Raw genomic sequence first — 55787 nt, 5'->3', positions numbered from 1 at the left:
TTCGCACTCGCTTTTAACGTTGCTTGTGTTAATGCAGAGGTATTACTATGCTCAGCACTATCTTGTAGCGCGTATTGCGTATTTGATAGCTCAAGTGTTCCGTTGAAATCACCAGTATTAGTTGTGTTATTAAACGCAAAAACATGATTCGGCTTACCACTATCGTCAAGATGTTGTAAATCAACACTAAATGTGCCTTTACCATTCAATAAACGATCAAAAGCAGTATTATCTTTATTCCATCTGTAGGTTAAAATACTTGCTACATCGATCATATCATATGTATTCACCCCAGAATTTAAACCATCTTGGGTGGCTAAATTATTCAGTGTCACTTTACTATTATTGTCTAAAGCAAAATGTTCAATATGCTTAATCGTATCATCGTTATTAATGGTAACACTGGAATTATTCGTAAAAGTGACGCTGTTTTGCCCTTCTCCACCATCAAGTTCCGTGAACTGTTTTAACTGATTATCGCCGCCTAAATCATCTCCAACTGCTTGGTGAATAACAAAGGTATCATTTCCATCACCCGTTCTAAAAATATTTCCTTCACCAATTAATGTGACGTTATTACCTTGAGTCTTATCATTAGGATCAGCTAATGTACCGTATCCAAGCAATTCAACAATGCCATTAATATTGCCTTTTGCTGCGTTGGTAAAATTAAGGCTATGTTCTGTCTGCTGTGTTTTAATTGCATAACTATCTTTAGCAATAGTTTTATCGGTTGCAGTAAACTGATACTGGTCTGCGCCATTTTTCGCAAAATCACCGAATAACACTTCGCCATTATTAGTAAATGATGCAATATGACCATTATTCAAATCGACAATGACAGCATTTTTATTCGCTGAATGCAAGTGACCCGATTGGGAGGCAGTTTCGGTGCTGCCTTTAATTTCTAGTGCTGATTGGCCATTAGCACTGATTATATTCACACTCGCGGAAGTATTAACATTTTTCGATGAGTCGACATAGATACCATGCCCATCATTTTCATAAACATTGATAATGACATTCTCATAGCCGCTATTATTGATGCTATTATGTGTTGTGCCCGTTACTTCGCCCGTTGCACTATCAATATTTTCAAAACGCAGCCCTGTACCTTGACCGTAAACATTAATCGTACCCGATGTTTGTGAAGATTGGATCAATCCAACCCCAGAATGAATACCATATCCATCTTTAACATTGATGATCGCATTATTGGTCAATTGAATTTGCTCTAATGCTGAACGATTTTCAATGCCGTTACCCATACTGCTGTTTGAGTTATTATCGTAAAGATCCAGAATTGCACTATCAAGTACAATTTGATTGGCTCCATCGACTAAAATACCATGTGCAGTCCCTTGTGCTTTAGTTATGCCTGAGCCGGATAATTTTAGGCTGGCATTATCTTTAACATGATAAGCTGAATCATTGTTATTGCCATCAGCACCAATTGCCCAAACAACAGGTATTTCGCCATTACCAATGTTATTGATCGTCGCTAATGAGTTACTGCCACTAATTTCAACAGCAGTACCGCGTACTTTAATATAAGAGCCTAATTTACTAATTAACGTCCCACCGCTGTCGATTTTGACCCCAATATTATTTAAGCTTGGTGATTGGAAATCGATACTACCAAGATGATCAAGCGTGCCTCGATTGGTCACATAGTAGCCAACTGAATTTTGACCAGTAACCACTTGTTCTGAATTTGATGCGAGATTTGTTGTTAATTGTGCCGAACTCTCTAGATAGGATAAACCATTATTCGCTGGCGTATTAACACCATTTACATCATAATAATTACCATCAACTCGGGCTAAAATAGAATTACTTCCCGTTAATTCGATTTTAGTATTTTGGCTTATTTTAACGTTCGCACCACCTTCAACGCTTATCCCTTTTGCATTCTCACCATTGACCTTTAAAGTAAATCCACTCAAATCAGCAACGGTATGGTTACTCACGCCAGTTGCAGTTGGACCATTGGTTACAACCATTAGTATCGAGTTTTTAGCATTGTTGGAATCTAAAATTGATAAAGATGGATTGTTAGAGGCTATTGTGCCAGAATTAAATGTTGAACCACGTTCAATACGAAATAGCACCGACCCTTCACCATCAAGTAGTAACTCTTTATCACTGTTATAAATAATAGAGGCCGGTTTAGAAATACCTGAAATTAAAAACCCAATTTGATTATTCTTATCACTAAAGGTAAGACCTGCGTGATCATTAATTTCAGCGCTTGCACCATCGCGAATATGCACGCCAATTGCCCGATCGGCGTTGATATTAATCGCTGAATTTCCATTCATAATCAACTTAGCGTTTTCACCTTGTACCCAAGCACCGAAACTCCTCACCGCCGATTCGCCATCACTACTAACTGCATTTTGACCATTCAAGTTAACCGTACCGGCTAATGTTATTTGTCCACCATTATCTGTCCATAATGCTGTGCTTCCCACATCATTAAGGGTGATCGTACCATTAATAGTGACGGCTGATTTGCGATCACTGACATAGATAACTTTATTGTCATTACCTCTATTTTTGTCAACATCACTAATCGGGTTATTCTCTTTATTTAACACAATAATTGAATCAGCCTTATCAGCATAGTGACCACCATCGCTTACTTGCACAACTTTAACATCATGTTGACTACTTGAGACATAGACATCTTTGTTATTGATAAGTTCAGAACCCTCGCCTGCAACGGTAATCGCCGTATAAGCACCTTTGTTCGATGATTTATTAGAGATAGTTTGAGTTTGGCTATCATATTGATAACCGATATAAATTTGGCCATTATTAACTAGCGTTGCCTTGTTATCAAGCGCAACAACGCCATCGCCGATAAGAATATTATTGTTGGTACTTGCAGCGCCATAAGCAGTATGCGCACCACCTGCAACCCCATCATTTTCGAAAGTGGTACCAACTCCACTAACAATCACAACGCCCCCAATGGTAGCTCCATTATTATTTTTTACTATAGAACCATCTTTTGCTGTCACTGAATCGCTAATTGTACCACTATTGTTGAGCGAACCATTTTGGTTCATAATGACTTTACCACGTATAATCGCATCAGCGTCATTAACAATAGTAACTTGATCTTGACCATTAATACTATTAATTATTGCTCCTGTTTTATTTTTAACGGTACCGTCACTAATAGACACTACTCCATTAATCAAACCTGCATTTTCAATTAAAGTTGTTGAATGATTACCGCTTGATCGATCGCCACTGTATAATGTCACATTACCATTAATTGTTCCTGTGCTGGCAACATAAATCTCAGCGTTTTTAGCAATTAATGCATCTTTACCATGGGCATCAAGCGTACCATTAATGTTGAAAATATTATTACTATCAACGCCCGATCCAGTGTAAGCAGCATTTATAATTACGCCAGAACTGTCTATACTATCTACTTTCGTATTTTCATTCACCGTTACTTTCGAACCACTACCTGTTACACCAAGAAAACGGTTATTTACTGTGGCTTGTAAACCGATGTCAGTATATCTATCAGCCTCCGTAACACGATTATTAAATTTATCTTGTAAGCCTTGTTCCTTAGCTAATGTATCTAATTCGTTTTTATCTAGGTTATAAGCGTAACTATACGATCCAAGTACTTCACGTGAGCTAAATACTTTCGAAATCTGTGCATCATAAAATGCCTTCATCATTTCGGGGGTTGGGTTATCAAGCCTAACTTGTTCATTTTGTTGGATATATTTAATTAACTCTTTGTTAAATTTGTTGAAATCCGCCTCAGAACTAATGTTTCTACTACCTAGGACAGTATCTACATCGCCTTTATATGTCACTTTAACAACTTCTTGTTGATTACCGAATTGATAACTATTACCTGATACGTCAGAAACAGAGTTACTCTCATTACCCGTATAATAATTCACATCAGTATCAAAGGTTAAGTTAGCACCATCATTTAATTCAATAATAGCCGTACCAGCATTTTTAGAAATTGCTGATAAATAATTATTGCTACCAGGATTAGTATTTTCAATTGTAAGATCGGTATCACTTCCGGAAACAGTAATCAATTGGGTATGTTGATACTGTTGATTATTCGGCATTTTTTCATAGAAATCGATTGATTTATTGGTAGTAATATTCGTTGTTGTTTCATTTTTAATCGCATTATCATTAACTACAAGCTCAAAAATCTTACCAGTAACAGGATCTGCGTACTGTATGGTTTTGATTGAAATCGATGTACTTTCTGTATTTTTGCCTAGCACATTATTGGGATCAGAGACGGTAAATTTGCTGTCATCAATTGTTTGAGCTTTAACTTTCGCTTGTTCTAACTTGTTTTGTGCATTATCGAGTTCAGCTTGCGTTGCCAAACCATTATTGAATTGATTTTGAACCTGATTAAAAGTCGACTGTGCATTAGCAACATCGGCATATTTGGTTTGATAGAGCGTATTGATTTTATCATTAATTGTGAGTGTATATTTATGAGTCTCAGAACCTAAACTAGCACTATTTAAACCATCACCAATGCCTAAATCAACTACCTGACCCGAACCCGATACCTTAATACTGCCGAATTTATTGTTATTAACAGCAGGATTATAACCTTGTGGAATGGATATAGCCCCATAAGCTTGACTTGATAAGCCAGCCAATAACAGCAATGATGTTAACTTTAATTTACGACCTTTTTTGACTCCTGTCGCCAATTCTGAAACTGCCACAAAACAGCCAGTCGCGTTATTTTTAAGCACCTTATATATTTTATTCATATTATTCCCTTTTATTAATATTATTTTTTTATTAGTAAAAATTTCAACATTATTTATAAATGACATATTGATGACTTTTTTGTCATTATATATGAAAAAAGTTATCAGTCATTAACTATATTAAATAAGTAATAAAAACAGCGTAAAGATAAATATCAATTGATAAGAAATTGAAAATAAAATAATAACAATAAAACATTAATTTAAGATTTTATCTTAAATAAAAAAACGATCATAAAATAAGATATTAATTATTGCTAAAATCAATCGATTTAAGCGATAAAAAAGTGTATTAAACTTAAAAAAATGACTCCATTGTCATTAAATAAAAATGACTTTTTTATCGCTAAAAAAATGATGCTAAAATGTGCGGTTGTTTAATCACAGCGGAATAATATAATTTGCATAGATAAAATAAGGCGTATTCAATATCGTGAGCATCAATATTGAATACAAAGAATGGTGAGATAAAGCAGGAAACTAACTATGATTGTAAAGCTTGTTTGGCATTTTCAATAACCAATTTAAAATCAATACCTTGCTCTTTTGCCGCAAAAATACAGCCACAATAACACTGGCGGTAAACATCATACTCTTTACAAATTTCAATAGAACGCTTGTAACCGTTATTTTTTTTAAAGTCAGATGGTAAGTATTTTACGGCAAAAAGTTCTTGTATTTCAAAACCTAATTCATTAATTTTTTGACTATTTTTTTTCGGACTAAGCGTTAATGCACTAGCAAAATAATCGAATCCAAGTTCTTCAGCTTTAATTGCAGAGAGATCTAATCTCATTTTGTAACAAAGATGGCAGCGTTTACCACCTTCAGGTTCATCACGTAAGTGACCAACTTGTTTCATAAATTCAGCAGGTTGATAAGGGGCTTCAAGATATTGAACGTTATGGCCCGTTTTTTGATTAAAATCAGCAATAAATTTTTGCTGTACTTGGCTTCGATACTCATACTCAACGCGAGGGTGAATATTAGAATTGGCAAAATAAATGGTAATATCAGCATACTGCGATAAATATTCCAGTACATAAGTACTACAAGGTGCACAGCAACTATGAATGAGGATTTTCGGCTTTACTGTCGCAGTTTGCCATGACTCGATCATTTTTTGTAAAATCGAATCATAATTAATTTTGTTATTAGGATTGAGTGTTTCTAAAATATTATTTGCATTAATTAACATGACTAACCACAATTATTTAACAGGCGGACGAAGGAAAATATCGGGCCGCATTATATCATTTATCCGGGCTTGTTCGTCAATAAAATTATCCGATAATAAAAAAAGCCACAAAACGTGGCTTTTACTTGAATAAGAGCAATTACTTGCTGTTAGCAGGAGCTGGAACCGCAGCGGTAATAATTCTCAGACTTTTTACATCAATTTCAACTGAGTTCCAATCTTTATCAACTTTACCACTGATTTCAACTAAATCAGTTGGTGAAACAACTTGGCCTCGCCAATCGCGATTACCGATTTCAACTTGAATTTGACCAGTATCATCTTTAAAAATGTACTCTTTTTTACCCACTTGTTGAATGATATGACCTTTTAATACCACAAATGAATCATCTGCTAATTGTTTGACTTGTTCAACGGTGGTTGCAGAAACAAGGCCACCGGCCATACCCATACCACCTGAACCAGGGCTCATCATCATACCATCAGAAAATCCACCACGATTATCGTGTTTTGCTAATGCGGTGCCTGAAATACCTAATGTTGTAATTAGAACTAATGGAATTAATTTTTTCATAACATACTACCTCTATAAAGATTAATGAAATATCTCGTTTTGACATGCGCTATTTAACCAAATAGATATTAAGAGAATATTAATTTTGCCATTTTTGTTGTATAAGCTATCTACTTACTTTGAGAAAATAAACTATCAGCTTAGGTTCAATCATTATCACCACCTTTTTGCGCCATAACACCAGTTAAAGAGTCTTTATTTAAAACCTAACTTATTGGTTTAACTTAGTCATTGAACATTTACATCAACGCTGAAAAAATGAGCTTGCTCACCAGCTTAATTAACTTTATTACGCTGCTTATCGGAAATAGATTAATTCGAGTTACAAAATTACAATTTATAACACCAAGACGCTAATGAATGATATTACACAGCCCAGTTTTTACTTTCATCATCAAGCAATATAACGCCGTTTGTGCTTTTTAGTTTTATGCCGAGTCTAGCGCGGTAATTTAAGTCCGTGGCAGCTTAAGTCAAATCATCAAGGTGCAATCACCAGATGCTTGCAGATTCTGCATATTTGTTTTAAGCACAAAAATATTGCTTCCCTTGACTAGCTACTTCCTACTATCTCTCACTGTTAGCCAGTTATTTACTGTTGGCTCAACTAAATTTAGTGAGACGATCCCATTTTAGGTATTTTAGTTTTACTGAGTGATAACAGTGCTTTTAGTTCCACTGGGTCATCAAGAACTAAACTCGTCCCTTTGGGTATCTTTAAATTAATCTAAAGCTGATCCCGCCCATAAATGAGGTTATGAGCTATAAATTGATCAAATCGAGTTTGAAAATTTAGTCTTGATAGCGCTTTCTTAATTTTGTTAATCTTTTCGGATATCTCATCCTTAACTTTTTCGTCGTTACCATTATATTTAAGCGCTATCCATTTACGCGTCATTTCGGAGGAAATCACCGTTATAATCTTTCAAAAATCGGGAATATTGTAAAGCTACGCATAATGAGTATAACCTTTAAACACTACGATTAAATAAGCATACAGATGATGACAACGCCACACTAAGCCTGCTCATGCCCATGTCACGTTTTTTTTTAGTTATGCCAGCTTCACGGTTTCGCCAATTTTTAATAAATCAAGTGACTCATTGTTCTTGTCGAGGAAATAATCTAAACGGTATCGATGTTAAAGGCCAATATCCACATTATAAGGATTGTAAGTGATACCCCAATTAATGATAAATTGAGCTATATTGGCTTTGTAATATTCTTTTAGTGCTGGCAATTGTGATGGGTCAAGTCTTAATCTTGTATGTCTTTCTATTCGCATTCAACAACCTGTTTATAATCATATTGGCATATATTATTACCCCATCATCTTTTTATAAGCTTCGATAGCATCTTTAGTACTTATTGGTTTTACTTCATTTAGCGTCATTGATCTGTCAAATGATTTATTGTCAATTTCTTGCTTATCTCTCCATTTCATTAAAATCAAATTTAATAATATTCAATTGAATTTCCTTTTAAAAATAAACCCTAGCCCCCCACAACAGCGCAAATGACCGCAACTGTTTCTGTTAAGGTTTATTTTTAATAAGGGTTGTGGTTGATGTGTGCCGTGTGATGGCGTCGTTGTTGATTTGAAAATTAATGGATTTGTAGTGCATTACTTTTATTTTGGACATTGAAAAACCACCCGAAAGTGGCTTATGATCCGTTATCAAAAAATTTAAGCTGCGTTAATTAAAACGTTTAATACATTAATTATCAAATATTATTTTTGTAGCTTAAAAGTTAATTCGTTATTATTTTGTTCTAAAACTAATGTATTACTGGTTAGTTTTTTAATTAAATATGTCTCTGTAAAAGTAAATTCAACACCATTACCAATACTCTTTCCTTGTAAAATCAGTTTATCACCCTGCCTTATCCAGTTATGGTATTGTAATGTAGCCATATTAAAAGAAACTGCTTTACCGTCTTCTTTTAAAGTAAATCCTTGCATATTTGGCTCTTGACCATTAATGGGTTCAACCCAGGTTCCTAAAATATTAGATCCTTGACTACATCCAAATAAAACTAAGCAGAACATCAATACACTCATTATTTTGTTCATGTTAACACCTTCATATGCTATCAATATAGTCATTATTATACGATACACAAAATCATTTACTAGTGTGCCCGCACTTAAATTTGGTGCTATCTCTAAACAATAATATTCCGACCAACCTTCAATTATTGCTTTGTTATTTGCTTTACGTTCAGTAAATTCACGATTAATACGTTCTTGTTCTTTTATTGCAGCCTTTTCATCTTGCCAACAGTTATAAGCAAAGTAACTCATGAAGACTAACTAGCTAAAATAGCTATAATCCACTTAAACATAATGCTTTATCTTTTTCTCATCTAGCTACAAGGCCCCTTAATACTTTGCCTGTCGATTTATTCCATCTTGATAATTGATTGTAAACGAGTTTATACTCTCGAGTATTAAGATAGTGATACATCGTTGAAGTTGGCATCTTAGAGCATCCGACATTAAACATAATAGAGTGCGTAGCATCAAATACTAGACGATACATAGCGTGCCATCCAACAATTAAGACAGTCGTTAAGTGTAAATTCTGAATTATCCCCACCGACAAAATGAATTTTAGGATTCCCCCTCTGTCGTATAACAATCTAAGCTCACGTTTTTAAACATAATGCAGGTTATCGGCCAAGCGTTAATCTAACGGGTTTATTTTGCTATCTATAGTGAAATTAACATGCAATGGTACCCTTTTGTGTTATCCTAACACTTAATCCATCACCGTGTGTTAATTCAGGTGTGCCGCTGTATGGTTGATTGAATATTATTCTTAACGTAGTATCACTGATCGCCATAATGACATTCTGTACACAATAAAAAACAGCGTTATGTATTCATGTGTACAAAATAATACAAGCGCGAACAAATAAACAATCTAATAATTGATAAATAAAGAATAAACTAAACGAAACTGTAATTAAAAAAACAAATATGAACGATATTACACAGCCCAGTTTTTACTTTCATGATTATGAGAGTATTTATATAACATAATGTTTTTAAATTAAATTATAAATAACAAAAATAAACATGTACTCAAATATGTACTCAAAAATCACGCTTCTATCACATCGCACTTACTCAACTAACTAATTTAATATCAATTAAACTCATGTATCATGACATTAATCACAACACATGAGCTTTGATATGATCACTATCAACTACTTAAAAACTATCTACATCAGATTTCAATACAATAAGCATGACATCATCAACAATGATTCTTACATCATAGATGTTGTAGAAAATGACCATATGATCATGTATAAAGATGAAATAACGATAGAGATAGCTAGATTTAAGCAGTTGATTGATGCGGTTGAGTATGTAAAGTGGTTGTGTGATAATAAATAATGCATTTAAAAAAGGCATGAGTATGGGATTAAGGAACTGGATATATAAGAAAACAGGTTTTAATGTTAAAACTTTAGAATATACACCGCTTAAGTTTGAGCGATTTGAGAGCATGGGTAATAACTGTGAGCTGGGATTGTTTTTGAAAGAATCAAGAAACAATACAAGCTCATTTTTTCGCTATACATTTATTCATGACTATTCATTAATAGGACAGTTAATTCAAAATAACTTTAGAGATATTTTCTTGCTTGAGAATCTAGAGCAATCATGCACTGGGATGATAATAGACAAAAAATATCAATTATCTTTCCATTCGAAAATGAATATATCTAAACGCGGCGAGAAAAAATCTATAGACAACAATGAGCTCATTGTATCTCATCAAAAAGAGCTTGGTAAAGTAAGATACTTAGCCGACAAATTCATGGATAACCTAAAAAAATCAAACAAGATATATGTTATAAAAACGAATGATAACGAATCATCAAGAGAAATTATGCAATTGCATAATATAATGCTAAAAGTTGGCAATTGCACAATTCTTAATGTGAAGTTTACTAAAAACAACAATAAAATATCAACAATTGAAAAGATAAATGAAAGTTTTTATGTTGGATATGTCAGTGGCTTTGCACCTTATCACAATGCACACGATTTTAATTTTAAAGAATGGTATAAGCTTTTGAAAATCGCTGAAGAAGTAATAAGATAAACCCAATTAGCTTGGTTTTTTTGGCCACTCCGCGCTGTCAATAGTTAGATCAACTCGGCTAAGTAAAATACGATATTTTTTCCACGCTTTTAATCTCTCCTCATCGTCTTCCTCTTGCATGTCTAAATCAAAGGCATCTTGCAAGATGGATATGGCAGTATTAGACTCTTTTGTTAAAGCGGACTGTATAGCGGTATTTCTTGCCACAATTTCAGCTTGAATATCTTCATCTGATTTTGGCGGATTTAGAATAGAATTAGCCTCATCTTCGGTTATAGCAATTAACCCTTCTTTCACAGTAAAATCAGGGTAAATCTTTTCAATAGCAGTCTCCCCCGCTTCATTTATTGCTTCAATTTCAGTGTAACTACCGAACTCAGGTAAATCATCTTCATACACGTAAACTTGGTTATTTTCATCTTTGTAATATTTCACTTATAACTCCTTATCTTAATTCAGCCCAAAAGCTGACCGCGCCAGCACTCAATTTGTATGTACTATTATTAGGAACTACCGCAGATAACACTGAACCATTACCATACCTGTCGGTATAAAAATATCCGGCAACAATAACATCATCGACATAAAGATAAGCCCACCCACCGCCATCCTGCCCTGTTGTAATATTGACAGTGATTGGGCGACCTGTAGTGTTGGTATATATTGCCCCGGCTGATCGGCTACTTTTAACATCCTGCCATGTTTGATTCACTCCTAGCCCGGATTGATAGCTCCCGATATTTTCAGTTGTTATTACTGTTTTCCAGGCATTAAAGACGCCGCCCGTTGAATCTCTGAAAAATAACCCTGCTCCGCCCCAGCCTACAGATATCTGCATCGCTTGACTGTCTAATATGTTTGAGCTAATCACCCAACCCGCCGACGCCGGCTTTTCTCCTGCTGTGCTTGAATTATACCAGCTGAATTGTGTTTCTGTGACGTCATTGATGTTTGTGCTAGAATTTGTAAGATGAACAGCTTTCCCGCCCACTCCGTAATCCCCACGCTTTAAAACTGGCGTACTATTTATTGTCATTTGTTTATCAAAATTAAGTCCTGCGGCGCTATATGTTGCTTTTGCGCTGCCGACTGTTAACGATGTTTTTGCTGTTATATCTGTGCCGGTTAATGTTCCGGTTAACGTGCCACCTGTTAGGGGCAGGTATTTGCCGTCTATAAAACCAGCCCACCCGCTCCCTCCTACAGGATTGGTTTTATTGGCATCAACTGTTGATTGATATAACTTGCCATCGCTACCTAAAATTACCGATCCCTTATCATAGCCGCCAATTGACGTCGCAAACGCTGAATCATAGGTTTGGTAATTTCCAGATTGGATGTAACGGATAGCGGTTGTTATATCGTTAAGAACTCCATTAAAGTCCTGCCCAAATGGAGGCACCCCACCCGCTGCGATATCTGCCATAGTTACAGCAGGAAATCCGGTTTCATAAGTCGCTTTGTTTGGGTAAGTAGTGGTATTAGTTTGCGGTATTGAATACTTATATGTATCGCCCGCATTTACTGCAAATGGTACCGGTATTAATTTATTATTAATTGACATCGATTATGCCCCTTTGGCTTATAAATGTTCCATTGTTAAATGTTTGGCAATTACTGCCAAAAAATCCGAATACTTGATTAGGGATAGTGATTATTCCTCTAAGCTTAACACCTGAAGGGCGAGGAAGAATGTTAGAATTTTTTATTAAAGATATTTCGTTATCTCTTAGATAAAACGGGAATACGTAGTGCATCGACATATCGAGATTATCAGTAACAAATGGCTTTATGTCGCTATTAAAAATACTGCCGAGGATTCGGTTGATATCTTTGATCGATGAATCACTAATATTGACTGCGGCCTTTGATTTAATGACGGTTCTAAAAAAATCATCAGCAAGTTTCAGTGTTGTAGTGACTTTTTCACCGGAATAAAAAGATCCTCTGTTGAACGTAGATAACTTCTGTCCGTCAAAGCCAAAAACCTCACCAATGCTGTCAAATTTAACATATCTAGAAACATCAACTATTCTCGCCCAAACATCCAATCCGTAGCTATTTGCTGTATCTAAATTAAAAACGTTATCGTAGAATTTATTAACAATATCTGTAACATCCATTCCGTTATTGAATGTATAAATAATATTCTTTAGTTTTTCGCTATTACCATATTGTCTTAGTATTGTATCGTTTATATTCACATGATCACCTCTACGTCATTTATATCTATAACCGGCATTTCATCAACGCCCATAGTTACAGATGTTGAGTAAGTCGTTCCGTTTTTGCTAATCTCTATTGACTCAACGTTTACATAATCAGACAGATTTGATACCGGAGTGTAGTATCGTCCAGCATGAATCAAGCCCCCAATTCGAGCTCTTGAATTACCAGATTCGCCCGTAAATATTGATATAACAGCATTTTTTATCTGCTGATCAATGTCAGATGGTAGTAATTCATTTTGCTGAATAGTGATTCTAAATTTAATAGGCTTAGGCGATGGAGATAAATAAGTTATTGTGTATTTCGGGTAAGGCTCGATATAGCCGCTAGTTATTGTAATGGTCTCTTTTACATTTCCCACCATTCCGCAGCCGGGATTTTTCTTATTAAATATTGCTTGAGCTACCTCTTTCGAATCACCGCCGTACACGGAAATAAGCAGAGAATGAGGCGCTATCTGATACGCTGTTTCACCGTAATTAATTGTTGACCCGGTATCGTTGCTATAAACGTAAGCATCCACGACATCATCTACAGCTAAAACTGCAGATTGCACTGATAAATTTTGATTTTGAGAATTGAATGCTACAGAGTTTCTGCGGCGATATTCAAAGTTATTTCGAGATTCAACATCCTGCCCCAATGCTCCAGAAGTATCATTATAAACGCTATCCCAACCTATCGATGATTTGTAAATTTTATTTAATGACCCGGCAGGGCAAGCTATGGGTCCGGTAGTCTGATTGACAAATATCACATCAGCGTAACCGCTTGAATTAATTGTTGCGCTAGATGATGAATAGTAAATATATCCCGCATCATCAATGGCCGAGCTGCCCTTTGGTATAATAGTGTCGACTAATCCTGTACACCTGGCGGTTACCGCTGTTCCTCTGGCCGGTATTCTCTCTAAAAAATAGATTGAAGCTAAAGCATCTTGAAAACGGCCTTCTGCAAAATTCGGATCGAACTGACTTGCTAAATAAGTAAGCTGTTGGTCTTTTTGATTGATTGACCATGCCATTGATACAGCAATTTGACCTTGTGGGGTGGTGACATCCTTGTCCATTGTTCCGCCAAAAGCTTGATTCAAGTCCTCTAGCGTTCCGTCCAATACCTCTTGATAAGAAGGAGATTTTATCCCCTCCTCTGTTATCTCTAAGTTGGGAATATTTGACATAATTAACCTTTTATAATGTTAATGTAGTAGTTTGATTATCTGTATCTTGAATGGTTATAACGCCTGATAATTTTCTGTCTTTCAGTCCATTTTTATCGAAATATAGCAACGATTTTGCGTTCATAACATGATTAACTCTTTTTGCTTCTTTCATGTACAGAAATGATAAATATTGAACTTTCTTACCATCCTGGAAGTTCTGATAATCAATTCCTATTCTCCTATCCGCAATGCTTTCACCTAAAAACGTACTAACCGCGCAAGCAACATTTTGAGCTATTGCATAAGGATTGCTAACCGTTGCGATATTTCCTTTATCGTCTAGCTTTATATCCCAAGTGGCATCATCGAGAAGCAAGGATGTTGTTCTTATCATTGCGGGCCTCCTGTGCTATCACCGCCTGATTGCACTCCTGAGTGAGTGTGAGTAGAAAGTGCGATTCCATTCGCTGTAATTTCTTCCGTTGAATTTAAAGGCATGTTGATGGTTGCTGTTCCACTGCCATTTAATGGGCTTGCCGTAAGCGAACCGTTTAACGCTATCCGAGGTGATGATATGCTAACCGAAATATCTGCAGTTATGTCAACAGTGTTTGACGTTAGTTTTGTAGAATTAGTCACGTTAGCAGTTAAATCGTCACAGTTAGCCGTTACACTTGGCGCTGTTGCCGTTATTTTTGTCGGTGAATATATCTCTATGCCATCAGCTGTAAACTTGACATACTGCGTTGGTGTTCGATTCAAAACCCCGCCCAAGTAGATAGAATCTGATAATGAGTGGATTCTTCCGCTTCCCGGCGTTGCAAATGTTTTTGTTTCTTTAATGATTGAAATATCACGATCGCACACTGACACGAGCCCGATATCCCCAGCAGTTGGATCAATTATAATTGCGCTACTTCCGCTTTGAATTCTCATGTACTTAACGTTGTAAATGACGCTAGATTCAATAATTTCTCCGTCTGTCGTCTCCCCGAGCAATAGCGGTTTAATATCAACAGTAAGATTAGCAATATTCACGGCAACAACTTTTACAAGCTGAATAAAACTGTTGTTTTTTAGCGCTTGGCTAATTAATTTTTGTATGACATCTTCCTGCGTAACCATCTGGCTTAATTGTAAATTTATCGGGCTTTTCATGTGAATACCTTATATAAAATCAAACTGCTTTCAAATGTTCCACCGGGCAACTGGCAAGATAAGTTATGGATTATCGCTCCGACCGTGTAGTCGCCACTCGCAAGCGGCAGATAAGTTTCAAGCTTAACTTTTTGCCCCGTTTTATATGAAGGGTTAAAGTACGTTTTAACGGTCAGATATGTGCCGAAATAGCTCGGATATCCGATTAGCCCAGTTTGCGGTGATATTAAGATTGCCTCTTCGTCTCTCGCTGTGCCAATTTTCGATATGTAAATGTCAGAATATGAAAGCTCAATAAAACATCTAATATCATTAGCCACACTTAGTATTTGCTGATACGGCGACCCGATGATATATGGGTTTTTTAGTGATTCTGTGACGTCAATGTTTGTTAGTGTCATTCCGAAAGGCTTAATAATTGATTGAATAATGTCACTTGCTTTTATTTCTCCACCGAAGCTGAACGGCATTGCGACAGCGACAGATAAAAAAGCGCACGGCTGGCAATTAATAATAACCGGAATGTCTGGCGCTTGATTAAAGTCGGCCACGCAGTTGATTATCGTGCCCTCGTAGCATTTAACTCCATTTGCTTTCACGGATATCGCATTATAATTTTTACCGCCATTCCACATTTCAAACCGTGTTAACGTTGCGATATCATCACGCCCAAGCCCCCAAATTGTGAAGCTAGCTTCAGAGCTATTTACGCCGCCGAACGTGCTTATTGTTGCAGTGCTGCGTGGCGCTTTTAGTTTAATTGTGTCTGTTATTTCGCTTGGATCTTCGCCGTTGCCTTTTATGAGAAACTCAAAATCTAATATTTGCGTTTGATAATTCATGCGTCACCGTCATAGTAAAGTGAAAATCTATCACCAAGTTCGCTGTAAGTCGGATTGTCATTTCCTTGGCTATCATTAAAAAACAAGTCGCCGATAAACCCGAGATACTTGTATCTAACAAGCTTTACATCGTTTAGACACAACACATTTAAAGCAATCGGCTTTTCATTCATGTACATTGAAAAAAACAATCCTTTGTCTTGTTGTGACAGTGTAACTGTGCAGTTTTGCCCGCCCAAATTAACGCCAAATGACTGCTGTTCTTTTTTCTCTAAAGAGATTGTAAGCATTAATAAATCTCCTTTTCCGGTGTTTTTGCTTCTGTTGTTGCTGCTTTTTTAACTGAGTTTATTAGTTTTTCGATATCAAATAATGTTCGCACTTCTTGAAATGTTAAATCAACCATCAACAACGTTATGCCTGAGCTGGATGATGTGGCAAATTGATAATTAATTAAATCGTAGCTAGCATAGACGCGATCAGGTGTTTCGATGTTGTATAGCGTTGCAGAGTTTTTCATTTGCTCAAGCTTGTTAATAACGTCAGATCTTGACGATGCATTCAATGAGAAATTATTTGTTGACGGGAAGCGCGGAATGGCACCGCTAAACCCGGTCATGCCTTCAACTGCAATTCGCATTGTTATTTTTGAAGGTTGTACAACTTTATTAAGTGAGGAATAGTTACCCGCGACACCGTCGGATGATGCAACCGGCGCGCTTGTAATTACTGCCTCTCCGCTATGATCGAACTTTATCACGCTATTAAAGTCAATTGCACTCCGGTTTGCATTGTCTCCGCTTGCATAATAAATGCCGTAACTCGGGTATATCGTGCTTGATAAAAACGATAGTAGACTTTTGCTATTTATTGCGCTTAAAACAGAGTTAAGCGATATACTGAAATTCATATTTACCCCTATTTTAGTCAATAAAAAACCCCAGTTAAGGGGTTTGGTTTAGGTATTTTAATTACATTTGAACTGCATTTTTATTTTCAAATAGGTTTTTAGCATTCTCTATTAAATCTTTAATAGCCCAGAATACATTAGCCTCATCTTTCTCAAGGTCGTTATTGCAAGCCATGACATAGGCTATTGATTCAGCTTGATTTAATTTTGTCATAACGATATCAATATCATCTAAATCTAATATAATTTTTCGGTTCATGTGGTAGTCCTCAGTAATTGCCCCTCTTGAGTGGGGGCTTATTTTTAATTGGGTTTTAATAGTTAGTGTAAGCTTAGCATTTGCGATAACTTAGTTAGCCCCTTCGGAGTTACTAGAACTTGCTCACAAACTTTTTCAGATCCTGAGCTATCTTGTGTTATGTAGACTTTATGCTCAAGAAGGCCTTGCTTAACTTTATCTTGATATCCCAACCAATTTCTTTGACCTCGTCGCTTATAAATCCATCCTTTTTCATTTAACAGTTGATTAAATTTATGTGGCGGCTGCTGCAAATGTTTCGCGGTGCTTGTTAAATTTAAGCTACCGTCAGATTTAGCTATTCGCTCAAAAGCATCTACATCGTCGCGCATTTCTTCAACTTGATGACCTAAATTTTTATTTTCAATTAAAAGCTGTTCTTTTTCTTCTTCAGCTTTAATCACCATTAACGCAAGTTCTTTTGTTGTTGGCAATGATGGTTGTACGTTTTTCTTTTCAGCCTCAAGTTGATAAAGACGATCAATGACAGCGGTTCTGCGCTTGATATCATAGCCAGTGATTAATATTTCAGTGTACCGTCTTGAAATATGGTATTCCCATGCGTTAGGGTTTTTAGAATCGTATTGCTCGCATCTAACGTGTTGATTTGTAAGGTAACTCAAATTTGAGTTACGGACATAATCAGCATCTTCACCACCTAATAAAGCAACCAAGATTGCACGAATATCACGGCATACATTATCATGTCTTTTATGAGTTAACGTTGCAATTTCACGGCTAGACATGGTTAATTGACTTTTTTCTACTAACGATATAATATTACTCATATATTAATTCCTTTGGTTAGTGGGTTAATTATTGAAGCCTCAAGTGTTGCAGCACTTGGGGTTTTTGTTTTATTGGATATCTGCAATTTTTCTTTCCTCCTCCTCTTTATGTTTTTTGAAAAACTCCATTGCCTCATTTATAGAATAAGTCATTGAGCGATTATCCTTTTTTGAATAATCTGCAAACCATTCTTTTAGATCTGGTCTAATCCTTAACCCAAATGGTGCTAGCTCACGTATTTTCACTTTACCTCCTCTTAATTGTTACACCGTGTAACTTACGCTTGTGATTATTACACCGTGTATCTATACTGTCAATCTTTTTTTTATTACACTGTGAAGTAATTAATTAAGGAGTTTTTATGTCAACAATTAAAGCTGGTAGGGATATTGCTCCATTTGGAGTTAGAATACCGAATGATTTAAAAGAAAAATTACAAAATTTCGCTGAAATAAATGGAAGATCATTGAATGCTGAGATTCTGTATCGCCTTGATCGATCTGTAAACGAAGATACGGCTAGCTTAATGATTGAGCATAAAGATTTATTTTTAGAAATAATCAAATTGGCTCAAGAAGAATTTCAAAAAGAACAAGAAGAAAAAGACAAAAAATAAGCCCGAGAGGGCTTTATTTGAATATTTTATTATAATTAAATATATAATCTTTGGGGGAATTCAAGCACTCAGTTAAATAACTGTTTTGATTAATTATTCCTTGTCTATTATATAAATTAATATTGCTTAGTAAAAGGTTTTCAAATTTAGCTTTTATACTATTTAATTGATTTGGTGTGATTTGTAATATTTTATACTGAAAAGTCTTATTTGATTGATTTTCATATTTTTGATTAAAACTACCCATAGAGGATTTTTTTGCGTAAGCATACTCTCTTTCCATAAGAATATCATTAATCACAAACTCTATTAAAGTATATGATTGACCGCAAAAATACAAATGGTTAGCATAATCTTTTTTGAAGTCTTTTTTTATGGATTTAGATATTAAATCATTTTCTTTTTTTCTTTTATTTTCTTTTTCAACTAATTTGTCTTTTTCTAAATTTATACGATCTATTTCTAAAATATAAGTTCTAATAGTGCAAGCTTCATCGCCAGAGGTTGAGATATTATTAATATTATAACAAAGCAGCAGCTCTTTTTTAAATTTATTATTAAACTCATTTCTTCCATTTAATAAAAATAGCTGTTCTTTATATTCTCTTCCTGTTTTATCTTTATAAACATAATCATCTGCATCTTTAACTAGTTTGGTTATTTTTTCTTCGTCAGATAGTTTGTATATTCCATATTTCTCACCAATTTTAGCGCAAGATGTTATGAACATAGCTATTATAATAAGTAAAAATTTCTTCATAAGCCCCCCTAATTAATTTAAGGGGATTATATCAAAATAACTTACCGAGTGTTACTCAAATGTGGATACATTGAGGCTGGATTGCCGACTATCAATTTTGAGTTGCTCATTCCGTCATTAACAATATCACTAATATTACTTGATGATGTGTTAATAATCATCTCTTGTATGCTAATAACCTGATTGCTACTCATCGATTGATTTGAATAGTTTTGCTGCATTAGCTGCTGCCCAGTTTGTGGTTGTTCAAGCTGGGGATTAGCGCCGTTTTTCTGGTATTCACTTATGACGTAGTCAAAGTAATTTTCAAGATAAGACGGAAACATTGATCCCCCGCCTTTTTTATACTTTCTCCCCTTAGAAAGCATCAACTCTCCGTTTTCAGCATCAATATCTTGAATATCCGCGTCTCTGTTTTTAATTACATCAATTTCGCCAGGTTTCAGTGATTTATTTTTGGATAAATATTCATTTAAAAACTTAGTTTTACTTGTGTCTGCATTTTCATTATCACTAACAACGCCAAGCCCTTTTAGTTTTTCAAGAATAATCTTAGTCCACTCTAAAATGATATCCGCTATCTTGCTGAGCGCCGGCATGGACTCCTCAATTTGAGGTGTCATTTTATTCACTTCTTCTAATATTTTTGTTGCTAGCTGGGTTAACTTAATCCGGATCGGGGTAAAGGATTCCCCTAAAACTGTCCATTGATTCTCAAGTGCTTTATCGGCCCCGACAATAGCAGCATTTCTTCGCTGCGCGCCATCGGCTCTATCTTCTGTCTGTATCGCTGACCTCTGCCCAACATTTAAGAAATCAAAAACTCGTTTATTAGAGAGAAAATTACCCACATCGCCATCAAGTCCAAGCATTCCGATCATTGACTTGCGAGTATATTCGTCATTGCTTTGTAGCATTATTGCAATAGACTTAATCGTATTAACTGGGTCAGTATTTACCGCATCAATCTTTTTACCGCTTCGGTCATAGCCGTTTAACGCTGCAATAAGCTGCTGAATTTCTGGATTACTCCCGAGACCCGCTTTATATCTAGACTGATTGTCACTTAATTTGTTGATAAGGTCATTAAGCGCACCTTCTCCAACTCCGCCCATCCTTAAAGCGGTATTAATAGCCTCTAAGTCTTTAGGAGAGGCGTTAATATTTCTTGCTTGGTTGGCTAAGTCCGTACCAGTTTTGGCGGCTAATTCAGATTTAGACATCAAGCCACTTAAGCCAAAGGATATGGCGCTAATAGCCAACAATGTCTTTAACATCGTATCAAGAGTTTTCGCTCCTTTTTTTAAGTTTTTATTAAACTTATCAACAGCTGAGTTTTTATTCTTATCGTTCTTTTTTCGTTTTTTATCTTTCTTTTTATTGGTTTTTTCTAACTTATCATCCATTAAACCCTTTTCTTTGGCTGTTTTAATGAATGAATCTTGTATTGACTTTAGTTTGCTTTCCGCATCATTCATTGATCTAATGAATTTTTCAACGCCATCAGCGTCCAGCTCTAATGTTAACTTGTCTACCGTTGCCATCTGGTTTCCTTAGAATGTTAAGATTATGGTTATCAATCTGAATCACTTCAGTTAATAAGAATAGATCTTCGAGACTGTACACCGTTTGCAGCTCGTGAAGTGTCGCCTTCCCTGATGAGATAACAATACCGACCCGAGGAGTTAAATTAACGTACTCTTTGAGCCGGTATTTGCTTTGTTCAGTTGTTAGCTTTAACGGATCTATTCTGTAATAAAATCCATGAGCATCGATAGCGATTCAGTCCTAAGACGAACTAACGTTTGCGGTGATTCGATATCCTGCTTGTCAATCGGCCGAGGGATTGATGCTGGCACTATTTTTACAAAATCAAGTAATGACTTCCATACTTCTCGGCCTTCACTAGTTGCCATTAGCCGTTGTACTATTTGACTGTTATTACTAGCGCCGGAGCAGGTAGACATGATTTTTATAAACAGCTCTTCACCGCGGAAAGCGTCGGGCATAGTAACTTCAAACATCTTGCCGGCGTCAGGTCCATTGTCAATAGTAATTATTTTTGTTTTGATAACCATTCATTAACCCTCGTATTCTTCCCAAGTGCAACGCTCAAACACCATAGCGGCGTCTACTGGTTGCATTAATCTATTTGCATTAGGCATAGCTGCAAAGCTTGTTAATGCGCCTTTTGTTAGTGTATATTTGCGTTTTAAACTCACATCAACAATTGTCATTGATAAATAAATAGGAGCGACTAACGTATTTTGAACCTGTGCGATATTTTCAAACACGGTGTAGCCGTCTTGATCTGGCATTAAATGCAATGTTAAATTCACCGGATAATAAACAAATCCTACTGATAACTTACCATCAACTCCCATTACTGATTCAGTTCTAACTAGATCATCAAGTGAACGCAAGCTATCCTCAGCGAATCCTTCGATAACTCGACCTGTAGGATATAATTCATCTGCGACCAATGTAACAATTACACTGGCGGCCGTTATGTGTTTTGCCATCTTATTGTACCTCGACTGAATTTAATGTAATTGTTCTAAACGATCCGCCATCTGCATAAAGCACGTAACATGGAGGAGTGGTCCTATTTGCGCGTGATGTAGATGTAAATTTACCGATATAAATAACATAACCTTTTGCGGTTAACGCGCTTGATGCGTCATAACCTAAAAGCTGCTTAATTTGCAGAATTTGGCTGTTATCCAAATCAGTGCCGGTAACGCAACCGCCCCATGATTTAAATTGTTCTAAAGGTGTGACTAATGGACTTGCTAGCATTTCCTTTCCGGCTGGATTGTACGGAATACCAAGGTTAGACATAAAAGTATTCAAAATTGTTAATTGAATGTTTGCATTAAGCCAAGCTTGAGCTGCGTGAGTATCAGCCCACATGAAATCACCCGTTACTCTACCCGGTTGCCACATAGCATAGCTATCAATATTTGCCGCATAACCGCCGTAGAAGTTATAACCATTATCATTTAATGCGTCATAATCGGCATTGCTTGAAACATCAGGCGTTAACCCATCTAATGAACGATAATGCAAAGGAACGCGACCATTAACGCGGTTAAAGTCTAAAGATGCGTAATAACCAAGTACATTAACTGGCTTATCATAGGACAATGAATAAACAGGAGTAACGTTAGCGTAATTTGCTTCGTTAATTTTATATAAAATAGTTTCTGCGCTGCCGCTAACTAAAGCTGTTCCGCTTGAAGTCCATCCCACATAGTTAAATCGTGCCTCTTGAGCATTAACCCAGTCTGCAAAATCAATATGCTGTGCGTCCGTTGCTTCAAACAATGTTGTAAATGAATACCAGTTTGCTGTTTTGCTAAGTAGAGATGCGAAAAAACTATCCGCCGTCATTCCAGCGTTGCCTTCCGATATATAAGCCCCGCTTTCCATGCTGAGCGCCAGTGCGTCTGCAACCAGTCCAGATGCAAAACCAATGCTTGAATCCTCCGGCTTAACAGAGCCGGTCAAACAATATATTTTGAATTGCTTTGTTATTTCATTGTATTCAATCTCGGCTCCTGATAACTCTCCGCCGATAATTTCAGCGGCAGAATCAAATGAAGCCGCTGATGATAAATCAACTTCAACGGTTTGTTCTTCTCCATTGACTGATAACGTCATTTCTCCTTTGATTTTTTTCAAATCAGCAAGAGTTAATTTCAAATTGTTACCAATTAGTGCGGCCGCAGAACTGTTTGCGCTATATCTTGCAAAGAATAATTTTGACGGTGTAGTTGTTGCGTTATTTACACCTTGAAAGTAAATTTTAGCTGCTTTGTGCTCATCGGAATTTGACCCGAATTTAGCCAATACAGTATCACTACTTGCAAAAGGTAAGGCGGTACCAACAGGTAAGTAATCATTATCCGATAAGATAACGCCGTTAAGGTCAATTGCATTACCTGCCGCTTTAATAACACTAGGTAATACCTTAATTAACCGATTTAATGATATAGACATTATTTAACCTCGATTGTTTTTACGTTTATTGATTCGATAAAATCGATTGTGCGAGATATCTCGTTATAAATACTGAATTCCATTTCTAACGCATATCTGTTTTCATAGTTTTGTTGTTCATTAACGAAAGGCATTCGACCACGCTCAACAATCTTAGCTAGATTGATGCTCGGTGAATCTTCGCTTTCATACCAGTAGCTAGTCGGGTTTTGGCTTAACACAACAATCGCATCATAAACTTGACCAGCATCCTTGCCGTAGATGTCCACTTGGAAAGTAACTAGCGTTGTCCGTCTTGATGTTTCGGTTGCATCATCCTTTGAGTATCTCGTGCTTGGTAGTGATAATGAACGGCGGTAAAGCATGGTGATTACGATGCTATCTTTTTCCAGTGGCGCGTTTTGATTGCCGTAAATTATGGTTAAGTCAGTAAACAGCTCTAAATATTTTCTAACCGCTTTATAAATATCGGATTCGCTTAACCCGTAATCGATTTTTCCTGCTCGCATAAAATTACTCTGCTCCATGTTGGCCACTGCTCAGGAACGTGTATGACCTTGTATTCCCTATCATCAAACACAAAAATGTCAGGTGATTTTTTGTCGATCCGATTAACCCCGTCATAATGGCCTTTAACGTAAACAACTATAAAGTTGCCTTGAAATTCAAGATTGTTTAAGAACAAGATGTCGTTTTGTGTTAATTGCTGACGCTGTATTCTTACTTCCAATATCTCTCTTTTAGGCTGCCAAACCCCCTCAACATATTCGCCACCTAAATCCTTATAAATAGTTGCGGGTATATCTGGATTAATAGGCTGGATTAAGCTGTTGGCTATGGCTTTTACGTTAATTTTCATTATTAATTACCCACTGAACGGCTTGATACATAACCTCAGTATCAAGTAATGGTTTATCGGGATGCAGTGATTTCTTAGCTCGCTTAGCTGCTTTGGTTGCTTCGGATAAAGGCGGATCTTGAAAGGCTGCAATTGACGCTTTAATATCAACAACAATATCCTGCCCTAATATTGTTAACACCTGATCAATAGTCGCACCTTGCTCTAAAAGAAGTCTAACTTTAGCAACCCAATCATTTTTATTTTCAGCAATAGCTTGCCTAAAAAAAGGGCGAGGCGGCTGGTTATTTTCTGGAACGCCAAACTCATTCCAATAAGCCACCTCAGCAACTTTTGTACCATCGGGATAAGTTGATCCTTCAAAGAATCCAACTTCAAGCGACTTACCTTTCAGTTGTTCGGCTTGTTTTTTGTAGGCCTTTAATTTAGCCTCTAAGATTCCACCACCTGCCATTGGTTCCCTCCCAGCTCGGACGAGATTGCACGGACTGATAATTAAAGGTTCTATACTTAGATGTCATTTCCCAATATTCAGCGCCAAATGGTGTTTTTAGGTACCAAGCGTTACGAGGCGTTATATTGTGAGTTGCCATGCTAATTGATACGCTCCCCTCGGTTGCTGATGACATAACGCCCGCATACCATTCACCATTAATCGCTTGAGCTTGAAGCGTAACAATGTGAGCGGTGAGCATATACAGCATTATCTTCCGAGTTGTTAAGTTTTTAACGTAGCCGCATTTAGTGTTGTTGACATAGGTTTCAGCCTTGGAGAAGCTAAACTCAAGCATGGTATCGTTAAACTTTTCTTTATCAGCGAACATTGGATAAACAAGCCTAAACTCTTCGACATCAAACTCTACGATATCCATAATTAACCCTTAGCGATTTTTTTACCGCCTGCGCGTTTATCACCTTCTTGTCCTAGACCTTCAAGTCCTGTGCTCTCATCTTTTAATTCTTCTTTTTGTGCTTTTGCTGATTTTTCAGTTTTAGCTGTGAAAATGAATTGATTTTTGACTAGTTTGTTATCTTTGTTAGCTTCTAACCAGGCGTTATATAAATCTTCATCAACAGTGGTCATCGCCATAGCGCCGTGTAGGTTATTTTTGTTTTCTTGATTTGCTGTTAAATCAGTTTTAGAGCCATTGATTACAAAAGACTTTAATTCGCCATTAATTAATACTTCTAACTTTAAGTTTTGAGGAAATCGACTGCATACAATAATATTTGCCATTTTTAACCCTTAATAAAAAAGGGGCATATAGCCCCATAAAATGAAACGTAACTAAATTAAATGCCTAGCATTGAAGCAAGACCAACTGGCTGCTTAACAATTAATCCCCATGTACCTGCAGAGATTTTTTGTTTGTAAGAAGATGAAGCGGGGATCAGACGGTGTGAGCGTAACTTCTCAGTGAAGCCAGCAGCACATACCGGACGACCATCGACAGAATCAAACACCATTGTTAGCTGTTCACCTGCATCGGTAGATAACTCTGGAGCTTGAACGATTTCTAGGTTAGTAAATGCACCTTTAATCAGTTCTAATGCTGATTTAGACCCCACATAAGCATCTGTCGCCAATAAACGAGTATAACGAACTGGTGAAAGTGTCACTTTTACTTTATCAGTAATTTCGATGTTACCACCAGCATGATTCTGTGCATCTTCAAATAATTTTAGGAAATCATTATAAATTTCGATATTTGTCGCATTCGTCCATGTTGTCCCGCCACCTGCTTTAGTGTTTGGTGAAATGGTTGGATTTAAGTTAGGGTCATTGAATAAACCATAAGTTTGAAGCCCATCAACACCGTAGTAATAAGATGCATTGCGGAATTTTTCAAGCGTTAAAAATGCGGCATATTTCAAATCGCCAACGCGATCGATATTAGCTAACGCGTATGACTCAACATCACGATCACCAAACTCAACAAAGGTCTGAGCTTCAAATGATTGACGATAGAACCAGTTATAGTTAGCGCCAGTCGTGCCATTTTCGCTAAAGTCGCCATAAGCACCATAGTTACCGGTTGGCTCTTCAAAGCGTCCTTGATATTGCTTTGTTGTCCAGTTTCCGTATTGGAAAGCGCCAAATGTCTGTTCACCACGCATAGGAGTAAACAATGCTTTAATCGATTGTGGATCAATGTATAAAGCTAGAAAATCAGGAATACCTACACTAGCCTGACCAATCAAAGCGGCATCATTAGCTAGTCGAGCGGTATCACTACGAAAAGCAGGACGTCCGCCCATCACAGCAATACCCGCATTAGCTAATTCTTGCGCAGATGCTTGTTGTAATAATTTTTCAAAATCCATTATATTTAGTCCTTAGTAAGTTGAAATGATAGCAAGCTCTCCGGCTGCCGCATCTTTAACAAATTTAAAGTTAGTTTCTACAGCTCCCGCAACTTCCGCGCCAGCATCACCAGCCAAGATTGAGCCATCAGTAGTTGATGTAAAAACTTTTTGACCTTTGGTTGCTGCATTGGTAGAGGTGGCATAAAAATCACCAGCAACATGCACCGTAGTTTCAACACCTTTACTGATAGTCATAGTTGAGCTTGAAAAACTTCCGATGTAAGAAAAGTTTCCTGTGTGTGCAACAAATCCAGTTGGCGTACCTGTGCCTTTATTGCTAACGATTCTATCTGTAGCCCAGCAGAACCCGCCGACAATAACCGTTCCATCTGAAACAAAACCACCATTATTACTAATCGCCGTAGCTCGTGGGTTAGCCGATGCGAAATCACCTTGAACAGCCGTTGCTGGGTACATCCCTACATTTTGTTGTAAATCTGCCATTATTTAGTCCTTAGATATGTTTTAAGTTCATAGCTTGAGCTAATGAGTTGCTAGTTTGAATTGCGCTATCGTTGGCTTTTGCTGCTTTATTCGCCTTAGATACGGCTTCAAACGTTGCTTGATATGCCGATACTGGTAACGTAGATACATCAACGCCAAAGTGTTTTAATCCTGCTTTGTAGATATCACCCGCATTATCCATAGCAAGCTCGCCAACGAAAGGCCGTACAGCTGATTGAGCTTTAGAGACGCCTTGCATTTCAGCAATCACTTGCTTGCGAATCATGGCGGCATCGTTTGCTTTTTTGCCTTCTTCGTCTTTTGCTTTATCTTCAGCGCCTTTGGCTTTTTCTTTGTAGTCGTCAAGTTCAGCTTGCTTATCAGCTAACTCTTTTTTAAGTTTTTCGATGCGATCATCATACTTAGCGTCTTTGTCATCTTCTGACTCGTCACAAGCTTTCTTATCTTCATCGTCTGCTTTTTTATCTTCGTTATCTTTGCCTTTATCTGATTCCTTTTTATCGTCCTCATCATCAGCTTTCTTTAGCGCATTTTCGATATCTTCGTCTTTAGCGTCATTTGCTAATAAAGAACCGAATAGTTTTTTAAATTCGCTTAACTTCATGTTTTTTAGTTCCTCTGTTGAAATATCCAGATCGCTATCTGCGACCGCTACTTGTGAGCCTGCACGCCCTTGTTCTACGACTGCGACGTGATTACCCACAATGTCGCGCATGATTCCGTCGTAATGAACCCCTTCGAACTCTCCGCTAGTCATATCTGCTCGATAAAAGTAACTACTAGAAAGTTCTTTAACCTTGTTATCTTCAATCAATACTATGTCTTGTTCATCCCATACGGCGGTTGATACAACGAGAAATGGATATTCAAAGTGACAATCAGTGCCCGTCGAGCCTATGATCATTTCTTTTGGTATGTCTCCCGCGTGTATATCGTGATGTCCGCGAAGTAAAGGCTTGCCATTGAATGTTGATGCTGACCTTGCTAGCTCGTCAGGATCGCGAAACATCATGTATACTTTGCCTGGCAGTAATCCAAGCTCTTGCCAGTTTGGAATGTCTCTACCGTAGTATGGGTTTACTGCTGCTTTTGAGATGTTGCAATTAGCAACGTTTAGATATCCGTTTACATCCTTAACTCTTGCTGAATCATTAGCTAATAACTCTTTTATTTTGCTTAATATTCCTTTTCCATTTTCCATATTAATAATCCATTAAAAATCACCAAGATAAGCTCGCCATGTGCAGTGGCAATTAACTAGCTCACCGGGCAAAATGTATTCACCATCTATGTAAGCCCCTTTTTCTAAATCAAATACCAATTTATCGCGGCCAGCCTTAACGTGACTTTGGCGTTTGTCTTTACCTAATCCACTATGAACCCATATGCCTTTTTTAATGCCTACATCTAACTGACGCTGACGATTAAATGCTACCGTTGCTTTGTTAGCTTGGTCCTTTGCAATATTCTTAGCTCGACGACTTGCCACGCCAAATCGATATTCAAGTATTTCAGTGAGTGTTTTTAAGTCATTACCTCGTTCAATACAGCGCATTACAGCGCCTTGCACTTCTTCAAGGTATTTACTTGGTATGCTGCGGATAAGCCCTACATTCTCAGCTATCTTGCTTTGAATTTTTGCTTGCATCTTCTCTGTCATTTGGAACTTGATTGTCAGGTCAGCATTTTTGAAATCACGACTTAGTCTGCGATCAACCATATTCAATGATTCATCAGTGAAGCCAGTTGCTATCTCATTTGCCTCATGTAAAAACCTATCGCCCCACTTATCAATTGATTCACGAAACCGATCTGCAATGAGATTGACGTAATAAGGATTACTTTTGGCTTCTGTGTAGTCTTTGATTAGTGCGTTGATGTCGGTTTGAGTGATTTTTACGAGTTTAGCTAGCTTCTTGTGATAATTTGCTTCAATAATTGATGATGGTCTAATCGAATTTATCTTCAGGGTTTTCAGGTTCTTTTTCATCCTCCTCCCTCTCGATATCCTCTAAGCTAGCGTAAGCAGGATTACCGTTATTTTTTAGGATTGTTCTAGCCTCAGTGTCAGCAACAACACCCCTATCGACCAATTCGCCTAATGTAGCCGTCTCAATCGCCTCAATCTCTGCTTTCTCTTTCTCTGTAAGCTCTTGCATCGGTATAAAGTCAAACGTGATACTGTCATCTACCACCCCGAACAAAGAAATTTGAACGATGTTGATGATATATTGCAAAGGCTCTCTGATATAAGCTTCTTTAAGCGCTGCTATCATGTCGTAAAAGACTTGAATCTCACCCTCACTAGATGCATTTAACCCACTCGGAGTGTTCCCGGTTAATTTAACTACCGGGATGCCCGTAACTTGGCTTGGCTGCTCCTGATACTTAGTTATCATTTCAGCAATGCCGGCCATAGAGACGTTGATATTACTTAGCTCTTCTTTTTCATAATCAAGCAACATAACGCCGTTTGTGCTTTTTATTTTCGTGAAGAGCTTAGCGCGGTAATTTAAATCAGTGGCGGCTCTAACTAAATCATCAGGACTGCAATCACCAGATGCAAGCAAAGTTTGCATATCTGTTTTAAGCGCGAAAACATTACTACCCTTGACTAAGTCTTTTCCGCTATCTCTAACGGTTAGCCAGTTGTTTACAGTTGGCTCAACCAATTGAAGTAAAGATAGGCCGCCGTAGTTAAACGCTGGTTTTAAGAATGTGGCCACTTCATTGGTGATTAAAGTAATTAATCTATCCTTATGAACTTCTTTACCTGCAACATACCATGTTGTTGGTTGGTAATAATCTTCCTTTAACGGGTCGATTGTATTTAATGCCGCCGCAGTAGTTTGGATTGGTTCAATTAAGTTTAGTGAGACGATCCCGTCTTCAGGTATTTTAGTTTTACTGAGCGATAGCGCCGCTTTTAATTCCATGGGGTCATCAAGAACTAAGCCAGTTCCTTTTGGCATCTTTAAATTAATATAAAGCTGTCCGCGGCCATAGATGAAGTTATGCGCTATCAGTTCACCGAATCGAGTTTGAACATTTAGTCTTGATAACTCTTTCTTAATCTTGTTAATTTTTTCGGATATATCATCCTTAACTTCTTCATCATCACCCGTATATTTAAGCTCAATCCATTTGCGCGTCATTTCGGTAGACATCACCTCTATGATCTTGCGAAACTCCGGCATGTTATAAAGCTGCGCGTAATGAGGATATCCTTTAAAAACAACGCCGTTATAACCTATAGCGCCATCAATAACATATTGCATATTAGTGTAAGCGCCATCGTTTGCTAGTTGGTGGCTATGCTTTTCTCCGCCCTCTGGCACAACGTAACTCGGTGGTCGGTATGGCTTGATTATTTCACTAACACTTATTTTATTTTGTTGTTCGTTAATTAACTGCTCAACAGCTATTCTAAAAATATCAGTGTTATTGTTTTTTTTAGTGCTATCTGTTTTTGGCGCAGGAGTAACTCTCGAATTTAATCGCTTTTTCTTCTTTGACATTTAGCACCTATAGATAATTAAATATATTTGGATTGATTGACATTGGTCTAGGCATGACATCAGCAAACGCCATAATGAAAGCATCGGCTTTGTTCGGGCTTGGGATTCCGCGCTTCTTCATATCTTTCTTTGATTCAACTTTAACACGGCCATTGCCGTCATAGTCAACTTGTGGTCTTGATAGTTCAGCAATGAGATAATCTTTATCTTTCATCTTGCTGGATATGCTAATTAATTGATCTGGATTGAATTTATCACCGTGCTTAACAGCTCGCCATGTGTTGTAACATTTATCTGCAACAGATTGCCAAGCTTGAGCCTTGATGTTTGAAAACATATCTTTGTTCTTTTTCCCTTTCACGTATTCAGCGTCAGGCTTGAAAACAGCCCCGCCAGCATTAAAGCCGGTTGCTTTTATTCCGTCGGTTCGGTTATATCTCGCTTTTACACCAGCACCAACCCCGATCGAGTCAAATATAATATCGTCGCATTTGTTACGTTTAAAATAGTCAGCAACCCGGTCAGCTGAATAAATAACATCCTCGCCTTTCCATTCGTCACAATCTAAGGCTATTGCCCCGTGTCGCATCACTAGCGCGTTTTTATCGTCGCCATCGTCTGCAACGTCGAATCCTACGCGCCTAATTCCTTCTGGTTCAAATCCAAGTTTAATATGTGAATCAATGCAAGCTTCAAGCCACATAGGCTTAATAAATGCTTTTGAGCTATCAGCGACTGGCTCACCTAACCAGATATGACGATATAATTCGAAGTCTTTTTCTTTGCACTCTTCCATTTGAGCCGGCAATGGTGACTCATAGAAATAAGGATTAACGTCGTAATTTGCTTTTAGCACAATGGAATTACTTGGAGGAGATATAACAAATCTTTGATACGTGTCATCAAGTATATTTTTAGGGTTAAAGCTAACCCATATCTCTGAGTTTTTGTCGCCACGAATTGACGGCAATAACACATCCCACGAATCTTTTGTTACCGCTTCCGCTTCCTCAACCCAACATATTCCAACGCCTTGGATTGATTTAATTTTGGTGATATTATTTTTAACACCAGCAAAAACAAATGTTGTTTTACTGCCAAGGTGTATTATTGTATTCTTCTGTATTTCAAACTCTTTGTCGTAACCAAGTCTATTAATAGTTTCGGTTAGTAGCTTATGTACTGAGTCGCTAATTGATCCTTGAAACTCACGTGTGCATAAAATAACAGTCCTTGTTCGTCTTGCTACTTCAATAGCTAACTCAGCAAAGAAATATGATTTCCCACTACCTCGCCCACCATAAGCAACCTTGTAAGGCGCGCTATTTATAAATGGTTCAAAGTAAGGATTAGCCATTCTTGAAAATCTCACTAAGAGGTTTATCTACAATTCCAATGTTTAAATCAGTCTCTCTTTGCTCTTTAAACGCCTGCACATCAATATGCTTACCAAGCAATTCAAGGTTTTTGACTTTATCAGGCCATTTGATTTTTTTCATAATGGCTTCAGTATCTCCGCTACCAATAATAGCGATATCTAATCCTGACAATGTGGTTCGCCATACTTTTGGCCATTCTCGAATAGGAAGCAAATCGCCGCTATCATTAAGAATATCTACTACATCCATCTGATCAATCTCAGTTAGCCGCTTTAAGACGTAATCAGCATCAATCTTGTTGCGTTCGTTGCGTTCACCCATTAACTCCTGAATAAAGTTTTTAACCTTAGCATTTCTTAGCAGCTTTGATCCTGTTACTTCTGCACTGTTTTTTTTGTATCCTGCTTTAATAGCTGCTTGTGTCGCGTTGAGATCAATTAAGTACTCACGACAAAACAGCTCTTGTTTTGCGGTGAGCTTTGCCATATTTATTCCTTATGCTGCTAATAACTGCTGTTCCTCAAATAATGGGATGATATGATTACGTTTGAACATTTCCATTAATTTGGTTTTGCGCTCTTCATAATTCATACCAAGTTGAATAAATGCTGTATTGGCCCTTTGTAAGTCAGTAATGCATTTAATTTGACATGGTGTTAGATGATCACGAATTGGTTCGTTTTTACCTATATCATGAATGTCTTTAAATTTTGAAGCTGTCATTCCCAAAGCCAATCGGTTAATGAGGTTTGCTTCATTGCTAAAATCATACGGTTTTGGCTCTTTCCCATTAGATTTCAATTCATACTTAAGGGCATCAGTCATGGGTCGGTATTCTGCTCTTGCTAATTCACGGGTTGCTTTTCGTTGATAATCTTCTTGCACACTCTTATCAAAGGTTCTAATTACATGTAGATGGAATTTAGCATTAATCCACATTGCGTACGCATACACCAATTCTTTGCAAACGTAAGTACCTTGTTTCACTCCACCTTTAACAACCGAAGTCGGAATTCCGCCATCGCTTATAATTTCATCAATAAGTTCCTTTGTTTGTTGGTTTGAAAGCCAATAACTAGGTTTATGCTTATTTTCGCCTCCCGATGCTTTATGGATATCATTAATGCAAAATAAGCCTTTTTTATCTTGATTAATTTTTGTATTTAAGATTGAAATATTCATATTGATGTCTCTCTATAGAATGAGCCTAAGTTCGCACAGAATAGACAGCCCCAAGAGTTAGACATTAACTGTCATTCTCTTAGACTCATTCTGTAAAGCTCTTGGTTGATAATTGCCGTACGACAGGCATTAAAAAACCACCCGAAGGTGGCTGAATTTAGACGTAAAAAAACCGCAATTAAGCGGTTATTGAATAGTTATGCAGATTTATTTTATATCTTCGCGGTAATTTTTATATTTTATGCAATAAAAATGAATAATTATTTGATCACTGTGATTTTTATAACTCTTGCTGAGACTCTTTTCTTATCTTTATACTCAGTGTTAACTTGATACTCATGACAGCCAGAAACATTCTCACCATTTAAATATAATTTGATACATTTAAGAAGGGCTTGGGTAAATTCTGAATTCCAGTAATCATCAAAGTCTATTTTTTGGTCGGCAAAGTATGGCACCATTCTATTATTGAAACGAAATTCATATCTTCTAGCGTGAAATATGTTAATTAAAGACTCAGTGATATTGAATGTGCTAGATGAAGATAGTGGACTATAATTTTCTAATTTATTTTTAGAGTCCTGCTTTATGAAATCTAAGTAATATTCATTGTCACTGACATTTATTTCACTAAAATAAAATCCAGAAACCAATCTTTCATAGTCATCGAAATAATCTTCCACTCTTTCAATTAATAGCATAATCACCTCTTATTTAGATGATTTATTATACCATTAATTACCATTCCAGCCATCGTTAATTAAGTCGTCAAATTCATCTTTCATTTATTAATCTCTCTTATTGCTCAACTAAGCAAACGTTTTTTATATATGATTGCAACCCTAAGACTTGGTTGTCTTTTGTGATGATGTCATCTCGGAGTAGATAATAATTTTGTCGAGCTTCTCCAGTGAGTTCGCAGGCGTTTGCATCATCCATGCCGGCGGAGCCGGTTTGGTTTGGCTTACTATTGTTGAGCTGCAAGCTGGCAATATTATTGATAACGTTATTATACTGCTTATCATTTTCAGATTTTGCATCGGTTAGCTCCTGCGTAAATTTGTGATCAATCTCATTCACTTTCTGCACTAAGGTTTGATATTGACTAAACTCAGACTTAACTTGCACTAACTCGGTTTTAACCGAGCCGAGTTCTACATAGGTGTTTTTGATATCAACTAAGATAGTAACAAGCAAGCCAAATACTGCGATGATTGCTATCACTAAGATAAATTTAAATCGAGTAGACATAATTCACGCTCTTTTTCTCGTCTGATAACTAGGCCGTTTAACACTTTACCCGCCGATTTATTCCATCTTGGCAATTCATCGCAGGCGGATGGATAAGTCCCATTATTCAGGTAACGATACATCGTTGATGTTTTCATCTTAGAACAGCCAACATTGAAAGTGATTGATACGGTTGCATCAAACACTGATTGCGGTAACTTAGCTCCGCTTGCGTATTGATTCACACATTGCTCGGCGTGTTTGATATCAGTCACCCAACGCGCCGCAATTTCCTCGTCAGAATAGGCCCGCTGTTCAATGGTTCCAGTTGTTGAGCCAATGCCAACAGTTAAAATATTCGCCGGGCAATAATAAGGTTGGTTACGGCAGCTTTCAGCATTGCCGATAATCTCAAGTCCTTGTTTGCTGGTGCGGATGTCATCATTGTAATCAGTCAACACAATACCAATGATCGCTGAAACACTACAAATCGCAGTTGTTGCTATCTTTGTTAAGTTTCGCATAGTGCTCTTCTCTTAATGTCTTTTTATGCTGAAAGTCGCGACGCTTATAAGCCCAGTTAATACAAAATGTAGCGATAGATAAGATTATCCCAATAACAATAGCTATATCGTTCAAGCTAAGCGCTCCAATTAACGTGCAAATAACACCCCAGAAATAAGACAGAGGCGATGTGAATTTATCCATATTTAATGTCTTCATACATGCCTCCTACTGGAAGCGGTTGGTTAATGAGTGGCGGCGTACTAGCTAATAGCATTGTGCTTGATGTGAGTGTGTCTAGTGTTGCCGCCGATTTGAATTGAGTAAGTCGAGTATTTAGATTTAGTTTTAGTTTTATTAGAGTTACCAACTTACTCAAATTTTGGATATAAAAAAACCGCAATTAAGCGGCTTATTCTTTATTATTCTATTATTTATCAAAAAAGCTTTCTATTTGATATTTTAAATCAACGAGAGCATCAGCTCTTAGCTCTTTTACCTCATCAATATCAATATCGATTAGCGCTATTTCTTTAGCTTCAATCGCACTAGCTATGTCATTACTTGATAAAAACTCATCTTCTGCAATTTGTATCGCTTCATCAATAGATATTTGATTGTTTTTTATTTCGCTGTTTATGATTTTTATTACTGACCATTTTAAACTGCATAAAAATGTTTTAATTTGTTCTTTGTGTATGCGTCGCGGTAGATAATGAGTTTCGCCGCAAACTAGACTCATTTGCTCATAAAAATCAGAATCACCATTTTTAATATTAACCGCAGATTGAATCTCGAATAATCTACGCTTCATTAGATCGTCGAGTTCATTATCTACAAAATTAGGAACATTCCCACGTGATAGCCAGTCCGTCACCCTGCGGCGATCAACTCTCAAGTATTCAGCAAGTTGAGCTTGCCATGATCCACCGAACAACATTTCGCCATAAAATTTTAGTTCTGAACTTAACATTTTTCTCTCCTAGAGGTTGGCGCACTCAGAGCGCGCCGGATTTATTAATCTATTTCTTTATTTAAAGAGGAAACAAGACATTTAGATGAACCATCAAAGCGGTTAGTATTTAAGTCAAAATATAATTTGTGTTTTTTGTCATTGAAATTAATATTTGAATCTAGCGCTTTAACCAAGTCCATGTTTAAGTAAATGCGTTTCATATCGCCTTTTTCCCAAACCTTGCCGCCTGCTGCCAATAATTTTTCTAATGCTGTTGATGCGTTCATATTTAATCTCCTAGATTTCGACTGCAACCAATTTGCTGTCTATGAGAGATATAATAGCGGACTAACGTCCGCATGTCAATAATTATTTTCACACTTTAAATAAAAAAGCCCGACGGTTAAGTCAGGCTTATAAATTATTTGTTGATAGTTAATTGGTAGGTTATGGCGGTTGATTTCGTACGTTCCCCAACGAAAGAAAATCAACCACCTAGGCAAAAGATATTAAATAGCAAAAAAACCGTTTGGCTTTAAGAGATAAATAATAACTTTAAACGTAACTATACAACATAAATAGTGTAGTATATTTAGAGTGCAAATGCAACACTTTAGCGATAAAAAGTTAAACTTATTACTAAATTTGCTGCTATTTTTCTAAATAATGTTGAAATTTGAGATATTGCTCACAATAAAACTATGCAGCTCATTTAGGCGATTAAAAACCGTCCTCCGGCTAATGCTTAATTCTGTCGCAATATCGCAAGCTGTTAACCTCTCGCTCCAGTCACAGCCATAATCAACCACATCAAAGCCTTTGTAGTAAAGCTCTGCAACTTTGTATTGTTCTTGTTTTTTCTTATCATTTGAGTTTTTAAGAGACAATAACGAAACCTCGACAAATTCGATTTCATTCTCGATCACTATCTTGTCACAGCGAGGATATAACGCGCTAAACATAGAGCTAATGTTTTTATAACCGCATCGACTTGAATATGAGTTAACAGCACCCCAAGCCTTTAGCATTCGCTTTGCTTCATCAACCAACTGCTCACGCTTAGTCTCTTCAGCTTGCTTGCGTTCTTTTTCAACAAGATTGATTAAATTGGCAATCTGCTTTGTACTCATTGCTTTAACTTCTACATATTCATTAACTAACATTGATCACCCCTTGCGATTTCACTAATAATTATTTCAATCTTTCCGCCTTTTAATACTTCTTTCCGTTCACTGTGTAATATATCTATTTGGTCGTCATCGATAATTACACCGCTATGAGTTAAAGCGTCAAAGATAGCTTTATTAATATTATCTAAGTCACGTTTACGTCTATCCGGCATGTACGCGTTAATATCAACCCTAATCCGTTCTGATAGCTTTTTATTGGCTTTATTTTGCAAAACAATACCGGTTACTTCATTTCTAAATTGAATGCCTTGAGGTTTAATATAGCGGCGATTTCCGACTGCTCCCCAATAATGATTTACAGTTGGCGGATAAGGTAAAGTTAACTTAATCATGCTTTAAACCCCGATAAACTTAACACTCGCTCAGGAACGTGAATTTTTTTATCTAATAATATTTCCACTTGCATTTTGTATAGCTCCATTTCTGTGCCATATTGCTTAACAAATCTAGCCTTATTTTTATGTATAGCTTCGCACCCACTGCCTATTTGATGATGATTGCCACATGGCGCTAAAACCAACCAATGCGCATCTGGCTTGGTTCTGCCGTCGATATGATGAACACTGACATAATCATTAAATCGCCCCTCAAGCCAACAAGCTAAACAGCCGACATGCTGGCAAATATCATCATGAAATTGTTCTTGCTCTTTAGTTACATTGCGAGATTTAAGCATTAACTACTCCAAATTATCTTTATAAAAGTCAAAAATCAGAGGGGAAAGAGCCAAACTACACAGAAATGATATTCCCCCGATGAATCCAACATTTATGTTAAAAAAATCACCGCCGCAACCAACGTACGCAAAAAACACGAAACCACTTGTAATAAATAAAATTATAAATATTGAAAAAATTAACGCTTTCATCATTTCACCTGCTCATCTTGTAGTTTTCGATATTCACAATCGTTTGGTATTCTTAATTCAAATCCGTTTTGATAAGCCCATGTTTCAATTCTTTGTAAATATATGTGCATATCTCCGGTATCTAATTCTGAGGTCTTTTTTAAGCGTTTAACGCGTCTTTCTTCACCTGTCACAACATCGGTATAACTAACAACCTCATAGCCTAAGAACGCCTTTTTTAAGTCCTTTTTTACGTTGTCGATATCAAACTCATTTTTTCCTATTCGCTCATTGCCTTGTTTAGCGATGTCCGCATACCACATGTGTGATAACGAGTTCTGATCAATGCTGCGCTTATCTTTCCAAACCTTGATGATAATTCGATATCGCTTGCCGCTTAAAACGAGCTCAGATAAAGTTTTAAATACGCTTTTAATGTTTGATTCGTGTAAGCAAATATCTTCCATTGTTAACCCCTACACAAATGCTTTTTACTTTCAAAGATAGACTTGTACTCATTAGCTTTTGCAATATCTTGCTCTAGAGCATCTTTGTTTCCTGCTCTAATTCGATACTTTAAAATATTACCCAAGCAAAACCCTTTAAACTGCTCTTCTGTCATACTGCAAGCGATAACATCTATGGATTCAAAGCCGTCAATTATTTGATAGTGCTTCGGATTTTTAACTTGTTCACTAATCACTCGCCGCCTTTTTCTTTTTCTTTTTTGGTTAATTATAATCATTGTTCAACTCCGTTAATCATTAACTTTGGTTTATTTTTCATGCGTTCGTGATAGCGTCTATATGCTCCTTTAGTTCTCATCCAGTAAATGAAGGCATTAACCGGGAAAAGGAACGGCGTTGTAACCACTGCGATCGCATAAAACAGTAAAACTAGAAAGTAAATAGGGAACATATAAGCTTCTTGATTTAAAATCCAAAAAAACTCATCTTTAATATTTCTAAATTCTTTAAAACTAAAGCTTGATGCTTTTAATGACAGACAACTCATAAAGTCAGGATAATAACCATCCCTCATGGACTGATTTTGGTTTTTGAGAAAATCATCTAGTGTTGGCTTAGTCATCATTACTCCTAGCCAATTCAATTTTTTTAAGCCATGCCCTAAATAGTTTTTTAACTTCTTTTTCAACATATAAACCTTTTTTTGTTTTTCTGAATAACACAGCCTTTGCTTCGTTTGCTTTATCACCAAATTCAAGCGCAATTTTTTCCTCAAGGCTGAACTCAAAAGCCAATTGCTCAATTTTGATATTTAGTGGTGTTAATTTAGTCATTGAATACCCCTTCTTTAACTCCGCTTCGGATTGCCAAACTTAACCTCATTAACCAGTCAGCCATTTTTTTAGCATTTTCTTTTTTAGTTGAAAGCTCTGGAAAATCATCAAACTTAACATCTAGTTTAAATCTCCCAAATTTATCAAGATTAATTATAAAATCCTGACGTAATGTGGTTTCTTTATTGCTGTGGGATAACTCGTAAACCCATATTCTGCTGCCGTTTTCTCGGTCTTTTTTATATTCAACTAATTCGCTTTTTGCTCTAGTCATTGATTGAATCCTTATGCTTTTCGTAAAATTTCCAAGCTATTTGAAGATCAATCATTCCTTTTGTTCTAAGTATTTTTTGCCAAAAATAATTAAGCGTAGCTTGAACAGTAAAGCCGACAATAAATAAAATCACACAAAATGAAGCAGTAAAAACAACCACCGCACCAATCCACCAAAATATTGAATCAATCATACTCACCCCACTATTGCCCAAATAACCAAAGCCCAAAAACTAAAACTAACTAGAGACCAAAAAGCCAACAATCTGAACGCGTACTTATCTAGTTCTTTCACCCATCAACTCCTCTAATATCTGCCTAATTTCTTCTTTATCGCTACGCTTGTTTAGCTCTGCCTTAATCTCGAACTGTGTAGCTAAACCGTTTTTTAATCTGTATCTGATGCTATGTGCATATAGATATTTTTGTTCTAGCTCTGGATCAGAGTGAGCTAGTTGGCAGTGGTTAAAATACTGCTTTTTTTGCATTCTGATTTACCGATTTACTGTTTGCTATTTCGCTTGCTCTAGCCTGATCCGTGTTATAAAAATGCCCGTTTCTAAATTCCATGTACACAGTCCCAGTTTCGCCATTTCGAGCTTTACCGATAATTAATTCGGCGATCCCTTTTTGCGTTGAATTCTCTTTGTTGTAGTACTCGTCGCGATAGATAAAAATTGTTAAGTCCGCGTCTTGCTCAATGTCACCGGAGTTCCTCAAGTCACTATTCATTGGCCTTTTGTTTGGGCGTTCCTCTACCTTTCTTGACAACTGACTAAGTGCAATCACAGGTGTTTTAAGCTCTTTCGCCATAGATTTAATTTCACTTGATACAATCCCCACGGCGATATCATTTCGCTCAGCTTTTGGCAGTTTGATTAATCCTAAATAATCGATAAATATTGCTGCTAATTCAGGATGTTTTTGCTTATGCCTTCGCGCTACATTTCTAATTTTTTCAATAGTTAGGTCGCTGATATCTACCATCCAGATCGGTAAGTTCATCATCTGTCCGATTCCAGCGCTAATTTTCCCCCAGTCGGATTCTTCAAGGTCAGCGGGATTTCTAAATTTACCGGAAGCGATATTCCCTGTTGATGCAACTTGTCTTTGTGCCAGTTGACTAGCTGACATTTCAAGTGAGAAAACTAAAACACCATGCCCTTTCATTGCCATTTGTTTTATCGCTTCAAGCGCTAATTCAGTTTTACCCATCGAAGGTCTAGCAGCTAAAATTATGTAGTCGCTAGGCTCTAGCCCGCCGATTTTTTTATCAAGATCTGGAATGGAGAAATTAATCACTTTTTCTATACCGTTCATTCGGTTTTCAAGAGTTTCAAACATTGAGCCGAGAACATCGTTAATGTGAATTGGCTCTAACTCTTCTGAACTCGTGTTGATCATCTCAAATTCTTTTATTAAGTCTTTGACGATATCTTTTGTAATATCCGCATTAGCTGATGAATTAATGTCGTTATTTGCTTTTTTTATCAGCTGGCTTATTTTTCTTGCTTGATAGTCTTCTTTCATCATGCGAGCGTAGCCAATGATATTTGCCGGGCTGTGACACATTTTCATTGATTCAAACATGTTCGCCGAATCCTGTCCCGTTAACTTCCCACTCAAAATAACGGGATCAATAATATTTTTTGATAAAGCTTGTTGTTTAATTTCTTTGAATAAGTTTCGGTATAACCCCACAGTGAACATGCTTTCATTAACGATATTTAAAACATCAAATGAATTTTGATTTGCTCCGTTGAGCAGCAATCCACCGATCACAGAGCCTTCTAATTGCTGTACACTCATTGTTGGCCACCATTGATTCTGTTGTATTTTTCTCTAGTTTTCACTAAGCACGTAACCGACAACACGTAATCAAAAGTCATTTCCCAATTCGTCGCTGGGTTTTTAATATCCAGATCGGTAGATATTTCTATTAGCGTTTCAAAGTAAGCTTCAATAGCATCAAGCGGTCTGTCTGTTTTTTTTGTTAGTTCAATGATTAACTTATCTATTTTATGTATCCGGTCTACAGTTAAGTCATCTACGCGGCCTAGCTTCTCACCACAAATTAAATTGAATTTATCAAGTATTTGAGTGTATGTTTTTTGTGACTGTTTAAATTTAATAGCGTCAGACAAATAACCGTCAAATCTAGTCATTCGGCAGATATTCTCTGGCTTTGCATTTTGTTTCCCAGTTTCGGCAAACCAATCAATTACCATTCTTACATCATCAAAACTGTATTTTTTTAATGCTTTCAAGAAAGGATCGTGATTTTTACAATGAGCGGTTCTCGTAGTGTTGTAATATTCAATCAGCGATTTAGCTTGATTTTCTAATTCAAGAATTTCATCGCTAACTTTTCCCCCTTTAGGGGATATAGGGGTATTTCTTTTTTCTTTTGTAATATTGTCTTTTGTGTTTACCTCTTTTGGTAAAGAGCTATTTACCGTTTTAGTAAAGGTTTTCTTACTCGTTTTGGTAAATGTTTTACCTAAATGGGTAACGTTAATATTCCACTCGGTTAAATTCTTGTTAATCCCGCAAGCTCTACCGTTTGAAATTACAATACGCATGTTGATTAACTCATTCTTTATTGTTGAGCATCTTGTTTCTGCATACCCAGTTAATGCGGATAATTGCTTATTCCCGATCCAGTCAGTTTTTTTGTTATATCCATAAGTTTTCCGGGCGATTGCAAGTAAGACATTCAGCTGTCTTGAGGTTAATTGTGATGATATTATTTTTTCTAATAACTCATTAGCAATACGAGTATAGCCATCATCTAAATCAGCCATCCGAACCTCTTTGGGTTGAAATTTTATTACTTCAGCTACGGACATGATCGCCCCCTTTTGCTTTTTTAAACTCTTCAACAAATCGCTTTGCAAATGGTTTGTTTTTTAATGCGATCATGGCCAACTCGTCGGGTTTATCTGCCCGTTGACATGCTGTGTAATTTGTTTTATTCTTTTTCATGTGTATTATTTCCTTAAGTAGTTAATACATACCGCCACTAATTGCGTTTAGTGGCTTTTTTATTGCGCAAAACTGACCAGTTGACATCTGGGCGAAGTTCTTCGCAGGTTATTTCTCCATCCAAAGCTATTTCCACCAGCATCGCTTTATCTTCACCAATTTTTGATTTACCTTTAAGCCAATTACTAACTGCTGGTTGGCTGACTCCGCATATTTTTGCAAAAGCTCTTTGGCTCCCGGTTCTTTTAATCGCCTCTTGTAAAATGCTCATATATAAATCACTTAGTTATTAAAACACCTCTAAATGATAACTAAAGTTATTGGCATAGTCAAGAAAATGATAACTTATGTTTTTTTACATTTATAACTAAAGTTATATAATCAATAAAATATTTATGGGGGAAACATGAGTACATTTACTGAACGTTTTAACGAAGCCTTTAAAAAATCTGGGCTATCTCAGCACCAGTTGGCCGATTTAGTAAAAGTTAGCCAGCCAGCTATAAAGAAATTAGTTTCAGGAGAAACAAAGAGTTTCAGAAAAATAGCCGAGCTTTCAAAGGCCTTAAATGTTGATATTAACTGGCTTTCAACCGGTAAATCTGATACAAAAAGCCAAGACAGAAATAAATTAAATCTAGCGCAGAGAATTAAGTTAAGGCGAGAAAAATTAGAGCTAACTCAAGAGCAGCTATCTCAAAAAATAGGTAGCACTAAAGAGCTTTATGAGCAAATCGAAAACGGTGCTGCAAATCCATCTAAATATTTATATGAAATATCGGTAGCTTTAGAATGTGACATGGCTTGGCTTTTAAGTGGTAAGAATGATTCTAACGTTGAGAATATAACATTAAACAACAATCGCCGGGTGCCAGTAATTAGTTTTGTTCAAGCTGGGGTTTGGACCGAATCATGTTGCATGGAAGACTCAACAGGATTTGAATATCTCCAAACAGATCTTGATTTATCTGAAAGCTCGTTTGCTTTGAAAATTAAAGGGCGATCAATGGAGCCCGATTTTGTTGAAGGAGATATGATAATAATTGATCCAACAGTCAAACCTATGCCCGGTGATTTTGTTGCCGCGGTGAATGGAGAAGAAGAGGCTACTTTCAAAAAATATCGTGAAATTGGTTATGATGAATACGAAAGAATGCAATTTGAGCTAGTTCCTTTAAATAACGATTTCCCTATTATGACATCATTAAAACAACAGATTAGAATTGTTGGTACTATGATAGAACATAGAAGATATAGACATAAAAGATAATCAATTCTCCTTAGGAAGCACGGTTAACCGCTTCGGCGGTTTTTTTCACGCCTAAAATTCACATCTTGATCAGTTTAAATAGCTTTTTTAAATCAAAGCATTACAAATAACAAAAATTACAGGTTAAATGTATTTATAATAAAATCATATAGATAAATTATAACAAATATCTTATTGATCAATCCTGGGAAATTCACTTCTTAAAATTAAATTGGTTAAAATTTAATCATTCAATAGCTTTTTTATTTATTTTGATAACTTTAGTTATTGACCGAATCGATAACTTTAGTTATTATAGCTACATCAACTCGGAACAACAAACAAGTTGACTGCTCTTTAACAAAATGAAAAGTCGAAGTTAATTAGTTTAACTAGCAACCCTAGCAAAATGAAATAGCACGAACTACAGCACACTTCTTAGAACGATTTAAGACTGTACTTACTTAAAAAGGCTCACTGCTATAAAACGAAATTAACGCGCAAAAACTCAGCTCTAGAGATAATTGAGCAATCAAATCAGCTGGCTTTCAATGAGAGTCAGCGAGTTTGGACGTGGTAACCCTAGCCCTCTTCGGAGGGCATTTTTACAGGTGAATGAATATGACTAATAAAAACCAAGCTAAACACAAGAAAGGCGCAATTAGCGTCTTTTTTAATGCCTGCGGAGTGGTATCAGTATATGGCCTGCTCTGTTTCACTATTTATCAAATGATGGTCGTAGCAACGAATTAGAGGTGATTTATGGTTATGTCATACAGTCAATACATGGATAAAGAAGAAAAAGCGCAAGAAAAACAGCTTGAGATTGAACGCATCCAGCTTGCTTTATTAAAAGAGTTATCCGCACTTGGTTATGTCGCCGATGACGACGTTATATCAATGATAGATGACATAGCTGATTTAGTAGTGAATGACAGTTTAAAAGCAAGAGGCTTTAGAAAAATGTCTCTTGCAGAGCTTGGTGATTCATATGATAAATCGATTTAGGAGATAGATAATGACAACACAAAGTACAGCGGTATCAACAAACATTAAATCATTTTTTGATAAGCCAGCAGTTAAGGCAAAGTTAACAGAGTTGCTACATAAAAACGCCGCTAGCTTTACAACATCAGTTTTGCAAATAGTTAACTCAAATGAAATGCTAGCAAAGGCTGATCCGATGAGCATTTTTAATGCTGCATGCATGGCCGCAACACTGAATCTTCCTATTAATAATAGTTTAGGGTTTGCTTATATTGTTCCGTATAACAATAAGAAAAAAGAAGAAGTTAATGGAAAGAAAATCGAAAAATGGGTAACTGAAGCTCAATTTCAAATTGGATATAAAGGATTTATTCAACTGGCACAGCGTTCTGGCCAGTTTGAAAGATTAGTATCAATCCCTGTTTATGAAAAACAATTAGCCAAAAAGGACTTGATTAACGGTTTTGTTTTTGATTGGGATGGTGAATATAGCGATGATGAAAAACCCATTGGTTATTATGCATATTTTAAGCTTATAAATGGGTTTTCAGCTGAGTTATATATGAGTGAAGCTGATGTTATTAAACATGCAGGTAAATACAGCCAGACATTTAAAAAGGGGTTTGGTAACTGGAAAGATAACTTCGAAGCAATGGCACTTAAAACAGTAACTAAACTACTACTTTCTAAACAAGCTCCTTTATCAATTGAAATGCAAAAAGCTGTTATGTCTGACCAGTCAGTAATCAAAGATATTACTAATGATAGTTATGATTATATTGATAATGACTCGGAGCCTCAAGCAATCACCTTAATTCAGGTTGATGATGAACTATTTAAGCAAATACAAGAAAACGTATTAACTGGTGAATTAGAGCTGTCTGATGCACTAAATAGTTATTCATTCACTGAAGAACAAATTAAACAATTAGGTGGTTAATTATGTTAGTTAGATGCTCAAGTTTGCATAAAATAATGAGCGGCCCGAGAGAAAAAGACGGAACTAATAAGTTATCAGATACAGCTAAGTCATACGTTAGAGAGGTCGCAAAACTAGACCTCTTTAGTTATGAAAACTTTGACGGTAACAAATATACCGAAAAAGGTAACTTTCTCGAAGATATCGCAATTCAATCAAGTGGATTAATTAGAGCTCGAAAGTATCAAAAACATGATGGCCGAATCAATAACGATTGGATTACTGGCGAGTGCGACATACTAGATAAGAAAATTAGCTTAATCATTGATATAAAAAACTCGTGGGATATCGGAACTCATCCATTTTTCAAAGACGAGGCGGAAATTAAAGCAAAAAAAGCCGGATATGACATTCAAGTGCAAGGCTACATGTGGCTGTATGATGTTGAAAAAGCGGATATTGATTTTTGGCTGTTCCCTGCATCAGAAGAAATGCTATCACCATATGAAGATCGCACAAAACTCATTGATTTAGTTGAAGCGATACCACTAAGAAAAAGAGTAACTACCATATCCTTTATTCGTGATGAATCACTTATTGAAAAAATCAAAGTTAAATCAGAGTTGGCTCAAGAGTATTACGAGCAACTAATCAAAGAATTAAATTAAAAAGGAATAATTATGTTTTGCAAGAATTTAATAGTGTATGAATTCGATAATGGCAGTTTTTTATCTCAAATCAATAATGATCTATTGCGAAAAATAGCTTATACCCCCTGCTCTCCAATTGACGCAATTAAAAACGGTTTTATTTCACCGCTAGATAACGGTGATGTGATGAAGTTATCCGCTGAATTGGTTAAGGTTGATGAAAATGATTAACCTAAACTGGCGTGATGGCGTATGGATTTAAACTAAAAGGTGTTAAGTGATTATGGGAATAAAAACAGAAACAACTACGACAGTAACATGCGATTTTTGTGACAAGCAGCTACACGGTAAACCTGAAAAAGAAATAACAATATTTTATCGACAAGGTTATGAGTGCAATACAGAAATAAACATCAAAATTGAAGCTACTATGCAATGGCAGCCGGAGCAAATTGTATGCAAAGAATGTTTAATTAAATATATGAAACAATGGATTAAGAGGCAGGAAGATGGAATCTAAAATATGCACAAAATGCGGTAAAACATTCTATCGCACAGAGAAATGAGTGATTCAACTTGGAAAAGTGAACGTCGATGCGGATATCGATGTAAGCACAATTTAATCGACAAAGAGCCTCCGCCGGGAGTCGATAGATTCCCGTTTATTAAGATGAAGTTAGCAACTCATTATACTGACAACAATCCGCCTAGTGCGGTTTTTTAATCCACATTTTCTGTTGATAACTTCTGTTTAACTCCCCTAACCTACTAATTTAAATACCTTTATAGGATTGATTAAAAAATGAAAAATAAACTATCTGATTTAAACAATCATTTATTTGCACAGCTCTAAAGATTATCTGATGAAGATTTAACAATAGAGCAGATAGATAAGGAAGTAACAAGAGGGAAAGCAATAAATGATGTGGCAAAGACTATTGTTGATAACGCTAAACTTGTTTTAGAAGCTGCGAAGCTCAAAGCAGATCACGTTATTGATGCTGTTCCAGATGTTATCGGAATTGAATCGAAATGAAGTATACAGAACAGCAACTAGCTTTTATTAAAGAAAACTCAAAACTACCGAGAATTGAATTAACTGAGCTATTTAATGAAGCCTTTGGGGAAAATAAAGGAGCAAAAGCGATCGGCGGCTTATGCAAGCGATATGGTTGGCTGACAGATAAAAAGTATTGGAATTTTAGCAAGGGTAACATTGCTTGGAACAAAGGCGTTACTGGATATATGGGCGCTAATAAAACTTCATTTAAAAAAGGTTTGGTTCCGCATAATTACCGCCCTGTTGGCTCTGAGCGCATAACAAAGGATGGTTATATCGAGGTCAAGATTAAAGACCCTAAAACATGGAGACTAAAACATATCCATGTATGGGAGCAAGTAAACGGAAAGCTACCGACAGGACATTGTATCATTTTTAATGATAGCAACCGTAAAAACTGTGATTTGTCTAACTTGCAATTAATCACAAGAGAAGAAAATGCCAGATTCAATAAGAGCGGCTATTCTCATTACCCACAAGAGCTAAAACCAACATTAAGAGTTATCACGAAGCTAGATATCACAGCAAAGCAATTATCCTCGCAATAACTAATTAACCCAACTTAATAACACTGATCACTTAGTGAGCATTGTTATGTCTAAAGGAAATGAATATGACTATACATGAATTGAAAATCTTACCCGAATATTTCAATGCAGTAAAAAGCGGCGTAAAAAAATTCGAGTGCCGCATTAACGATCGTGACTATCGATCTGGCGACATCCTTCATTTGCGAGAATGGCAGATTAAATACACAGGTAACGATATTAAAGCAAAAGTTACTTACATATTAAGTGACGAACAATTTACCAAGCCAAGCATGGTGATTATGTCAATAGAGGTGATTAAGTGAAATTAACAAATTTAAATGTTGGCGATTCTGTAACTGTTTTTCGTCTAGGTAAGATTCTTAGAATTGAAAAAATAGAAAGAAAAACAAAAACCATGTTAGTAACCAAGATGGGAAATAAGTTTAACATTAATACTGGATATAAAATCCCGTATGACACTTTTAGTTCGTCTATACAGCCAACCACAGAAGACGACAGAAAAGCCGTCACAAGACAAGAGATGATTGATAAATTAATGTCGTTCCCTTTTGGCAGATTAAGTTATGAACAACTTAAAAATGTACTGAAAGCTATTTCAGGTAAGGAGATTAAGTGAAAGAGATTAAACGGTACTTCTTTATTAATGGCGTGGCTCATGAAAGTGATGATGGCCGCTGGGTTAGATTTGATGAATGCGAAAATTACATAGCCGCTCGTGACCATGTAATTAATGAGCTTGAGCATAGAATCAAAGCGCTTGAATCAGCTGAGCGCACTTTAATGAATCTAGGTTATGAAAATAAAGGTGGTGAATTGTGGAAGCCACCAGTCGGCAAGAAGCCAGACTTTAGTCTTATTGATAGGCTTAACAAAAGGATTAGTGACCTTGATTTTGAACGAAAAAAAGCATTTAAAGCAGGGAATGACTATTTTAATAAAGTAAAAGCGCTTGAGAGTGAGAAAGAGAATGCTTATCAAGAAGGTAAGCTTTCTATAGTAAAGCAATTAACATATTCAAACCCAGAAAATACAATTGATATTTTAAATGAGCTAACTATTACTACAAGAATGGGAGAAGAATACGAAGAGTCTTGGAATACTAAAAAGTTACTTGAATACTTCGACGTTGAGCAGAGCTTCCAAAGCAAGGTTACTGAATTAGAAAATCATTGTGAGACTATGTACTGGAATGCACTAGCAATTAGAGACGGGTTCGCTACTGATATTTTAAGTTGTAGCGATGATAGCTTAAAGCAATTCATACAGTTAAGAGTCGGCGAAATCAAGGCTCAGGGGATCGAGGAATTTATTAAGATAGAGACAGAAAAATCAATAAAGTTTGGCAATAACGAAATATTTAGAAGCTATGTAATGGTGCGCAGAAGATTATGTGTATTTTTAAATAAACTAAGGGCTAATCATGACTAACAAATTTAAAAGACAAGTATCAAGCCAATTCATACAAGATACTATTCCGCAGTCAAAAGATGCGGAATGTGCTCGCTGCCAAATGCTAGAGGTTGAAATTGAGCGAAAAGACAAATTAATGCAAGGTTGGGATAAAACAGAAGCAGAAATCAGAGTTGATGCAGTTAATGAATTCATGCGGCAAGTGATCCGCAATGAGTTCTATAACGAAGATGTATTAATAAACTTTTATCGAAATTGGGTTAAGGGGTTAGAGGATGAAAAATAAACCAGCTCTTGACGTATGTTGTGGCTCTCGCATGTTCTACTTTGATAAGAAAGATAACAGGGTTTTATTTTGCGATAACCGAAAAGAAAATCACATTTTATGCGATGGGCGAGCTTTAGATATAAGTCCGGATATTCAATGCGACTTTACTAGCCTACCTTTCCATGATGAAACATTTTATCAAGTATCATTCGATCCTCCGCATTTAATTAAAGTCGGGGAAAATAGCTGGTTAGCAAAAAAGTACGGGAGATTAGATAAAACCACTTGGCAAGATGATATAAAAAATGGATTTAGAGAGTGTTTTAGAGTGCTAAAAAAGAACGGAACTTTGATTTTCAAATGGAATGAGACGGACATACCAGTAAGTGAAATATTAAAACTAACAGAATATAAACCATGGATTGGGCACATTAGCGGTAAACGTTCAAATACACACTGGATATGTTTTATAAAGTGAGAGGTAATGAATGAAAAACAAGTATAGCTTGATATATTGCGATCCGCCGTGGCAGTATTCAAATCAAGCAACAAGAGCAGCGACAAATAATCACTACCCCGCCATGACACTAGACGACCTCAAGAAATTACCAATCCAAAACATCACAGAAGATAACGCAGTTCTATTTATGTGGTTTACTGGGCCCATGACGAAAGAAGCGATTGAGCTAGTCGAATCGTGGGGATTTAAGCTAAAAACAACCAAAGGCTTCACATGGATAAAACTAAATAAAAACTATGACAGTATCTTAGCTAAGTTTCTCCTGGTTGTGCGGCTTCCTTTTATTGAGGTTCTGCAAAAAATATCATTTTTCGGACTTGGTAATCACACTAGAACAAACTCAGAGGATTGTTTAATAGCGATCAAGGGCAAGGGAATTGAGCGTCAAAATAAGTCAATTAGCCAAGTGATTTATGCACCGATTGGAAGACACAGCGAAAAACCAAAAGAGGCTAGAGATAGACTTGATATGCTTTACGGAGACGTTCCGCGTATTGAGTTATTCGCTCGTAATAATTTCGAAGGGTGGGATGTTTGGGGTAATGAATGCGATAACAGTATAGAAATGGAGTAAACAATGGAAAATAAATATAGTGGGTTGAGTGATTTTGAGGTTAATAAGTTAGTTGCAGAGAAATTAGGATATAAATATTCATGTGACGACACACAAGGTGCTGTTTTAGTTGAAAGTATATCAAGTGGTTACGGGGGCTTTAAGACAATAATATTGAGCAAGAATTATTGTTTTGATTATTCAGAGGTTTTTAAGCTAATGATTGATAACAAGCTAGACCTTGATTTTAACCCATTAACTAATTCATGGTCATGTCGAAAACGGACAAATAAAAAATATATTTCATCTTTGAATGAAAACCCATGCCGAGCTATCGCGGAATGCTTTTTACTTATTAAAGATGAGGAGAATAAGGATGACAAATAAACTACTACCGTGTCCGTTTTGCGGTGGAAAAGCTCATATAGCAGTATGTGACGCTGAAGGTAATCCGCATGATGATTCTTATGAGAACGACCCGTGGTCTGGGCTTAGTTATACTTTAATGCATAGTTTTATAGAGAATGAATTGTGCCCTATTGCACATTTTGAAGATACAACACTTGGCACAACACTTTATGACTCAAGAGAAGAACTAATTAAAGCGTGGAACGAGAGGATTAAAAATGGCTGATATAGCAGATGATGCAAACGATTTAGCGCAACTAGAAATACAAAGCATTTTACGAAATAGAATGCCTACCAAATCAGCTTATTATAAGCTGTGTAGGTTTTGCAAAGAACCAACGCCAGACGGACACGCTTTTTGTGATGAAGATTGTAGAGATGATTTTGAGAAGAGAAATAAAGGAGCTTAATATGCCGGAATTAATCACTGAAAATGAATTAATGAAAAGACTCGGAATAAAAAGCCGATCAACAATTTACAGCTTAATGAAAAAGCGAGGGATGCCGGATGCGGTGTTAACGCATCCGCGCAGATACAGCGAAAAAGCTATATCAGAGTGGATTAATAAAGGTGGAGTTAATCAGAATTCTTGATGTGCCAAAAAATCTTATCTGCATACAGTTCATAAGCTTTTTTCTGTTCTTCAAGCCAATCGTGTTTATTATAAATAGACATCACCCCACCCAACTCATGCCCTAGCATTTTTTCAGTAACATGCGGCATAATTCCCTCCTCTGATAAACGAGTTGATAGAGCGCGTCTAAAGTCGTGCGCGCTCCACTCTGGCATATCTAAATTACTTCGTAGACGTCTGACATATCTATTTGCTGCTGATATAGTCATCGGCTCATTTAGATGTGTTCCCGGAAACATTTTATCATTAAACAAATCTTGTAGCCTTTCAACCATTTGCTTAACTTGTTCAAAAATAGGCCGCCTAATCACATTCCCCATTTTACTGTGCTCTTTTGGCACGGTCCAGATCAACTCATTCATATCAAATTCATTGACATTAGCCGTCCTTAATTCAGAATTTCTAGCGCCGAAAAGCATCAGCATTTGATGCAAGAGTTTATTTGGTGTTGATGCTCGGCTTCTTTCTATAGCAAGCCAGATTTTAGCTAGCTCTTTGTACGTAAGAACGCGATCGCCAACTTCTGTTTTTGTGCCAATGTTTTTCGGGCTGATCTTCATTAGTTCACAAGATTCAATTATCTGTCGCCCTATGCACCAATTTAACGCCGATTTTAGCTGAACGAAAATAACTTTAGCTTTTTTAGGGTTTAATTTCTCTTGCTCATCAAAATATTTAACCCAATCTCTAACCGAAATATCTTGTACAGAAATATCGTTAAACTGATTATATAAACTTTTGTACACAATAGCTTTGTATAGCTGCGCCGTTTTTTCTCTCAGCGTTGATACATAACGTTCCATCCAGTAATCTAGGCAATAGTTTAATGTTAACTCCGAGCTTCCACTGCTAGTAAAGTGCGTCTTTGGGTTGATATCTTTATCATAAAGCAACCTAAGCTCGCCAGTCATAATTCTAGCATCTTTTAATGAAAGAGCTGGATATCTGCCAAGTGTTAATCTGACGGGTTTATTTTGCCATCTGTAGCGAAATTGAAATGCAATAGTACCCTTTTGTGTTATCCTAACACTAAGTCCATCACCATCGGTTAATTCGGGTGCGCCGCTGTATGGTTTATTTAATATTGTTCTTAATTTAGTGTCACTGAGAGCCATAATTATATTCTGTACACAATGAAAAATAGAATTATGTACTCAATGTGTACAAAATAGCAAGTGTACAAACTAAAAAAGTTAAAAACAAAATAATACAAGCGCGAACAAATAAACAATCTAATAATTGATAAATAAAGAATAAACTAAACAAAACTGTAATTAAAAAAACAAATATGAACGATATTACACAGCCCAGTTTTTACTTTCATGATTATGAGACCTTTGGTACTCATCCTGCCTTGGATCGTCCCGCTCAGTTTGCGGGGGTAAGAACGGATAGTGAACTCAATATTATTGAAGAACCACTGGTTATTTACTGCAAACAGACGCCTGACTATTTACCTAATCCTGAAGCTGTGCTAATTACCGGCATTACGCCACAAGAAACCCAGCAAAAAGGGGTATGTGAAGCGGTATTTAGTGAGAGTATTCATCGTGCTTTTAGTCAGCCTAACACCTGCATTTTAGGCTATAATAATATCCGTTTTGATGATGAAGTCTCACGTAATATTTTTTATCGTAATTTTTTTGATCCGTATGCCTATAGCTGGAAAAATAGCAGTTCCAGATGGGATTTGCTAGATATCGTTAGAACCTGTTATGCCCTTCGCCCTGAAGGGATCAATTGGCCAATCAATGACAATGGCTTTGCCAGCTTTCGCCTTGAGCATTTATCACACGCCAATCACATTAGCCACCAAAATGCCCATGATGCCATGTCCGATGTTTATGCCACCATTGAAATGGCAAAGCTGATTAAGCAAAAGCAACCTAAACTGTTCGATTACTTTTTTCATTTGCGTAATAAAAACCAAGTGGCCAAATTGATCGATATCGTCAATATGACACCATTAGTCCACATATCAGGTATGCTCGGTGCTCATCGTGGCAACACCGCATTAATGGCACCTATCGCCTGGCATCCAAACCAACCCAATGCGGTGATTATGTGTGATCTAGCCGGTGACATTGATACCTTGTGTTCACTCGATGCCGAACAAATAACACAGCGGCTCTACACCAAAACTGAAGATTTAACCGATGATGAGTCCCGCATTGCCTTAAAATTGATTCATACAAACAAGTGCCCAGTTATCGCGCCAGCCAAAACGCTATCTGTCGATAACGCTAAGCGTCTATCCCTCGATCTCGATGTGTGTCATGCTAACTGGCTAAAACTCAAAGCAGCGCAGCACCTTATTACCCAAAAAGTCCAACTTATTTTTGGCCAGTCACCAAGCTACCCAATCGACAATGATGTGGATAGTCAGATTTATAATGGCTTTTTTGACAACTATGATAAGTCACTGTGTGAACTGATCCGTGATACCGATCCTGCGCGACTTGATACGCTAAAGCTTGTGCCACATGATGCGCGTCTAAAGGCACTATTTTTTCGATATAAAGCACGTAATTATCCGCAAACACTCACTGAAAGTGAAAAAGTCCAATGGCGTGATCATTGCCAAGACAAGCTTAATGAAGAGGCCGTGCGCCAGTATCTCATCAATTTAGAAGCGCTGGTACAACAGTATTCACAACAACCAAAGCAAATCGAATTATTAAAAGATCTTTATCACTATTGCCAATATCTCGTGAGCTAACTGACCTAATTTCGATGGGTTTAGTTAACTCATCGAGATACCAATATAGTTATCTTACCGCCAATATGGCTTAGCCTCCCTATGATTAAGACTGCTAGACAGTTTTTATTTGGATAACCATATAAAAAAAGACAATTTTAAAATAAAAAATTATTTTTTGATAATTAGAGTTGAATTTAATTTACATCTATTGCTATAATTTATCCCGCAATAGAGACTATTATTAGCGTACTCCGCGCCAAAGTGTCTATGTGCTATATCAATTAGACAAATGATTTGTAAATCCCCTTTACAGCGCCAATCATCCTATCTAATCCAATTATCTGGAGCCTTTTCGTGAACACTAATAACTCGACGTCGAGCAACAATCGATCGTTTGTCGATCGCTATTTTCATTTTCAGGAAAACAAAACCACTTTAAGAACTGAATTAGTCGCCAGTTTTACCACCTTCATCACCATGGTCTATATTGTGTTCGTTAACCCCAAAATTTTAGGCGATGCTGGCATGAACTCGCAAGCGGTCTTTGTCACCACCGCGCTCATAACCGGAATCGCTTGTTTACTGATGGGAATTGTCGCAAAGCTCCCGATCGCCTTAGCACCCGGTATGGGGATCAATGCTTATTTTGCTTATGTCTTAGTCGGGTCAATGGGACTCAACTGGCAAACTGGAATGACCTTAGTGTTTTTAGGTGCTTCTGGGCTTTTTCTATTATCACTTTTTAAACTTCGTTATTGGATGATTGCTAACATCCCCTTTTCAATCCGCATTGGCGTGAGTAGCGGCTGTGGTTTACTGATCACATTAATCGGTTTACATAACGCTGAAATTATCGTTGCCGATCCCGACACGATGGTTAAACTGGGTAATCCAACGTCTTATCCTTTTATGCTTGGTTGTGTTAGCTTTTTAATCGTTGCCGGCCTTGCTCAGCGCGGGTGGAACGCTTCCATCTTATGTTCATTTATTGTTGTGACCTTAATCGGCTGGGCATTCGATCCTAATGTTGTCTATCACGGCATTGTCAGCTTACCGCCCGATATCTCATCGGTCGTTGGGCAGCTTGACTTTAGCCATGTGTTTGAGATTTCTTTAGTCGGTATCATTATTTCGGTCATGCTCATTAACTTGTTTGAATCATCTGGCACCTTTATTGCGGTTACCGATAAAGCAGGTCTTGCTGATAAGCACGGCCGTTATCCCAATCAGCAGCGCTCACTGTATATCGATAGTGCCTCATCAGCATTAGGCTCAGCGATGGGCACCTCGGCGGTCACCGCTTATGTTGAAAGTGCTTCAGGCGTCGCGGTTGGTGGACGCACCGGTATGATGGCTTGTGGTGT

General features: G+C 36.8%; 77 protein-coding genes and 1 pseudogene (2 of these 78 running past the window's edge). 23 read left to right on the top strand and 55 right to left on the bottom strand.

Annotated elements, in window-relative coordinates; genetic code table 11:
• The 5 genes from DES39_RS02890 to DES39_RS11185 all read right to left on the bottom strand — a co-directional run.
• Window positions 1-4796 carry the 5' portion of an autotransporter outer membrane beta-barrel domain-containing protein gene (locus tag DES39_RS02890; RefSeq protein WP_170143321.1) on the bottom strand. It extends 2701 nt beyond the left edge of the window, so the window shows 4796 of its 7497 coding nt (coding positions 1-4796); it begins with the start codon at window positions 4794-4796; the stop codon falls past the left edge of the window.
• A gap of 484 nt (window positions 4797-5280) precedes the next feature.
• Window positions 5281-5994: an epoxyqueuosine reductase QueH gene (locus tag DES39_RS02885; protein ID WP_121144251.1), complete on the bottom strand. Its 714-nt coding sequence runs from the start codon at window positions 5992-5994 to the stop codon at window positions 5281-5283.
• A 139-nt stretch (window positions 5995-6133) separates the two neighbouring features.
• A complete protein-coding gene (locus tag DES39_RS02880) occupies window positions 6134-6568 on the bottom strand; it encodes a YgiW/YdeI family stress tolerance OB fold protein (RefSeq protein WP_121144250.1) in 435 nt (144 codons plus the stop codon).
• A gap of 1732 nt (window positions 6569-8300) precedes the next feature.
• The gene (locus tag DES39_RS10985) at window positions 8301-8873 is read right to left on the bottom strand and encodes a lipocalin-like domain-containing protein (protein WP_211324596.1); all 573 of its coding nucleotides are present in this window, start codon (window positions 8871-8873) and stop codon (window positions 8301-8303) included.
• Window positions 8874-8931: 58 nt separating this feature from the next.
• Window positions 8932-9111: a glycoside hydrolase family protein gene (locus tag DES39_RS11185; protein WP_121144249.1), complete on the bottom strand. Its 180-nt coding sequence runs from the start codon at window positions 9109-9111 to the stop codon at window positions 8932-8934.
• A gap of 852 nt (window positions 9112-9963) precedes the next feature.
• Here DES39_RS11185 and DES39_RS02860 point away from each other — a divergent pair.
• Entirely contained in the window at window positions 9964-10692 is a 729-nt protein-coding gene (locus DES39_RS02860) for a hypothetical protein (RefSeq protein ID WP_121144247.1), read from the top strand.
• A gap of 6 nt (window positions 10693-10698) precedes the next feature.
• Here the strand turns inward: DES39_RS02860 and DES39_RS02855 are convergent, their stop codons facing one another.
• From DES39_RS02855 to DES39_RS10915, 12 genes are all read right to left on the bottom strand, one after another.
• A complete protein-coding gene (locus DES39_RS02855; protein ID WP_121144246.1) occupies window positions 10699-11127 on the bottom strand; it encodes a tail fiber assembly protein in 429 nt (142 codons plus the stop codon).
• Between the two features lie 10 nt (window positions 11128-11137).
• Window positions 11138-12256, bottom strand: coding sequence for a hypothetical protein (locus tag DES39_RS02850; RefSeq protein WP_121144245.1), 1119 nt, complete (start codon window positions 12254-12256; stop codon window positions 11138-11140).
• Window positions 12246-12896 carry a baseplate wedge 1 family protein gene (locus tag DES39_RS02845; RefSeq protein ID WP_121144244.1) on the bottom strand — a complete coding sequence of 217 codons (651 nt, stop codon included), beginning with the start codon at window positions 12894-12896 and terminating at the stop codon, window positions 12246-12248. The genes DES39_RS02850 and DES39_RS02845 overlap by 11 nt, the downstream gene beginning before the upstream one ends.
• Window positions 12893-14101, bottom strand: coding sequence for a baseplate J/gp47 family protein (locus DES39_RS02840; RefSeq protein ID WP_121144243.1), 1209 nt, complete (start codon window positions 14099-14101; stop codon window positions 12893-12895). Before DES39_RS02840 ends, DES39_RS02845 begins: the two co-directional genes overlap by 4 nt.
• 10 nt (window positions 14102-14111) lie before the next feature.
• Window positions 14112-14477, bottom strand: coding sequence for a hypothetical protein (locus DES39_RS02835; RefSeq protein WP_121144242.1), 366 nt, complete (start codon window positions 14475-14477; stop codon window positions 14112-14114).
• Window positions 14474-15241, bottom strand: a complete 768-nt coding sequence (locus DES39_RS02830) for a Gp138 family membrane-puncturing spike protein (protein ID WP_121144241.1) — start codon at window positions 15239-15241, stop codon at window positions 14474-14476. Before DES39_RS02830 ends, DES39_RS02835 begins: the two co-directional genes overlap by 4 nt.
• Complete coding sequence (locus tag DES39_RS02825; protein WP_121144240.1) at window positions 15238-16083, bottom strand: baseplate hub protein; 846 nt, start codon at window positions 16081-16083, stop codon at window positions 15238-15240. Before DES39_RS02825 ends, DES39_RS02830 begins: the two co-directional genes overlap by 4 nt.
• Window positions 16080-16373 (bottom strand): phage baseplate plug family protein, encoded by a 294-nt coding sequence (locus tag DES39_RS02820; RefSeq protein ID WP_121144239.1) that lies wholly within the window; start codon window positions 16371-16373, stop codon window positions 16080-16082. Before DES39_RS02820 ends, DES39_RS02825 begins: the two co-directional genes overlap by 4 nt.
• Window positions 16373-16993, bottom strand: coding sequence for a phage baseplate protein (locus DES39_RS02815; RefSeq protein ID WP_121144238.1), 621 nt, complete (start codon window positions 16991-16993; stop codon window positions 16373-16375). Before DES39_RS02815 ends, DES39_RS02820 begins: the two co-directional genes overlap by 1 nt.
• Window positions 16994-17054: 61 nt before the next feature.
• Window positions 17055-17252, bottom strand: a complete 198-nt coding sequence (locus DES39_RS02810; protein ID WP_121144237.1) for a hypothetical protein — start codon at window positions 17250-17252, stop codon at window positions 17055-17057.
• A 62-nt stretch (window positions 17253-17314) separates the two neighbouring features.
• Window positions 17315-18079 carry a phage antirepressor KilAC domain-containing protein gene (locus DES39_RS02805; RefSeq protein ID WP_121144236.1) on the bottom strand — a complete coding sequence of 255 codons (765 nt, stop codon included), beginning with the start codon at window positions 18077-18079 and terminating at the stop codon, window positions 17315-17317.
• A 69-nt stretch (window positions 18080-18148) separates the two neighbouring features.
• Window positions 18149-18325 carry a hypothetical protein gene (locus DES39_RS10915; RefSeq protein ID WP_170143320.1) on the bottom strand — a complete coding sequence of 59 codons (177 nt, stop codon included), beginning with the start codon at window positions 18323-18325 and terminating at the stop codon, window positions 18149-18151.
• A gap of 116 nt (window positions 18326-18441) precedes the next feature.
• Here DES39_RS10915 and DES39_RS02800 point away from each other — a divergent pair, with 116 nt between their 5' ends.
• Window positions 18442-18696, top strand: a complete 255-nt coding sequence (locus DES39_RS02800) for an Arc family DNA-binding protein (protein ID WP_121144235.1) — start codon at window positions 18442-18444, stop codon at window positions 18694-18696.
• A 13-nt stretch (window positions 18697-18709) separates the two neighbouring features.
• Here the strand turns inward: DES39_RS02800 and DES39_RS02795 are convergent, their stop codons facing one another.
• The 37 genes from DES39_RS02795 to DES39_RS02605 all read right to left on the bottom strand — a co-directional run bounded on the left by DES39_RS02795 (window position 18710) and on the right by DES39_RS02605 (window position 42783).
• On the bottom strand, window positions 18710-19456 hold the full coding sequence (locus DES39_RS02795; protein WP_121144234.1) for a hypothetical protein: 747 nt from the start codon (window positions 19454-19456) through the stop codon (window positions 18710-18712).
• A gap of 41 nt (window positions 19457-19497) precedes the next feature.
• Complete coding sequence (locus DES39_RS02790; protein ID WP_121144233.1) at window positions 19498-21000, bottom strand: hypothetical protein; 1503 nt, start codon at window positions 20998-21000, stop codon at window positions 19498-19500.
• A gap of 201 nt (window positions 21001-21201) precedes the next feature.
• A complete protein-coding gene (locus tag DES39_RS02780; protein WP_170143319.1) occupies window positions 21202-21480 on the bottom strand; it encodes a hypothetical protein in 279 nt (92 codons plus the stop codon).
• 57 nt (window positions 21481-21537) lie between these two features.
• Window positions 21538-21978 (bottom strand): phage tail fiber protein, encoded by a 441-nt coding sequence (locus DES39_RS02775; RefSeq protein WP_121144231.1) that lies wholly within the window; start codon window positions 21976-21978, stop codon window positions 21538-21540.
• A 1-nt stretch (window position 21979) separates the two neighbouring features.
• On the bottom strand, window positions 21980-23458 hold the full coding sequence (locus tag DES39_RS02770) for a DUF3383 domain-containing protein (RefSeq protein WP_121144230.1): 1479 nt from the start codon (window positions 23456-23458) through the stop codon (window positions 21980-21982).
• Complete coding sequence (locus DES39_RS02765) at window positions 23458-23985, bottom strand: phage neck terminator protein (protein WP_147405414.1); 528 nt, start codon at window positions 23983-23985, stop codon at window positions 23458-23460. Before DES39_RS02765 ends, DES39_RS02770 begins: the two co-directional genes overlap by 1 nt.
• Window positions 23937-24317 (bottom strand): hypothetical protein, encoded by a 381-nt coding sequence (locus tag DES39_RS02760; RefSeq protein WP_121144228.1) that lies wholly within the window; start codon window positions 24315-24317, stop codon window positions 23937-23939. Before DES39_RS02760 ends, DES39_RS02765 begins: the two co-directional genes overlap by 49 nt.
• Window positions 24307-24771 carry a hypothetical protein gene (locus tag DES39_RS02755; RefSeq protein WP_121144227.1) on the bottom strand — a complete coding sequence of 155 codons (465 nt, stop codon included), beginning with the start codon at window positions 24769-24771 and terminating at the stop codon, window positions 24307-24309. Before DES39_RS02755 ends, DES39_RS02760 begins: the two co-directional genes overlap by 11 nt.
• Window positions 24743-25189, bottom strand: a complete 447-nt coding sequence (locus tag DES39_RS02750; protein WP_121144226.1) for a DUF4054 domain-containing protein — start codon at window positions 25187-25189, stop codon at window positions 24743-24745. Before DES39_RS02750 ends, DES39_RS02755 begins: the two co-directional genes overlap by 29 nt.
• A 2-nt stretch (window positions 25190-25191) precedes the next feature.
• The gene (locus DES39_RS02745) at window positions 25192-25554 is read right to left on the bottom strand and encodes a hypothetical protein (RefSeq protein WP_121144225.1); all 363 of its coding nucleotides are present in this window, start codon (window positions 25552-25554) and stop codon (window positions 25192-25194) included.
• Between the two features lie 56 nt (window positions 25555-25610).
• On the bottom strand, window positions 25611-26642 hold the full coding sequence (locus DES39_RS02740; protein WP_121144224.1) for a major capsid family protein: 1032 nt from the start codon (window positions 26640-26642) through the stop codon (window positions 25611-25613).
• 12 nt (window positions 26643-26654) lie between these two features.
• Window positions 26655-27128, bottom strand: a complete 474-nt coding sequence (locus DES39_RS02735) for a structural cement protein Gp24 (protein ID WP_211324595.1) — start codon at window positions 27126-27128, stop codon at window positions 26655-26657.
• 10 nt (window positions 27129-27138) lie between these two features.
• Window positions 27139-28350: a DUF2213 domain-containing protein gene (locus tag DES39_RS02730; protein WP_121144223.1), complete on the bottom strand. Its 1212-nt coding sequence runs from the start codon at window positions 28348-28350 to the stop codon at window positions 27139-27141.
• Window positions 28351-28362: 12 nt separating this feature from the next.
• Complete coding sequence (locus tag DES39_RS02725; protein WP_170143318.1) at window positions 28363-29139, bottom strand: phage head morphogenesis protein; 777 nt, start codon at window positions 29137-29139, stop codon at window positions 28363-28365.
• On the bottom strand, window positions 29099-30667 hold the full coding sequence (locus DES39_RS02720; protein ID WP_121144222.1) for a phage portal protein: 1569 nt from the start codon (window positions 30665-30667) through the stop codon (window positions 29099-29101). Before DES39_RS02720 ends, DES39_RS02725 begins: the two co-directional genes overlap by 41 nt.
• Before the next feature lie 7 nt (window positions 30668-30674).
• Window positions 30675-32024, bottom strand: coding sequence for a PBSX family phage terminase large subunit (locus DES39_RS02715; protein WP_121144221.1), 1350 nt, complete (start codon window positions 32022-32024; stop codon window positions 30675-30677).
• Window positions 32017-32532, bottom strand: coding sequence for a terminase small subunit (locus DES39_RS02710; protein WP_121144220.1), 516 nt, complete (start codon window positions 32530-32532; stop codon window positions 32017-32019). Before DES39_RS02710 ends, DES39_RS02715 begins: the two co-directional genes overlap by 8 nt.
• Before the next feature lie 9 nt (window positions 32533-32541).
• Entirely contained in the window at window positions 32542-33228 is a 687-nt protein-coding gene (locus DES39_RS02705) for a KilA-N domain-containing protein (RefSeq protein WP_121144219.1), read from the bottom strand.
• A 260-nt stretch (window positions 33229-33488) separates the two neighbouring features.
• Entirely contained in the window at window positions 33489-33929 is a 441-nt protein-coding gene (locus DES39_RS02700; protein ID WP_121144218.1) for a hypothetical protein, read from the bottom strand.
• 97 nt (window positions 33930-34026) lie between these two features.
• The gene (locus tag DES39_RS02695) at window positions 34027-34479 is read right to left on the bottom strand and encodes a lysis protein (RefSeq protein ID WP_121144217.1); all 453 of its coding nucleotides are present in this window, start codon (window positions 34477-34479) and stop codon (window positions 34027-34029) included.
• Entirely contained in the window at window positions 34452-34982 is a 531-nt protein-coding gene (locus DES39_RS02690; RefSeq protein ID WP_121144216.1) for a lysozyme, read from the bottom strand. Before DES39_RS02690 ends, DES39_RS02695 begins: the two co-directional genes overlap by 28 nt.
• On the bottom strand, window positions 34942-35181 hold the full coding sequence (locus DES39_RS02685) for a phage holin family protein (RefSeq protein ID WP_211324594.1): 240 nt from the start codon (window positions 35179-35181) through the stop codon (window positions 34942-34944). The genes DES39_RS02690 and DES39_RS02685 overlap by 41 nt, the downstream gene beginning before the upstream one ends.
• Before the next feature lie 211 nt (window positions 35182-35392).
• Entirely contained in the window at window positions 35393-35935 is a 543-nt protein-coding gene (locus DES39_RS02680) for a hypothetical protein (RefSeq protein WP_121144215.1), read from the bottom strand.
• Window positions 35936-35979: 44 nt separating this feature from the next.
• Window positions 35980-36204 carry a hypothetical protein gene (locus tag DES39_RS02675; protein ID WP_121144214.1) on the bottom strand — a complete coding sequence of 75 codons (225 nt, stop codon included), beginning with the start codon at window positions 36202-36204 and terminating at the stop codon, window positions 35980-35982.
• 372 nt (window positions 36205-36576) lie between these two features.
• Complete coding sequence (locus DES39_RS02670; protein ID WP_121144213.1) at window positions 36577-37080, bottom strand: hypothetical protein; 504 nt, start codon at window positions 37078-37080, stop codon at window positions 36577-36579.
• Window positions 37074-37439 carry a RusA family crossover junction endodeoxyribonuclease gene (locus tag DES39_RS02665; protein WP_121144212.1) on the bottom strand — a complete coding sequence of 122 codons (366 nt, stop codon included), beginning with the start codon at window positions 37437-37439 and terminating at the stop codon, window positions 37074-37076. The genes DES39_RS02670 and DES39_RS02665 overlap by 7 nt, the downstream gene beginning before the upstream one ends.
• A complete protein-coding gene (locus DES39_RS02660) occupies window positions 37436-37783 on the bottom strand; it encodes a Ref family recombination enhancement nuclease (RefSeq protein ID WP_121144211.1) in 348 nt (115 codons plus the stop codon). Before DES39_RS02660 ends, DES39_RS02665 begins: the two co-directional genes overlap by 4 nt.
• Before the next feature lie 191 nt (window positions 37784-37974).
• The gene (locus DES39_RS02650) at window positions 37975-38421 is read right to left on the bottom strand and encodes a NinB/YbcN family protein (RefSeq protein WP_121144209.1); all 447 of its coding nucleotides are present in this window, start codon (window positions 38419-38421) and stop codon (window positions 37975-37977) included.
• A 2-nt stretch (window positions 38422-38423) separates the two neighbouring features.
• Entirely contained in the window at window positions 38424-38699 is a 276-nt protein-coding gene (locus tag DES39_RS02645) for a DUF3310 domain-containing protein (protein WP_121144208.1), read from the bottom strand.
• Window positions 38696-39043, bottom strand: coding sequence for a hypothetical protein (locus tag DES39_RS02640; protein WP_121144207.1), 348 nt, complete (start codon window positions 39041-39043; stop codon window positions 38696-38698). The genes DES39_RS02645 and DES39_RS02640 overlap by 4 nt, the downstream gene beginning before the upstream one ends.
• Window positions 39036-39254: a hypothetical protein gene (locus DES39_RS02635; protein ID WP_121144206.1), complete on the bottom strand. Its 219-nt coding sequence runs from the start codon at window positions 39252-39254 to the stop codon at window positions 39036-39038. The genes DES39_RS02640 and DES39_RS02635 overlap by 8 nt, the downstream gene beginning before the upstream one ends.
• The gene (locus tag DES39_RS02630) at window positions 39247-39528 is read right to left on the bottom strand and encodes a hypothetical protein (RefSeq protein WP_121144205.1); all 282 of its coding nucleotides are present in this window, start codon (window positions 39526-39528) and stop codon (window positions 39247-39249) included. Before DES39_RS02630 ends, DES39_RS02635 begins: the two co-directional genes overlap by 8 nt.
• Window positions 39521-39721, bottom strand: a complete 201-nt coding sequence (locus DES39_RS02625) for a hypothetical protein (protein ID WP_121144204.1) — start codon at window positions 39719-39721, stop codon at window positions 39521-39523. Before DES39_RS02625 ends, DES39_RS02630 begins: the two co-directional genes overlap by 8 nt.
• A gap of 271 nt (window positions 39722-39992) precedes the next feature.
• A complete protein-coding gene (locus tag DES39_RS02615) occupies window positions 39993-41336 on the bottom strand; it encodes a replicative DNA helicase (RefSeq protein ID WP_121144202.1) in 1344 nt (447 codons plus the stop codon).
• A complete protein-coding gene (locus DES39_RS02610) occupies window positions 41333-42376 on the bottom strand; it encodes a replication protein (RefSeq protein WP_121144201.1) in 1044 nt (347 codons plus the stop codon). Before DES39_RS02610 ends, DES39_RS02615 begins: the two co-directional genes overlap by 4 nt.
• Window positions 42363-42512 (bottom strand): hypothetical protein, encoded by a 150-nt coding sequence (locus DES39_RS10910; RefSeq protein WP_170143317.1) that lies wholly within the window; start codon window positions 42510-42512, stop codon window positions 42363-42365. The genes DES39_RS02610 and DES39_RS10910 overlap by 14 nt, the downstream gene beginning before the upstream one ends.
• A 37-nt stretch (window positions 42513-42549) precedes the next feature.
• Window positions 42550-42783, bottom strand: coding sequence for a transcriptional regulator (locus DES39_RS02605; protein ID WP_121144200.1), 234 nt, complete (start codon window positions 42781-42783; stop codon window positions 42550-42552).
• Between the two features lie 135 nt (window positions 42784-42918).
• Between DES39_RS02605 and DES39_RS02600 the strand changes: the two genes are divergently transcribed.
• From DES39_RS02600 to DES39_RS02515, 19 genes and pseudogenes are all read left to right on the top strand, one after another.
• Entirely contained in the window at window positions 42919-43782 is an 864-nt protein-coding gene (locus DES39_RS02600; protein ID WP_170143316.1) for a LexA family transcriptional regulator, read from the top strand.
• A 600-nt stretch (window positions 43783-44382) separates the two neighbouring features.
• Window positions 44383-44514: a hypothetical protein gene (locus DES39_RS11070; protein WP_281271052.1), complete on the top strand. Its 132-nt coding sequence runs from the start codon at window positions 44383-44385 to the stop codon at window positions 44512-44514.
• 15 nt (window positions 44515-44529) lie between these two features.
• The gene (locus DES39_RS02595) at window positions 44530-44769 is read left to right on the top strand and encodes a hypothetical protein (RefSeq protein ID WP_147405413.1); all 240 of its coding nucleotides are present in this window, start codon (window positions 44530-44532) and stop codon (window positions 44767-44769) included.
• A 10-nt stretch (window positions 44770-44779) separates the two neighbouring features.
• Window positions 44780-45688, top strand: a complete 909-nt coding sequence (locus tag DES39_RS02590; protein ID WP_121144198.1) for a recombinase RecT — start codon at window positions 44780-44782, stop codon at window positions 45686-45688.
• Window positions 45689-45690: 2 nt separating this feature from the next.
• On the top strand, window positions 45691-46335 hold the full coding sequence (locus tag DES39_RS02585; RefSeq protein WP_211324593.1) for a hypothetical protein: 645 nt from the start codon (window positions 45691-45693) through the stop codon (window positions 46333-46335).
• A gap of 12 nt (window positions 46336-46347) precedes the next feature.
• Window positions 46348-46548, top strand: coding sequence for a hypothetical protein (locus DES39_RS02580; protein ID WP_121144196.1), 201 nt, complete (start codon window positions 46348-46350; stop codon window positions 46546-46548).
• Window positions 46549-46600: 52 nt separating this feature from the next.
• Window positions 46601-46837, top strand: coding sequence for a hypothetical protein (locus DES39_RS02575; RefSeq protein WP_121144195.1), 237 nt, complete (start codon window positions 46601-46603; stop codon window positions 46835-46837).
• Window positions 46838-47119: 282 nt separating this feature from the next.
• Window positions 47120-47353, top strand: a pseudogene (locus DES39_RS11180) (hypothetical protein).
• Window positions 47350-47925, top strand: a complete 576-nt coding sequence (locus tag DES39_RS02565; protein ID WP_121144194.1) for an HNH endonuclease signature motif containing protein — start codon at window positions 47350-47352, stop codon at window positions 47923-47925. The pseudogene DES39_RS11180 and the gene DES39_RS02565 overlap by 4 nt, the downstream one beginning before the upstream one ends.
• 65 nt (window positions 47926-47990) lie before the next feature.
• Window positions 47991-48230, top strand: a complete 240-nt coding sequence (locus tag DES39_RS02560) for a DUF3850 domain-containing protein (RefSeq protein ID WP_121144193.1) — start codon at window positions 47991-47993, stop codon at window positions 48228-48230.
• Complete coding sequence (locus DES39_RS02555) at window positions 48227-48544, top strand: hypothetical protein (RefSeq protein ID WP_121144192.1); 318 nt, start codon at window positions 48227-48229, stop codon at window positions 48542-48544. The genes DES39_RS02560 and DES39_RS02555 overlap by 4 nt, the downstream gene beginning before the upstream one ends.
• On the top strand, window positions 48541-49356 hold the full coding sequence (locus DES39_RS02550; RefSeq protein WP_121144191.1) for a hypothetical protein: 816 nt from the start codon (window positions 48541-48543) through the stop codon (window positions 49354-49356). Before DES39_RS02555 ends, DES39_RS02550 begins: the two co-directional genes overlap by 4 nt.
• Window positions 49349-49624: a hypothetical protein gene (locus DES39_RS02545; RefSeq protein WP_121144190.1), complete on the top strand. Its 276-nt coding sequence runs from the start codon at window positions 49349-49351 to the stop codon at window positions 49622-49624. Before DES39_RS02550 ends, DES39_RS02545 begins: the two co-directional genes overlap by 8 nt.
• Window positions 49614-50084, top strand: a complete 471-nt coding sequence (locus DES39_RS02540; RefSeq protein ID WP_121144189.1) for a class I SAM-dependent methyltransferase — start codon at window positions 49614-49616, stop codon at window positions 50082-50084. The genes DES39_RS02545 and DES39_RS02540 overlap by 11 nt, the downstream gene beginning before the upstream one ends.
• 10 nt (window positions 50085-50094) lie before the next feature.
• Window positions 50095-50700, top strand: coding sequence for an MT-A70 family methyltransferase (locus DES39_RS02535; protein WP_121144188.1), 606 nt, complete (start codon window positions 50095-50097; stop codon window positions 50698-50700).
• 3 nt (window positions 50701-50703) lie between these two features.
• A complete protein-coding gene (locus tag DES39_RS02530; protein ID WP_121144187.1) occupies window positions 50704-51066 on the top strand; it encodes a phage protein NinX family protein in 363 nt (120 codons plus the stop codon).
• The gene (locus tag DES39_RS02525) at window positions 51056-51313 is read left to right on the top strand and encodes a hypothetical protein (protein WP_121144186.1); all 258 of its coding nucleotides are present in this window, start codon (window positions 51056-51058) and stop codon (window positions 51311-51313) included. Before DES39_RS02530 ends, DES39_RS02525 begins: the two co-directional genes overlap by 11 nt.
• The gene (locus DES39_RS02520) at window positions 51306-51497 is read left to right on the top strand and encodes a DUF2116 family Zn-ribbon domain-containing protein (RefSeq protein ID WP_121144185.1); all 192 of its coding nucleotides are present in this window, start codon (window positions 51306-51308) and stop codon (window positions 51495-51497) included. The genes DES39_RS02525 and DES39_RS02520 overlap by 8 nt, the downstream gene beginning before the upstream one ends.
• A gap of 1 nt (window position 51498) precedes the next feature.
• Complete coding sequence (locus tag DES39_RS02515) at window positions 51499-51681, top strand: helix-turn-helix transcriptional regulator (protein WP_211324592.1); 183 nt, start codon at window positions 51499-51501, stop codon at window positions 51679-51681.
• Here the strand turns inward: DES39_RS02515 and DES39_RS02510 are convergent.
• The gene (locus tag DES39_RS02510) at window positions 51665-52837 is read right to left on the bottom strand and encodes a tyrosine-type recombinase/integrase (RefSeq protein ID WP_121144183.1); all 1173 of its coding nucleotides are present in this window, start codon (window positions 52835-52837) and stop codon (window positions 51665-51667) included. The genes DES39_RS02515 and DES39_RS02510 overlap by 17 nt on opposite strands.
• Before the next feature lie 173 nt (window positions 52838-53010).
• Here DES39_RS02510 and sbcB point away from each other — a divergent pair, with 173 nt between their 5' ends.
• Together sbcB and DES39_RS02500 are read left to right on the top strand one after the other, a co-directional pair.
• Complete coding sequence (sbcB, locus tag DES39_RS02505; RefSeq protein ID WP_121144182.1) at window positions 53011-54441, top strand: exodeoxyribonuclease I; 1431 nt, start codon at window positions 53011-53013, stop codon at window positions 54439-54441.
• A gap of 336 nt (window positions 54442-54777) precedes the next feature.
• Window positions 54778-55787, top strand: partial view of an NCS2 family permease gene (locus tag DES39_RS02500; protein WP_121144181.1) — the 5' portion only. It continues 322 nt past the right edge of the window; only the first 1010 of its 1332 coding nucleotides appear in the window; it begins with the start codon at window positions 54778-54780; its stop codon lies beyond the right edge, outside the window.

Source organism: Orbus hercynius (assembly GCF_003634275.1).
GTDB lineage: Bacteria > Pseudomonadota > Gammaproteobacteria > Enterobacterales > Orbaceae > Orbus > Orbus hercynius.
Note: the sequence above shows the minus strand (reverse complement) of the source record. Positions and strands in the feature narration are given on the sequence as shown.

Coding starts and splice junctions, on each gene's coding strand:
- DES39_RS02885 (WP_121144251.1), bottom strand. CDS start 5,994: ATGTTAATTAATGCAAATAATATTTTAGAAACACTCAATCCTAATAAC.
- DES39_RS02880 (WP_121144250.1), bottom strand. CDS start 6,568: ATGAAAAAATTAATTCCATTAGTTCTAATTACAACATTAGGTATTTCA.
- DES39_RS10985 (WP_211324596.1), bottom strand. CDS start 8,873: ATGAGTTACTTTGCTTATAACTGTTGGCAAGATGAAAAGGCTGCAATA.
- DES39_RS11185 (WP_121144249.1), bottom strand. CDS start 9,111: ATGTATCGTCTAGTATTTGATGCTACGCACTCTATTATGTTTAATGTC.
- DES39_RS02850 (WP_121144245.1), bottom strand. CDS start 12,256: ATGTCAATTAATAATAAATTAATACCGGTACCATTTGCAGTAAATGCG.
- DES39_RS02840 (WP_121144243.1), bottom strand. CDS start 14,101: ATGTCAAATATTCCCAACTTAGAGATAACAGAGGAGGGGATAAAATCT.
- DES39_RS02835 (WP_121144242.1), bottom strand. CDS start 14,477: ATGATAAGAACAACATCCTTGCTTCTCGATGATGCCACTTGGGATATA.
- DES39_RS02830 (WP_121144241.1), bottom strand. CDS start 15,241: ATGAAAAGCCCGATAAATTTACAATTAAGCCAGATGGTTACGCAGGAA.
- DES39_RS02825 (WP_121144240.1), bottom strand. CDS start 16,083: ATGAATTATCAAACGCAAATATTAGATTTTGAGTTTCTCATAAAAGGC.
- DES39_RS02820 (WP_121144239.1), bottom strand. CDS start 16,373: ATGCTTACAATCTCTTTAGAGAAAAAAGAACAGCAGTCATTTGGCGTT.
- DES39_RS02815 (WP_121144238.1), bottom strand. CDS start 16,993: ATGAATTTCAGTATATCGCTTAACTCTGTTTTAAGCGCAATAAATAGC.
- DES39_RS02810 (WP_121144237.1), bottom strand. CDS start 17,252: ATGAACCGAAAAATTATATTAGATTTAGATGATATTGATATCGTTATG.
- DES39_RS02805 (WP_121144236.1), bottom strand. CDS start 18,079: ATGAGTAATATTATATCGTTAGTAGAAAAAAGTCAATTAACCATGTCT.
- DES39_RS02800 (WP_121144235.1), top strand. CDS start 18,442: ATGTCAACAATTAAAGCTGGTAGGGATATTGCTCCATTTGGAGTTAGA.
- DES39_RS02795 (WP_121144234.1), bottom strand. CDS start 19,456: ATGAAGAAATTTTTACTTATTATAATAGCTATGTTCATAACATCTTGC.
- DES39_RS02790 (WP_121144233.1), bottom strand. CDS start 21,000: ATGGCAACGGTAGACAAGTTAACATTAGAGCTGGACGCTGATGGCGTT.
- DES39_RS02780 (WP_170143319.1), bottom strand. CDS start 21,480: ATGTTTGAAGTTACTATGCCCGACGCTTTCCGCGGTGAAGAGCTGTTT.
- DES39_RS02775 (WP_121144231.1), bottom strand. CDS start 21,978: ATGGCAAAACACATAACGGCCGCCAGTGTAATTGTTACATTGGTCGCA.
- DES39_RS02770 (WP_121144230.1), bottom strand. CDS start 23,458: ATGTCTATATCATTAAATCGGTTAATTAAGGTATTACCTAGTGTTATT.
- DES39_RS02765 (WP_147405414.1), bottom strand. CDS start 23,985: ATGGAGCAGAGTAATTTTATGCGAGCAGGAAAAATCGATTACGGGTTA.
- DES39_RS02760 (WP_121144228.1), bottom strand. CDS start 24,317: ATGAAAATTAACGTAAAAGCCATAGCCAACAGCTTAATCCAGCCTATT.
- DES39_RS02755 (WP_121144227.1), bottom strand. CDS start 24,771: ATGGCAGGTGGTGGAATCTTAGAGGCTAAATTAAAGGCCTACAAAAAA.
- DES39_RS02750 (WP_121144226.1), bottom strand. CDS start 25,189: ATGGATATCGTAGAGTTTGATGTCGAAGAGTTTAGGCTTGTTTATCCA.
- DES39_RS02745 (WP_121144225.1), bottom strand. CDS start 25,554: ATGGCAAATATTATTGTATGCAGTCGATTTCCTCAAAACTTAAAGTTA.
- DES39_RS02740 (WP_121144224.1), bottom strand. CDS start 26,642: ATGGATTTTGAAAAATTATTACAACAAGCATCTGCGCAAGAATTAGCT.
- DES39_RS02735 (WP_211324595.1), bottom strand. CDS start 27,128: ATGGCAGATTTACAACAAAATGTAGGGATGTACCCAGCAACGGCTGTT.
- DES39_RS02730 (WP_121144223.1), bottom strand. CDS start 28,350: ATGGAAAATGGAAAAGGAATATTAAGCAAAATAAAAGAGTTATTAGCT.
- DES39_RS02725 (WP_170143318.1), bottom strand. CDS start 29,139: ATGAAAAAGAACCTGAAAACCCTGAAGATAAATTCGATTAGACCATCA.
- DES39_RS02720 (WP_121144222.1), bottom strand. CDS start 30,667: ATGTCAAAGAAGAAAAAGCGATTAAATTCGAGAGTTACTCCTGCGCCA.
- DES39_RS02715 (WP_121144221.1), bottom strand. CDS start 32,024: ATGGCTAATCCTTACTTTGAACCATTTATAAATAGCGCGCCTTACAAG.
- DES39_RS02710 (WP_121144220.1), bottom strand. CDS start 32,532: ATGGCAAAGCTCACCGCAAAACAAGAGCTGTTTTGTCGTGAGTACTTA.
- DES39_RS02705 (WP_121144219.1), bottom strand. CDS start 33,228: ATGAATATTTCAATCTTAAATACAAAAATTAATCAAGATAAAAAAGGC.
- DES39_RS02700 (WP_121144218.1), bottom strand. CDS start 33,929: ATGCTATTAATTGAAAGAGTGGAAGATTATTTCGATGACTATGAAAGA.
- DES39_RS02695 (WP_121144217.1), bottom strand. CDS start 34,479: ATGTCTACTCGATTTAAATTTATCTTAGTGATAGCAATCATCGCAGTA.
- DES39_RS02690 (WP_121144216.1), bottom strand. CDS start 34,982: ATGCGAAACTTAACAAAGATAGCAACAACTGCGATTTGTAGTGTTTCA.
- DES39_RS02685 (WP_211324594.1), bottom strand. CDS start 35,181: ATGAAGACATTAAATATGGATAAATTCACATCGCCTCTGTCTTATTTC.
- DES39_RS02680 (WP_121144215.1), bottom strand. CDS start 35,935: ATGTTAAGTTCAGAACTAAAATTTTATGGCGAAATGTTGTTCGGTGGA.
- DES39_RS02675 (WP_121144214.1), bottom strand. CDS start 36,204: ATGAACGCATCAACAGCATTAGAAAAATTATTGGCAGCAGGCGGCAAG.
- DES39_RS02670 (WP_121144213.1), bottom strand. CDS start 37,080: ATGTTAGTTAATGAATATGTAGAAGTTAAAGCAATGAGTACAAAGCAG.
- DES39_RS02665 (WP_121144212.1), bottom strand. CDS start 37,439: ATGATTAAGTTAACTTTACCTTATCCGCCAACTGTAAATCATTATTGG.
- DES39_RS02660 (WP_121144211.1), bottom strand. CDS start 37,783: ATGCTTAAATCTCGCAATGTAACTAAAGAGCAAGAACAATTTCATGAT.
- DES39_RS02650 (WP_121144209.1), bottom strand. CDS start 38,421: ATGGAAGATATTTGCTTACACGAATCAAACATTAAAAGCGTATTTAAA.
- DES39_RS02645 (WP_121144208.1), bottom strand. CDS start 38,699: ATGATTATAATTAACCAAAAAAGAAAAAGAAAAAGGCGGCGAGTGATT.
- DES39_RS02640 (WP_121144207.1), bottom strand. CDS start 39,043: ATGACTAAGCCAACACTAGATGATTTTCTCAAAAACCAAAATCAGTCC.
- DES39_RS02635 (WP_121144206.1), bottom strand. CDS start 39,254: ATGACTAAATTAACACCACTAAATATCAAAATTGAGCAATTGGCTTTT.
- DES39_RS02630 (WP_121144205.1), bottom strand. CDS start 39,528: ATGACTAGAGCAAAAAGCGAATTAGTTGAATATAAAAAAGACCGAGAA.
- DES39_RS02625 (WP_121144204.1), bottom strand. CDS start 39,721: ATGATTGATTCAATATTTTGGTGGATTGGTGCGGTGGTTGTTTTTACT.
- DES39_RS02615 (WP_121144202.1), bottom strand. CDS start 41,336: ATGAGTGTACAGCAATTAGAAGGCTCTGTGATCGGTGGATTGCTGCTC.
- DES39_RS02610 (WP_121144201.1), bottom strand. CDS start 42,376: ATGTCCGTAGCTGAAGTAATAAAATTTCAACCCAAAGAGGTTCGGATG.
- DES39_RS10910 (WP_170143317.1), bottom strand. CDS start 42,512: ATGAAAAAGAATAAAACAAATTACACAGCATGTCAACGGGCAGATAAA.
- DES39_RS02605 (WP_121144200.1), bottom strand. CDS start 42,783: ATGAGCATTTTACAAGAGGCGATTAAAAGAACCGGGAGCCAAAGAGCT.
- DES39_RS02600 (WP_170143316.1), top strand. CDS start 42,919: ATGAGTACATTTACTGAACGTTTTAACGAAGCCTTTAAAAAATCTGGG.
- DES39_RS11070 (WP_281271052.1), top strand. CDS start 44,383: ATGACTAATAAAAACCAAGCTAAACACAAGAAAGGCGCAATTAGCGTC.
- DES39_RS02595 (WP_147405413.1), top strand. CDS start 44,530: ATGTCATACAGTCAATACATGGATAAAGAAGAAAAAGCGCAAGAAAAA.
- DES39_RS02590 (WP_121144198.1), top strand. CDS start 44,780: ATGACAACACAAAGTACAGCGGTATCAACAAACATTAAATCATTTTTT.
- DES39_RS02585 (WP_211324593.1), top strand. CDS start 45,691: ATGTTAGTTAGATGCTCAAGTTTGCATAAAATAATGAGCGGCCCGAGA.
- DES39_RS02580 (WP_121144196.1), top strand. CDS start 46,348: ATGTTTTGCAAGAATTTAATAGTGTATGAATTCGATAATGGCAGTTTT.
- DES39_RS02575 (WP_121144195.1), top strand. CDS start 46,601: ATGGGAATAAAAACAGAAACAACTACGACAGTAACATGCGATTTTTGT.
- DES39_RS02565 (WP_121144194.1), top strand. CDS start 47,350: ATGAAGTATACAGAACAGCAACTAGCTTTTATTAAAGAAAACTCAAAA.
- DES39_RS02560 (WP_121144193.1), top strand. CDS start 47,991: ATGACTATACATGAATTGAAAATCTTACCCGAATATTTCAATGCAGTA.
- DES39_RS02545 (WP_121144190.1), top strand. CDS start 49,349: ATGACTAACAAATTTAAAAGACAAGTATCAAGCCAATTCATACAAGAT.
- DES39_RS02540 (WP_121144189.1), top strand. CDS start 49,614: ATGAAAAATAAACCAGCTCTTGACGTATGTTGTGGCTCTCGCATGTTC.
- DES39_RS02535 (WP_121144188.1), top strand. CDS start 50,095: ATGAAAAACAAGTATAGCTTGATATATTGCGATCCGCCGTGGCAGTAT.
- DES39_RS02530 (WP_121144187.1), top strand. CDS start 50,704: ATGGAAAATAAATATAGTGGGTTGAGTGATTTTGAGGTTAATAAGTTA.
- DES39_RS02525 (WP_121144186.1), top strand. CDS start 51,056: ATGACAAATAAACTACTACCGTGTCCGTTTTGCGGTGGAAAAGCTCAT.
- DES39_RS02520 (WP_121144185.1), top strand. CDS start 51,306: ATGGCTGATATAGCAGATGATGCAAACGATTTAGCGCAACTAGAAATA.
- DES39_RS02515 (WP_211324592.1), top strand. CDS start 51,499: ATGCCGGAATTAATCACTGAAAATGAATTAATGAAAAGACTCGGAATA.
- DES39_RS02510 (WP_121144183.1), bottom strand. CDS start 52,837: ATGGCTCTCAGTGACACTAAATTAAGAACAATATTAAATAAACCATAC.
- sbcB (WP_121144182.1), top strand. CDS start 53,011: ATGAACGATATTACACAGCCCAGTTTTTACTTTCATGATTATGAGACC.